General features: G+C 67.5%; 54 protein-coding genes and 1 tRNA gene (1 of these 55 running past the window's edge). 25 read left to right on the top strand and 30 right to left on the bottom strand.

Annotated features, from left to right (window positions below; genetic code table 11):
* Positions 1-456: the 5' portion of a TatD family hydrolase gene (locus tag DQP57_RS04905; protein WP_112631926.1), read on the bottom strand. Its footprint begins 396 nt before the window's first position; the window shows 456 of its 852 coding nt (coding positions 1-456); it begins with the start codon at positions 454-456; its stop codon lies beyond the left edge, outside the window.
* Between the two features lie 32 nt (positions 457-488).
* On the opposite strand from DQP57_RS04905, the gene metG reads away from it, so the two are divergent.
* Positions 489-2,033, top strand: coding sequence for a methionine--tRNA ligase (metG, locus tag DQP57_RS04900; protein WP_112631925.1), 1,545 nt, complete (start codon positions 489-491; stop codon positions 2,031-2,033).
* A gap of 186 nt (positions 2,034-2,219) precedes the next feature.
* A complete protein-coding gene (locus tag DQP57_RS04895; RefSeq protein WP_051445841.1) occupies positions 2,220-2,582 on the top strand; it encodes a PAS domain S-box protein in 363 nt (120 codons plus the stop codon).
* Positions 2,583-2,586: 4 nt separating this feature from the next.
* Here DQP57_RS04895 and DQP57_RS04890 read toward each other — a convergent pair whose 3' ends face one another.
* From DQP57_RS04890 to DQP57_RS04875, 4 genes are all read right to left on the bottom strand, one after another.
* Complete coding sequence (locus DQP57_RS04890; RefSeq protein WP_112631924.1) at positions 2,587-3,639, bottom strand: polysaccharide deacetylase family protein; 1,053 nt, start codon at positions 3,637-3,639, stop codon at positions 2,587-2,589.
* 13 nt (positions 3,640-3,652) lie between these two features.
* Entirely contained in the window at positions 3,653-5,665 is a 2,013-nt protein-coding gene (locus DQP57_RS04885) for a hypothetical protein (protein ID WP_112631923.1), read from the bottom strand.
* Between the two features lie 115 nt (positions 5,666-5,780).
* On the bottom strand, positions 5,781-6,491 hold the full coding sequence (locus DQP57_RS04880) for a TetR/AcrR family transcriptional regulator (RefSeq protein ID WP_112631922.1): 711 nt from the start codon (positions 6,489-6,491) through the stop codon (positions 5,781-5,783).
* 122 nt (positions 6,492-6,613) lie between these two features.
* Positions 6,614-7,291 carry a TetR/AcrR family transcriptional regulator gene (locus DQP57_RS04875; protein ID WP_112631921.1) on the bottom strand — a complete coding sequence of 226 codons (678 nt, stop codon included), beginning with the start codon at positions 7,289-7,291 and terminating at the stop codon, positions 6,614-6,616.
* Between the two features lie 364 nt (positions 7,292-7,655).
* On the opposite strand from DQP57_RS04875, the gene DQP57_RS26790 reads away from it, so the two are divergent.
* The 8 genes from DQP57_RS26790 to DQP57_RS04840 are packed head-to-tail and all read left to right on the top strand — an operon-like array spanning position 7,656 to position 16,166.
* Positions 7,656-7,802, top strand: a complete 147-nt coding sequence (locus DQP57_RS26790; protein WP_165821747.1) for a hypothetical protein — start codon at positions 7,656-7,658, stop codon at positions 7,800-7,802.
* Between the two features lies 1 nt (position 7,803).
* On the top strand, positions 7,804-9,030 hold the full coding sequence (locus tag DQP57_RS04870) for a PPE family protein (protein ID WP_112631920.1): 1,227 nt from the start codon (positions 7,804-7,806) through the stop codon (positions 9,028-9,030).
* A 55-nt stretch (positions 9,031-9,085) separates the two neighbouring features.
* Complete coding sequence (locus DQP57_RS04865) at positions 9,086-9,658, top strand: dTDP-4-dehydrorhamnose 3,5-epimerase family protein (RefSeq protein ID WP_112631919.1); 573 nt, start codon at positions 9,086-9,088, stop codon at positions 9,656-9,658.
* Positions 9,643-11,226, top strand: a complete 1,584-nt coding sequence (locus tag DQP57_RS04860) for a sugar transferase (protein ID WP_112631918.1) — start codon at positions 9,643-9,645, stop codon at positions 11,224-11,226. The genes DQP57_RS04865 and DQP57_RS04860 overlap by 16 nt, the downstream gene beginning before the upstream one ends.
* A gap of 11 nt (positions 11,227-11,237) precedes the next feature.
* Positions 11,238-12,701, top strand: coding sequence for a flippase (locus tag DQP57_RS04855; RefSeq protein ID WP_112631917.1), 1,464 nt, complete (start codon positions 11,238-11,240; stop codon positions 12,699-12,701).
* A gap of 17 nt (positions 12,702-12,718) precedes the next feature.
* Positions 12,719-13,252: a serine acetyltransferase gene (locus DQP57_RS04850; protein ID WP_240631678.1), complete on the top strand. Its 534-nt coding sequence runs from the start codon at positions 12,719-12,721 to the stop codon at positions 13,250-13,252.
* Between the two features lie 26 nt (positions 13,253-13,278).
* Positions 13,279-15,111: a glycosyltransferase gene (locus DQP57_RS04845; RefSeq protein ID WP_112631915.1), complete on the top strand. Its 1,833-nt coding sequence runs from the start codon at positions 13,279-13,281 to the stop codon at positions 15,109-15,111.
* A gap of 11 nt (positions 15,112-15,122) precedes the next feature.
* Positions 15,123-16,166 carry a glycosyltransferase family 4 protein gene (locus tag DQP57_RS04840; protein ID WP_112631914.1) on the top strand — a complete coding sequence of 348 codons (1,044 nt, stop codon included), beginning with the start codon at positions 15,123-15,125 and terminating at the stop codon, positions 16,164-16,166.
* Here the strand turns inward: DQP57_RS04840 and DQP57_RS04835 are convergent.
* On the bottom strand, positions 16,163-16,648 hold the full coding sequence (locus tag DQP57_RS04835) for a glycosyltransferase (protein ID WP_112631913.1): 486 nt from the start codon (positions 16,646-16,648) through the stop codon (positions 16,163-16,165). The two genes, DQP57_RS04840 and DQP57_RS04835, sit on opposite strands and share 4 nt — an antisense overlap.
* Positions 16,645-17,100, bottom strand: a complete 456-nt coding sequence (locus DQP57_RS04830; RefSeq protein WP_112631912.1) for a UDP-N-acetylglucosamine--LPS N-acetylglucosamine transferase — start codon at positions 17,098-17,100, stop codon at positions 16,645-16,647. Before DQP57_RS04830 ends, DQP57_RS04835 begins: the two co-directional genes overlap by 4 nt.
* Positions 17,101-17,507: 407 nt before the next feature.
* Between DQP57_RS04830 and DQP57_RS04820 the strand changes: the two genes are divergently transcribed.
* Together DQP57_RS04820 and DQP57_RS04815 are read left to right on the top strand one after the other, a co-directional pair.
* A complete protein-coding gene (locus DQP57_RS04820; protein ID WP_112631910.1) occupies positions 17,508-18,632 on the top strand; it encodes a Gfo/Idh/MocA family protein in 1,125 nt (374 codons plus the stop codon).
* Complete coding sequence (locus DQP57_RS04815) at positions 18,629-19,504, top strand: hypothetical protein (protein ID WP_112631909.1); 876 nt, start codon at positions 18,629-18,631, stop codon at positions 19,502-19,504. The genes DQP57_RS04820 and DQP57_RS04815 overlap by 4 nt, the downstream gene beginning before the upstream one ends.
* Positions 19,505-19,513: 9 nt before the next feature.
* Here DQP57_RS04815 and DQP57_RS04810 read toward each other — a convergent pair whose 3' ends face one another.
* The 6 genes from DQP57_RS04810 to DQP57_RS04785 all read right to left on the bottom strand — a co-directional run bounded on the left by DQP57_RS04810 (position 19,514) and on the right by DQP57_RS04785 (position 27,948).
* A complete protein-coding gene (locus DQP57_RS04810; RefSeq protein ID WP_112631908.1) occupies positions 19,514-21,205 on the bottom strand; it encodes a GMC oxidoreductase in 1,692 nt (563 codons plus the stop codon).
* A complete protein-coding gene (locus DQP57_RS04805) occupies positions 21,202-22,125 on the bottom strand; it encodes an aldo/keto reductase (RefSeq protein WP_112632000.1) in 924 nt (307 codons plus the stop codon). Before DQP57_RS04805 ends, DQP57_RS04810 begins: the two co-directional genes overlap by 4 nt.
* A gap of 16 nt (positions 22,126-22,141) precedes the next feature.
* On the bottom strand, positions 22,142-23,158 hold the full coding sequence (locus DQP57_RS04800; protein WP_112631907.1) for a glycosyltransferase family 4 protein: 1,017 nt from the start codon (positions 23,156-23,158) through the stop codon (positions 22,142-22,144).
* Positions 23,155-24,567, bottom strand: coding sequence for an O-antigen ligase family protein (locus tag DQP57_RS04795; protein WP_205869045.1), 1,413 nt, complete (start codon positions 24,565-24,567; stop codon positions 23,155-23,157). Before DQP57_RS04795 ends, DQP57_RS04800 begins: the two co-directional genes overlap by 4 nt.
* Before the next feature lie 53 nt (positions 24,568-24,620).
* Positions 24,621-26,093 (bottom strand): polysaccharide biosynthesis tyrosine autokinase, encoded by a 1,473-nt coding sequence (locus DQP57_RS04790; protein ID WP_112631905.1) that lies wholly within the window; start codon positions 26,091-26,093, stop codon positions 24,621-24,623.
* Between the two features lie 169 nt (positions 26,094-26,262).
* Positions 26,263-27,948, bottom strand: coding sequence for a hypothetical protein (locus DQP57_RS04785; protein WP_205869039.1), 1,686 nt, complete (start codon positions 27,946-27,948; stop codon positions 26,263-26,265).
* A 226-nt stretch (positions 27,949-28,174) separates the two neighbouring features.
* On the opposite strand from DQP57_RS04785, the gene DQP57_RS04780 reads away from it, so the two are divergent.
* Positions 28,175-28,969 (top strand): FkbM family methyltransferase, encoded by a 795-nt coding sequence (locus DQP57_RS04780; RefSeq protein WP_112631904.1) that lies wholly within the window; start codon positions 28,175-28,177, stop codon positions 28,967-28,969.
* Between the two features lie 7 nt (positions 28,970-28,976).
* On the opposite strand, the gene DQP57_RS04775 is transcribed toward DQP57_RS04780, so the two are convergent.
* Both DQP57_RS04775 and DQP57_RS04770 read right to left on the bottom strand, forming a co-directional pair.
* A complete protein-coding gene (locus tag DQP57_RS04775; protein WP_112631903.1) occupies positions 28,977-30,842 on the bottom strand; it encodes a putative bifunctional diguanylate cyclase/phosphodiesterase in 1,866 nt (621 codons plus the stop codon).
* 209 nt (positions 30,843-31,051) lie between these two features.
* Positions 31,052-32,722 carry a hypothetical protein gene (locus DQP57_RS04770; RefSeq protein ID WP_112631998.1) on the bottom strand — a complete coding sequence of 557 codons (1,671 nt, stop codon included), beginning with the start codon at positions 32,720-32,722 and terminating at the stop codon, positions 31,052-31,054.
* Positions 32,723-33,112: 390 nt separating this feature from the next.
* On the opposite strand from DQP57_RS04770, the gene DQP57_RS04765 reads away from it, so the two are divergent.
* The 3 genes from DQP57_RS04765 (at position 33,113) to DQP57_RS04755 (ending at position 36,588) form a co-directional block, all read left to right on the top strand.
* Positions 33,113-34,297 (top strand): NAD(P)/FAD-dependent oxidoreductase, encoded by a 1,185-nt coding sequence (locus tag DQP57_RS04765; RefSeq protein ID WP_112631902.1) that lies wholly within the window; start codon positions 33,113-33,115, stop codon positions 34,295-34,297.
* A complete protein-coding gene (locus DQP57_RS04760; RefSeq protein WP_112631901.1) occupies positions 34,294-35,205 on the top strand; it encodes an RNA polymerase sigma-70 factor in 912 nt (303 codons plus the stop codon). The genes DQP57_RS04765 and DQP57_RS04760 overlap by 4 nt, the downstream gene beginning before the upstream one ends.
* 132 nt (positions 35,206-35,337) lie before the next feature.
* On the top strand, positions 35,338-36,588 hold the full coding sequence (locus DQP57_RS04755; protein WP_112631900.1) for an aminodeoxychorismate synthase component I: 1,251 nt from the start codon (positions 35,338-35,340) through the stop codon (positions 36,586-36,588).
* Here DQP57_RS04755 and rsmI read toward each other — a convergent pair.
* Positions 36,585-37,421, bottom strand: a complete 837-nt coding sequence (gene rsmI / locus DQP57_RS04750; protein WP_112631899.1) for a 16S rRNA (cytidine(1402)-2'-O)-methyltransferase — start codon at positions 37,419-37,421, stop codon at positions 36,585-36,587. The genes DQP57_RS04755 and rsmI overlap by 4 nt on opposite strands.
* An 82-nt stretch (positions 37,422-37,503) precedes the next feature.
* Between rsmI and DQP57_RS04745 the strand changes: the two genes are divergently transcribed.
* A complete protein-coding gene (locus tag DQP57_RS04745; protein WP_165821751.1) occupies positions 37,504-39,048 on the top strand; it encodes a dolichyl-phosphate-mannose--protein mannosyltransferase in 1,545 nt (514 codons plus the stop codon).
* A 78-nt stretch (positions 39,049-39,126) separates the two neighbouring features.
* Here the strand turns inward: DQP57_RS04745 and arcA are convergent, their stop codons facing one another.
* Positions 39,127-40,338 (bottom strand): arginine deiminase, encoded by a 1,212-nt coding sequence (gene arcA / locus DQP57_RS04740; RefSeq protein ID WP_112631897.1) that lies wholly within the window; start codon positions 40,336-40,338, stop codon positions 39,127-39,129.
* A 93-nt stretch (positions 40,339-40,431) separates the two neighbouring features.
* Between arcA and DQP57_RS04735 the strand changes: the two genes are divergently transcribed.
* Positions 40,432-41,028 carry an alpha-ketoglutarate-dependent dioxygenase AlkB gene (locus DQP57_RS04735; protein ID WP_205869038.1) on the top strand — a complete coding sequence of 199 codons (597 nt, stop codon included), beginning with the start codon at positions 40,432-40,434 and terminating at the stop codon, positions 41,026-41,028.
* Between the two features lie 6 nt (positions 41,029-41,034).
* Here DQP57_RS04735 and DQP57_RS04730 read toward each other — a convergent pair whose 3' ends face one another.
* The 8 genes from DQP57_RS04730 to DQP57_RS04695 all read right to left on the bottom strand — a co-directional run bounded on the left by DQP57_RS04730 (position 41,035) and on the right by DQP57_RS04695 (position 48,501).
* Positions 41,035-41,685 carry a DUF5642 family protein gene (locus tag DQP57_RS04730; protein ID WP_112631895.1) on the bottom strand — a complete coding sequence of 217 codons (651 nt, stop codon included), beginning with the start codon at positions 41,683-41,685 and terminating at the stop codon, positions 41,035-41,037.
* Positions 41,686-41,712: 27 nt separating this feature from the next.
* The gene (locus DQP57_RS04725; RefSeq protein WP_112631894.1) at positions 41,713-42,399 is read right to left on the bottom strand and encodes a DUF5642 family protein; all 687 of its coding nucleotides are present in this window, start codon (positions 42,397-42,399) and stop codon (positions 41,713-41,715) included.
* 180 nt (positions 42,400-42,579) lie between these two features.
* A complete protein-coding gene (locus DQP57_RS04720) occupies positions 42,580-43,530 on the bottom strand; it encodes a GNAT family N-acetyltransferase (protein ID WP_112631997.1) in 951 nt (316 codons plus the stop codon).
* A gap of 224 nt (positions 43,531-43,754) precedes the next feature.
* The gene (locus tag DQP57_RS04715) at positions 43,755-44,309 is read right to left on the bottom strand and encodes a D-glycero-alpha-D-manno-heptose-1,7-bisphosphate 7-phosphatase (protein WP_112631893.1); all 555 of its coding nucleotides are present in this window, start codon (positions 44,307-44,309) and stop codon (positions 43,755-43,757) included.
* Positions 44,310-44,317: 8 nt separating this feature from the next.
* Complete coding sequence (locus DQP57_RS04710) at positions 44,318-44,935, bottom strand: D-sedoheptulose-7-phosphate isomerase (RefSeq protein ID WP_205869037.1); 618 nt, start codon at positions 44,933-44,935, stop codon at positions 44,318-44,320.
* Positions 44,923-45,939: a GHMP kinase gene (locus tag DQP57_RS04705; protein ID WP_112631892.1), complete on the bottom strand. Its 1,017-nt coding sequence runs from the start codon at positions 45,937-45,939 to the stop codon at positions 44,923-44,925. Before DQP57_RS04705 ends, DQP57_RS04710 begins: the two co-directional genes overlap by 13 nt.
* 152 nt (positions 45,940-46,091) lie before the next feature.
* Entirely contained in the window at positions 46,092-47,225 is a 1,134-nt protein-coding gene (locus DQP57_RS04700) for a M28 family peptidase (RefSeq protein WP_112631891.1), read from the bottom strand.
* A gap of 79 nt (positions 47,226-47,304) precedes the next feature.
* A complete protein-coding gene (locus DQP57_RS04695; RefSeq protein WP_112631890.1) occupies positions 47,305-48,501 on the bottom strand; it encodes an aromatic ring-hydroxylating oxygenase subunit alpha in 1,197 nt (398 codons plus the stop codon).
* A 58-nt stretch (positions 48,502-48,559) separates the two neighbouring features.
* Here DQP57_RS04695 and DQP57_RS04690 point away from each other — a divergent pair, with 58 nt between their 5' ends.
* The 6 genes from DQP57_RS04690 (at position 48,560) to DQP57_RS04665 (ending at position 52,827) form a co-directional block, all read left to right on the top strand.
* A complete protein-coding gene (locus tag DQP57_RS04690; protein ID WP_112631995.1) occupies positions 48,560-49,171 on the top strand; it encodes a TetR/AcrR family transcriptional regulator in 612 nt (203 codons plus the stop codon).
* A gap of 51 nt (positions 49,172-49,222) precedes the next feature.
* On the top strand, positions 49,223-49,957 hold the full coding sequence (locus DQP57_RS04685; RefSeq protein WP_112631889.1) for a FadR/GntR family transcriptional regulator: 735 nt from the start codon (positions 49,223-49,225) through the stop codon (positions 49,955-49,957).
* On the top strand, positions 49,954-50,643 hold the full coding sequence (locus DQP57_RS04680; RefSeq protein WP_112631888.1) for a sterol desaturase family protein: 690 nt from the start codon (positions 49,954-49,956) through the stop codon (positions 50,641-50,643). The genes DQP57_RS04685 and DQP57_RS04680 overlap by 4 nt, the downstream gene beginning before the upstream one ends.
* 173 nt (positions 50,644-50,816) lie before the next feature.
* Entirely contained in the window at positions 50,817-51,542 is a 726-nt protein-coding gene (locus DQP57_RS04675) for a helix-turn-helix transcriptional regulator (protein WP_112631887.1), read from the top strand.
* 11 nt (positions 51,543-51,553) lie between these two features.
* Positions 51,554-51,955 (top strand): nuclear transport factor 2 family protein, encoded by a 402-nt coding sequence (locus DQP57_RS04670; protein ID WP_112631886.1) that lies wholly within the window; start codon positions 51,554-51,556, stop codon positions 51,953-51,955.
* 11 nt (positions 51,956-51,966) lie between these two features.
* A complete protein-coding gene (locus tag DQP57_RS04665) occupies positions 51,967-52,827 on the top strand; it encodes an alpha/beta fold hydrolase (RefSeq protein WP_112631885.1) in 861 nt (286 codons plus the stop codon).
* A gap of 44 nt (positions 52,828-52,871) precedes the next feature.
* Here DQP57_RS04665 and DQP57_RS04660 read toward each other — a convergent pair.
* The 5 genes from DQP57_RS04660 to DQP57_RS04640 form a co-directional block, all read right to left on the bottom strand.
* A tRNA-Ala gene (locus DQP57_RS04660) sits at positions 52,872-52,947 on the bottom strand.
* A gap of 50 nt (positions 52,948-52,997) precedes the next feature.
* Entirely contained in the window at positions 52,998-54,053 is a 1,056-nt protein-coding gene (gene sepX / locus DQP57_RS04655) for a divisome protein SepX/GlpR (RefSeq protein WP_112631884.1), read from the bottom strand.
* Between the two features lie 214 nt (positions 54,054-54,267).
* Positions 54,268-54,921 carry a GNAT family N-acetyltransferase gene (locus DQP57_RS04650; protein WP_205869036.1) on the bottom strand — a complete coding sequence of 218 codons (654 nt, stop codon included), beginning with the start codon at positions 54,919-54,921 and terminating at the stop codon, positions 54,268-54,270.
* A 20-nt stretch (positions 54,922-54,941) separates the two neighbouring features.
* Positions 54,942-56,231: a molybdotransferase-like divisome protein Glp gene (gene glp / locus DQP57_RS04645; protein ID WP_112631882.1), complete on the bottom strand. Its 1,290-nt coding sequence runs from the start codon at positions 56,229-56,231 to the stop codon at positions 54,942-54,944.
* Between the two features lie 126 nt (positions 56,232-56,357).
* Positions 56,358-57,269, bottom strand: coding sequence for a UTP--glucose-1-phosphate uridylyltransferase (locus DQP57_RS04640; protein WP_112631881.1), 912 nt, complete (start codon positions 57,267-57,269; stop codon positions 56,358-56,360).
* A gap of 76 nt (positions 57,270-57,345) precedes the next feature.
* Between DQP57_RS04640 and DQP57_RS04635 the strand changes: the two genes are divergently transcribed.
* The coding region (locus DQP57_RS04635; RefSeq protein ID WP_240631677.1) for a 5-formyltetrahydrofolate cyclo-ligase at positions 57,346-57,671 on the top strand (326 nt) is incomplete at its 3' end.

Here is a 57,671-nt window from a genome sequence, read left to right as displayed (position 1 = left end):
CAGCGGTTTGCCGCAGCGCTTGGCCAGGTCGATGTGCCAGGCGAAGGCCTCCCGCTGCACGGCCGGCTCGGCGCACCCGTCCAGCCGCCCGGGCCAGTAGAGGTCCAGGCCGGTCTCGCCGACGGCCACCACCCGGGGATGGGCCACCAGTCGCTCGATTTCGGCCCGGGCGGCCTCGTCGAGCGCGCCGGCCCGGGTGGGGTGCAACGCCACCGCCGCGTAGACCCGCGGGTCCCACTCGGCCGCGCGCGTCACCCAGCGCGCCGAGTCCAGGTCGTCGGCGATCGTGACGACGGCGCCCACCCCGACCGCCGCGGCGCGGTCCACGATGGCCCGCACCCCCTCGGCTCCCATATCCGGGCCGGCGCCGCACGCGTCCAGGTGCGTGTGCGCGTCGACGAGCGGGCGCAACGGTTCGGGGGCCGGGGGTGGCTGACGTTTGGAGCTCACGCGCACACACTATGGGCCCACAAATAAGGTTGAGGGCGATGAGGCCCTATTACGTCACCACCGCGATCACTTACCCCAATGGCGATCCGCACATCGGGCACGCGTACGAGTACATCGCGACCGACGCGATCGCCCGGTTCAAGCGGCTCGACGGGTTCGATGTGCGGTTTCTGACCGGCACCGACGAGCACGGCCTCAAGATGGTGGAAACCGCCGCGGCCGAGGGCATCCCGACCGCCGAGCTGGCCCGGCGCAACTCCGACGTGTTCCAGCGGCTGCAGGAGCGGTTGAACATCTCCTTCGACCGCTTCATCCGCACCACCGATCCCGACCACCACGAGGCGTCCAAGGAGATCTGGCGCCGGATGTCGGCGGCCGGTGACATCTACCTGGACAGCTACGCGGGCTGGTATTCGGTGCGCGACGAACGGTTCTTCGTCGAATCGGAAACCACACTCCTCGACGACGGCACCCGGCTGGCCGTGGAGACGGGTGCCCCGGTGACCTGGACCGAGGAGCAGACCTACTTCTTCCGGCTCTCGGCCTACACCGACAAGCTGCTGGCCCACTACGAGGCGAACCCGGACTTCATCGCGCCCGAGGTGCGACGCAACGAGGTGGTCAGCTTCGTCTCGGGCGGCCTGCGCGACCTGTCCATCTCGCGCACCTCATTCGACTGGGGCGTGCAGGTGCCCGAGCACCCCGACCACGTGATGTACGTGTGGGTCGACGCCCTGACCAACTACCTGACCGGCGTCGGCTACCCGGACACCGAATCCGAGCGGTTCCGGCGCTATTGGCCGGCCGACCTGCACATGATCGGCAAGGACATCATCCGGTTCCACACCGTGTACTGGCCCGCGTTTCTGATGTCGGCCGGAATCGAGCTGCCACGAAGGGTTTTCGCGCACGGGTTCCTGCTGAACCGCGGCGAGAAGATGAGCAAGTCGGTGGGCAACGTCGTGGACCCAGTGAATCTGATCGAGGAGTTCGGCGTCGACCAGGTGCGCTACTTCCTGTTGCGGGAGGTCCCGTTCGGCCAGGACGGCAGCTTCAGCGACGAGGCCATCGTCACCCGGATCAACTCCGACCTGGCCAACGAACTGGGCAACCTGGCCCAGCGGTCGTTGTCGATGATCGCCAAGAACCTGGACGGGATCGTGCCCGAACCCGGTGAGCTCGACGCCGCCGACACCGAGTTGCTCGCGGCGGCCGACGGTTTGTTGGAACGCGTACGGGCCAGCTTCGACTCGCAGGCCATGCATCTGGCCCTGGAAGCGATCTGGCTGATGCTCGGCGAGGCCAACCGGTACTTCTCGGCGCAGCAGCCGTGGGTGTTGCGCAAAAGCGAGTCCGAGGCGGATCAGGTCAGGTTTCGTACGGTCCTGTACGTCACCTGCGAGGCGGTGCGCATCGCCGCGCTGCTGGTCCAGCCCGTCATGCCGGAATCGGCCGGCAAGCTGCTGGATCTGCTCGGACAGGCCCAAGACCAGCGAGCGTTCGCCGCGGTCGAAACCCGCCTGGCGCCCGGCACGGCGCTGCCCGCCCCCACCGGCGTGTTCCCCCGCTACCAGGTCGAGTGAGCGGACCGCTCAAAGCCCCGTGACCAGCGGCCGAAGACCGCACAATTCGGTTGAAGAGCAAGCGGGTTCGATGGCACGGCCGATGCATCTGTGCCGCTTTGGACAATGTGTCCAACATAACTTCTGGCATAGACCATAATCTTCGGTGTGGAACGACGCCAGAACAGGCAAAAGAGCCAATCGCCGATGACGACCTTGAAGGAGCTGCCCGCGCTGGTTGTGCTGGAGCGGATCCCGGTTCCGGTGCTGGCCATCGGAGACGACGGCAGTATCTTGTTCGCCAACACCGCATTTGCCGACATGATGGGCTACGAGCCGGAAGAGACGTTGTCGCTGCGATTCGAACAGATCTTCCATCAGGCCCCCGCCTCGGACTCGCTGTTGGCGACGGTTCACGCGCTGGCGAACATGGTCGTCGAACTGGCGCACAAGGACGGCTCGGTCGTGCGCGCGATGATGAGCAAGTCCGCCGTGCGGCGGGTGGACGATCAGTTCGCCCTGGCGGCGTTCCAGGACCTGACCGAACAGCTCTGGGAAGAAGCGCGCTAGGCCCCTATCGGCGGCGCGCGCCGGCCGCGGTCCGCCGCCGCGGCAGGGCGCCGCAGACCGTGAGCCGGAAGTAGTCGAACGTGGCGTTGCCGCCCACGGCCAGCCGCGGCAACGCCAGCGGGTCGCATCGGCGATCGGCCAATCCCGGTGTGGTGGACAAGGCCCAGCGCACCCCGCGGCGGCGCAAGACGTCCTTGGCCCGGGCGTCGAAATCCTGCAGCCGGCCATTCGGATAGGCGAAAACGATTGGCCTGGCGCCGGTTTCACGCTCGAGCGCCGCGCAGGAATCGGCGATCTCCCGCTCGATCTTGTCGTCGTCGCACCGGGCCAGGATGGGGTGGGTCACGGTGTGCGGATACAGCGTCACCAGCGGGTCACGAACCATGTCCCGCACGTGCTCCCACGTGAGCATCCGGAAGGGGCCGGCGTCAGCGTCGTCCCGATATCCGAGTGCGGCCAAGAGCTGGTCCAGCGCGGCGACGCGGTCGGTGTCGGCGATGTTTTTCAGCGCCTCGACGGCCGTCGCGTAGACGCGGCCACGCCGGGCGTCACCGTCGAGCGAGCGCGTCCCCAATCCCAGTGCGGCCAAGTCGACTTCGGCCGCGGTGGTGTGGGCGATCGCCAGCCAAAGCCGGTCGGGCCACAGGGTTTCACCGGTGCCGATCGGGCCCGTCGCCAGGAACACCGCCGCGGGCAGGTCCAGCTCGCGCAGCACCGGCATCGCGTGTGTCGCGAGGTTGCGGGTGCCGTCGTCGAAGGTGATCGCCACCGCGCGTGGCGGCAACGTCCCGGCGGCAAGCGCGGCCAGCGCTTCCTCGAGCGCGAGCACGTTGAAGTGCTCACGCAGGTACTCCAATTGGCGGCGGTACATCGCCATGTCGCCGACATGCCAGCAGGGCGGCGACGGCGGCTCGTCTTCGACACCGTGAAACATCACGATGGCGAGCACGTCGCGGTGTCGTCGCCGTGCGAGCGCCGGAACACCGGCGGCACACAGCACCGCGGCCGCGATGTTCTTGATGGCCGGACGCATCCCGACGCCCGCGATTCGCGCCATCAAGGGTCAAACGCTATCGGCGCCGCCATGATTCGCGCCTGACCCGCCACAGGATCACCCCTGCGCCGACGATGGCCACGGCGACCCAGCCCGCGCCGAACCAGTACAGCCAGTCGAGGTTGGAATGACCCGCCGATCCCCCGCCATTGGCCGCACCCGCGGCCAACGGCGGGTGGTCGACGGTCACCGGGTCTTGCCCGGGAACCGACACCACGGCAACGCCTTTGAGCCGCTGCCAGTGTTTGTTGTTGTCGCTTTTGAGCCACCTGATCAGCTCGTCAAGCTGCCCGGGCGCTCCGTTGGACGTCGCGACCAGCAGCGACCGTCCATGGTTGAAAACCGTTTGGAGAGAAGCGAATCGCAGCACCGGGTCCAACGTCAGCTTGGCGGGCTTGTCACCGGCGCCGACGGCGCTGACGGTGATCGGCCCGCTGGGTCCGGCGGCCACCGGGAGCGTCACGTCGGACTGGTTCCATCCGTCGGCGGAAATCAGCAGTGCGGGATCGGAGGAGTCGATCGCCTGCTTGACCCCGGTGACGGTGGTGTCGATCGGGACCGAACTGATTCGCTGCAGGCCCACCATGATGTCGAGCGCGCGCACGGTGTCGATGAACGAGTGCTCGGCGATGCCGACCTGAACGCGGGGCATCAGGGTTTGCGGCATCGATTGGAACCCGTCTGGCATCGGTGGCGCGGCGGGGCTGCTCTCAACCGTGCTGTCGCCGTTGATGTTCAGGGTCAGCAGCTGATTCCCCGGTCCGGCGGTGTAGAAGTCGCCGCAGTGTCCGACGTTGCTCGCCACGTCGAGTACCAGCTCGAGGTTGGTGTAGCGCTGCAGCAACCGGTCCGGCACGTCGAGCCAGCGGTCGATGGTGCCGTGGCCGTCGGTGGGCCAGTGGTCGATGGTCTCCGGCCCGATCGTCACCGCGATCTGACCAACGCCGTTGTTCGACGTCGGGGTGTACGACCCCTGCAGATGCACCCGCACCGAGTGGATGGATCGGCCAAACCTGGTCTGGTCCACCCCGATCGACACTCGCGGTTGCAGCGAGGTCGAGTTGGCGAAGGGCTGTCCGAGCTCGCGCAGCGAGGTCGTATTGCCGGGTAGTTGCACTTTGGGCTTCGGCGAGTCTAGCGCGGCCTTCGACGACAGGGCCAGCTCCGACACGTCGCTGAACAACGCGGCCGTGTCCGAATCGTCGGTGCGGTTCAGCGGGCCCGACATCAGCAGCCACGGCACGCCGGAGGAGCCTTGCAGCGAAAGCCCGTTGTCCGGGCCTTCTTTGACGACGATCTGGCGCTCCAGCGATTGCGGCGGCGTTGGCGGCGAGTTCTGCCCTTCCTGCAACGGGATCACCGTGATGTCGGGGGCTTGCTTGCCGTAGTGCGCGGCGGCGGAGGCGGCGAGTTGAATTGCCGTGTCGGACTCGGCCGTCGACGGCGACTGCGGCAGATAGATGCTCAGCTTCCGAAGCACCGGCGGCAGGAAATGGGCCACCGTGGTGGGCGGCAGTTCGGTCCCCGTGTAGGTGACCGTTCCGTTGGTCAGACGCAGGGGGCTCTCCTGGTACAGGCAGTATCCGTCGACCGGAACCAGGTATGCGTGCACGGTGACGGTCAGCCAATTGTCGTTGACTTCCGCCCCGGCCAACGGGATGGCGATCGGTGTCTGATCGGCGGTGGGCAGGTTCAGCCTCGCAAGGGTGCGGTCCCCCTGTGTCACGGTGATCATCCCCGACCGCAGATTGATCGGCAGTTCGACCGTCGTATTCAGAGCCGCCGGCGTCAAGCCATGCAGCACCGGCACGGTCAGCTGCTGGCTGCTCGTCAGTCCCCAGAACTCCAGCGCCGCGGCGGACCCGACGTCGAGCAGCGACAAGGTGGTGGTCGTCGAGTCCGTCGATGGGGCCGGGTCGGCCGGCGCAGCCCACGAAGCCGGAGCACTCATCAACACGAATCCGAAGACACCGGCCAGTGCGATTATTCGGCGGAGAGATTTCCGGTACATCACCGGAACAGTATGCATTGTTCAAAGCGCTTCTACCCCAATAACGGAATCGCCGTCGCGGCGACCGCGAAAAGGCATCTCGCAACGCCTCTTCGAGGTCTTGCGTCGCCTCGGCACCCGCTATCGGCGGGCCCTATTCGGTTTCCGATTCCGTCGTGGCGTCCTCGCGCGATGCCCTGGCGGCGACATGGCGCATTTCTTCGCGCCGGAGGAATTGCTGGAAGTAGGGCAGCGACGCTTCGGAGACAACACCCGGGAGGAGCAGGTTCCATATCTGATGCAGACGTGCGGTGGGGTCGCCGACGATGTCGCCGATCCTGTCGTGGCTGGATATCGCGTTGGCTACCAACCGAGCCCCGAAGATGTTGCCGATGACCGAGGCGCTCAGCACGTCGGGATCGATGTCGTTGCGGAGGTCTCCCTCATTGATCGCCCGCCGGGCCTCTTGCGCCGTATCCAGCACCAAGTTGGCGTAGAAGCGCGAGGCCGCGGCGTTGAATCCGCTTAGCGCTGTGGCCAATTGCGCGGCCGCGCGCGCCATTTTGTCCGCGCTCAACACCTCGACGATCGTGAACGTGCCGTGCAGCAAGTTCTCCAGCCCGGGCGAGGACGATCCGCAGACATTGCGGAAAGCGCTGAGAAGGGTGTCGGAGCCTTCCTCGATGATGTTCGAGGCCAACGATTCTTTCGAATCGAAATGGTGATAGAGGGCGCCCTTGGTCATTCCGGTCCGCTCGATGATGGTGCTCCATCCGGCGGCGGCGTATCCGACATCGCTGAACACTTCGATCGCGGAGTCCAGGATCTTGCGGCGAGTGGCTTCAGAGCGAACTTGGCGCGCCACGGTGCACGCACCTCCGGGGTCTCATCGCATGCGCAGGACGCTCATCTGGTTCCACATTGCCCGCAAGACGGCCCACAGTATCAGTCATTACAGCGATCGGCCCCTGCAAGCTGCCCGCGACGTTACTGCTCGTCGGCATCCGCTGAACTGGTGTTGATGGCGAGCGCCGCACGCCGCCTGAGGAATTGGCGGAAGTATTCGATCCGGTCCGCTTGCAGGATCCCGGTCAGCAGCAAAGACCAGCACTTCTCCAGGTCGCGCAGGAACCGCTCGGGGTCGTCGAGGTTGCTTGTTTTGCGCAGCCCCATGTGCAGCGAAACCATCAGGCGGCCGACGTCCTGCGGGTCGCACTCGTCATTGATGTCGCCCTCGGCCTTGGCCTGCTCGGCGACCGTGGCCAGGGCTTTGATCCACCGATCGAACAACTTCTCCTGGGGCCCGCCCGACAGACCGATCGACTCCATCAGATTCAGCCCCGACCTGACCGCGTCCGTCTTCATGTCCTTGATCGCGATCAGATAGGAGAAGTCGATCAGCGTCTCGAGGCCCGAGAGGCCCCGCGTCAGGAGGTCCTGGACGGCTACGGCGCCATCCGCCGTCTGATGGTCGATGATCGCGACCGCCAACGCGTGCTTCGACTTGAAATGGAAGTACATCGCGCCCTTGGTCAGCTCGGCCTCGGCGAGGATGTCGTCGAGGCCGACGTCGTGGTACGGGCGCCGGGCGAACTGGTGCGATGCGGCCCGCAGGATCTGTTGCCGGGTCGCATCCGCTCGTCCGTCGGTCGAGTGGGTGGTCATCGCAGTCGGGAGTTGGGTTCCCACTCGGTGGGGGTTCTGACACCGGTGCTCGTGCCGAGGCTGACGCCGCGGGCCGGGTCGCCCGCCGCCACGTCGACAAACGCCTTGCTCATGCAGGGCACCACTACCTCGGTTTCTTCGGGGGTTGGGGCGAACACGCTCCCGCGTCGCTCAAAGATTTCTAGCCCACTCCAGAGGTTAGCAGTCATACGGCTGTCCGGGTTGACGCCCGCGCAAATACTTGAGGTCCCGACCGTAGGGTATTGTCAAACTATTAGTATGTTTTGTACGCTATTGTTAGATAGTCAGTTTGCAATCACGCAAAACATCGTCTGGGCCGTCTGCACCGCATAAGGGGAAGCACATGTCGTTCGTCACGGCGAACCGCTGGTCACAGGCCTCACACGACCGGCAGACCATGGCTGACCTGCGGATTGTTGACGCATCCACGGCCGACACCACCTCCTACACCGCCGGCGCCACGTCCGCCAGGCTGACAGTCACGGCCTGACATGATCGACTTCGGAGCGCTGCCGCCTGAGATCAACTCCACACGGATGTACACGGGTCCCGGCCCGCTGTCGCTGATCGCCGCCGCGGTGGCCTGGGACGGCCTGGCCGCCGAACTGCATGCCGCGTCGAGTTGCTACCGCACGGTGATCGCGGGCCTGACCACCCAACGCTGGATGGGCCCGTCGTCGCTGGCGATGGCTTCCGCGTTCGCGCCCTACATGGCCTGGACGGCCGGGGCCGCCGCGCGGGCAGCGGAATCGGCCGGCCAGGCCCGGCTCGCCGTGGAGGTCTACGAAGCGGCGTTCGCCATGACCGTCCCGCCACCGGCCGTCGCCGCCAACCGGGCGCAGCTCGCGATGCTGGTCGCGACCAACTTCTTCGGCCAGAACGCGGCGGCGATCGCGGCCACCGAGGCCGAGTACGGCGAAATGTGGGCGCAGGACGCCGCGGCCATGTACGAGTACGCCGCGGGCTCGGCGGCCGCGTGCTCGGTGACGCAGTTCAACCCGGCGCCACAGGTGACCAACGAGAGCGGGATGGCCGATCAGGCCGCGACGGTCGGGCGGGTCACCGCGCAAACCGAGCAGGCGAACCTCGCCCAGGTGGTGTCCAAGGTTCCCACCACGCTGCACCAGCTTTCGTCGCCGATGAAATCCAGCGTCTCCCTCCTGAGCGAGACCAGCGGCGACGTCGGCGGTGACATTGGCGGGGCCGCCGGGACCGCCGGGAGCACGGCGGCCGACTCATCGATCATGACGGGCCTCGCGTCGGGTATCCCCGGGGCCATTCCCAGCGCTTTCTCGGCGGCGGCGACCCCGCTGTACGGCATGTCCTCGATCCTCGGCATGGCCCAAACCGCACAGGGCCTGGCGAATGCCGCCAGCAGCGGGGCCATGGCCGCCGCGTCGGGGGCCGCCAGCGCGGCCAGCTCCGGCGCGGGCGCGCTCGGCTCGCTCGGATCGATCGGCTCGGGTGTCTTCGGCAGCCTCGGCAGCGCCGCCTCCCTCGGGCCGCTAGCCGTGCCGGCGAGCTGGACGAGCGTGATCCCGGCCGCCAACAGCGCCGTGTCCGCGCTGCCCGCTATCAACCTTGCCGGTGCGAACGTGCCCCCCAGCGTCATGGGCTCGCTGCCGCGCCTGGCCGCCGCGTCGGGCAAGTCGCTCGGCCCCCGATACGGCGTGATCCCGACCGTGATGACTCGCCCGCCGGCTGCCGGATACGCGTAAGCCAACGCATGAGCGCAAAGGTTTCCCGGGCCCGGTACAGGAGAAGGAGCGGTAAGTGAAATACACGCCCACCAAGGTCGCCGGGGTGACGATCATCGATTTCGAACTCCACCGTGACCATCGCGGGTTCTCCTCACGGACGTTCTGCGCCAGGGACTTCACGAACCACGGGCTGAATTTCGATGTCACACAGACGAATATCGTCTTCAACTACACCCGCGGCACCGTGCGTGGCCTGTACCGCCAGGTGCCGCCACACGCCGAGGCCAAGCTCGTCCGCTGCACCCGCGGAGCCATCGCCGCCGTTGCGGTCGACGTCCGTCCCGATTCGCTGACCTACGGCGACCACGTGATGGTCGAATTGAGCGCCGACGACCACCGGACGCTGTACCTGCCGCCGTACGTGGCGCACGGATTTCAGACCCAGGTCGACGACACCGAAGTCAGCTACCAGGTCAGCGGGGACCACGCGATGACCGAGGAGCAGGGGATCCGTTGGGACGACCCCGAATTCGGCATCTCCTGGCCGATTCCGGTCACGGTCATCTCCGAGCAGGACGCGAGCTGGCCCGCACGCAAACCCAGATTGGTTCCAGTGGAGCAGGTGGCGACATGCATCAGTCGGTAATGATTCGCAACCCAGTGGACATCATGCCTAGCCGGCGACCGCTGAAGTCCTGGGCCGCCGGCACGACCGCGCTGCATCGCGGCGACACCAACGGTTCTCCGGTAACCGCGCGCCCGGCGCCCTCGGCCGGTGGCGGCACGTTACGGCGCTGGCAGGATCAATATTCGCAGTACCTGCGAATCAGCGACTCGGTGATCGTCTGCGCGTCGGTGCTGCTCGCTCAGTACGTTCGGTTCGGGGAGATCGCGAACACCTCGGGTTACTCGGACCCGATGATGACGCTGTTCTCCTTCCTCTTCGCGGCGCTGTGGCTGTCGGCCCTCGCGGTCTTCCAGACGCGCTCGAGCCGGATCATCGGGTCCGGGATCGAGGAGTACCGGCGGATCGGCACGGCATCCTTCTGGACATTCGGAATCATCGCGATGGTCACGCTGCTCGCGAAGGTCGATCTGGCCCGCGGTTATCTGGCCATCGCGCTCCCCGTCGGGACGCTGGCGTTGCTGGGAAGCCGCAGCGGGTGGCGCAAGCACGTCAACCGCAAACGCGCCGAAGGCCATTGCCAGACGCGGGTTTTGGTGATCGGAGACCGCCAGGCGGTGACCCACCTTGCGCACGAACTGGCCCGCAATCCGCTGGCCGGCTGCGTCGTGGTCGGCGTCTGCATCCCCGGATACGGTCCGGGCCGCGGCAACACACTGACGATCGGGGGCCGCGAAATCCCGATCCTGGGCGACCAGACCCATGCGGCGACCGCGATCGTCAGCTGCGGCGCGGACACCGTGGCGCTGACCCAGACGGATCACTTTGGGATGCACGGAATCCGCGAGCTGATGTGGCAGCTCGAGACGATGGACGTCGACCTGGTCGTCTCCCCCGGCGTCATGGACGTGACCGCGGCGCGCTTGACGCTGCGCCTCACCGCGGGGCTGCCCCTGCTGCATGTCGAGAAGCCGCAATACGAAGGTGCGCACCGCTTTCAGAAGCAGGCCTTCGACTTCTTGTTCTCGCTGGCGGCGCTGGTCGCCACCACACCGCTTCTCATCGCGGCTGCGATCGCCATCAAGCTGACCAGCAAGGGCCCCGTCTTCTACCCGTCGGAACGCATCGGCGTCGACGGAAAGCCCTTCACGATGCTCAAGTTCCGCACCATGATCGACGGCGCGGACACCCAGCTCGAGCAACTGCTGTCGCTCAACGAGGGCGCCGGCGGCATGCTGTTCAAGATGCGCGACGACCCCCGGGTCACCCCCGTCGGCAAGATTCTTCGCCGGTACAGCATCGACGAGCTGCCCCAATTCATCAACGTCCTCAAGGGAGACATGAGCGTCGTCGGGCCGCGGCCCCCGTTGCGCCGCGAGGTCGACAACTACGAAAACGACGTGAAACGCCGGTTGCTGGTCAAGCCCGGAGTCAGCGGGCTGTGGCAAGTGAGCGGCCGTTCGGACCTTTCCTGGGAAGAGTCGGTGCGGCTGGATCAGTCCTACGTCGACAACTGGTCAATGTCAGGTGATCTGGTGATTATCGCCAAGACCGTGAAAGCGGTACTCACGAGCCACGGAGCCTACTAGGCTCGCGAGCCATGACCGAGCCGACGGCAGCCGATGCAGTGGTGCCGTCGGTGCCGCTCACGCGGATGGCTCACGCGTTCTCGATCCAGCTGATCTGCCGCGCCCTGGGCATGCTGGCGTCGGTGGTGTCGGTGGCCATGACCGCTCGTTATCTGGGACCGGGGCGCTACGGCCAACTCTCCATCGCGGTCCTGTTCATCGCCATGTGGACCAGCCTGGCCGATCTGGGCATCGCCACGGTGATCGTGCGCCGGGTGACCTCCGGGCGCGGCGACCTGGAGCGCCTGGTGCGCATCAACAGCGGCCTGGCCCTGATCTATTGCGTCCCGCTGGCACTGCTGGCCGCCGTCTCCGGGTTGCTCATCTATCACGACCCCGAGGTGCGGGTGATGCTCGTCGTGCTCTGCGGGGCGCTGCTGATGCAGACCATGGTGACGCGGTTCGAGCCGGTGTTTCTTGCCACCGTCCGCTTCTCGGCGGTGGCCATCTCCGACGTCGTCGGCCGGTCGGCCACGCTGGCGCTGGTGGCATTCCTAGTGGCGGCGCGGTCGAATGTCATCTGGTTCGCCGTCGCCCAGCTCATTCCGCCTGCCATCCAGCTCCTGGTTCAGGGCACGGCGGCGACGCGGCATATCTCTGTGCGTCCGATCTTCGCCCTGCGCGAGGCCGCCGACCTGCTACGCGAAAGTCTGCCCCTCACCGCATTTTTGGTGGTCGGATTCCTGTACTGCCGTGCCGACGGGGTGATCCTCTCGCTGATGAGTAGCCACTCCGAGGTGGGCGTCTACGGGTTGGCCTTCACCATCGCCTTTAACACCATCGTCGTGTCGCTGGTGTTCCTCAAGTCGACACTGTCAACGGCCACCGAGCTGTTTTCTCGCGACGTCGCCACCTTCGCCGGCTTTCTGCGTCGCAGTGTCGAACTGATGTATTTCGTCGCGGTCCCGGTCGCCGTCGTCGGCGCGCTGCTGGCCGGTCCGTTGATCGAGTTCTTCGGAGACCAGGCGTTCGTCGAGCGCGGAACGCCGACGCTGGCGTTATTGTTCGTCGCCGCGGCCCTGCGATTCGTCGGGGGTACCCTTGGCCAAGGCCTGGTCGCCAGCCATTACCAGCAGGTCTTGCTGTGGTTGACGGTTGGCACCTTGGGGCTCAATGTCACGCTCAATCTCGCTCTGGCGGGACGGTACGGTGCGGTCGGACCCGGTATCGCATTGGTGTGTACGGAGTTTTTCAACATGGCGGTTTCCAGTTGGTGGCTGCGCCGCCGGTGCGGTTACCGTACGCCGGTGACGTTCGTACTGCGGCTGCTGGTCCCGACGGCAGCGAGTGTCGCAGTGACGCTGCTGCTTTCGGGCCATCACGTCATTGTGACGCTGGCGGTGGCGGCGGCCGTTTACTTGGCCACCAGCGCGGCGGTCGGCCCGGTCTCATTCTCCAACCTGGCCTCGTTGCGTCGGCAGCAGGTTCGTCCGTGATTAGGAGCCGGGCTGATTTGCGCGCGTATCTGGCGGCGGACCTGACGGCGTATGACCTGCAGCGTTGGCGACTTCGTCATCGGATCTTGGAGCGCCCTGCCCACTTTCAGCGCCTGTTGCGCAAATCGGAATATTGGACCAATACCGCCCGGACGCCGGTGGGGCACGCCGTCGCCGCATACCTTCGGCTGCGCACCAAGTTGTTGGGGGAACGACTCGGTTTCGACATCCCGCGCAACGTCTTTGGTCCCGGTCTGTCGATCGCTCATGCCGGTCTGGTGGTCGTGCACTACAAGGCCCGCGTCGGCGCGAATTGCCGAATACACCACGGAGTGACGATAGGAGAAGGGCGCCCCGGCCACTACCCGTCCATCGGCGACGACGTGTTCATCTCGCCGATGGCGATGGTGCTGGGCGCCGACGTCGGCAACCGCGTGATGATCCGGCCCGGGGCGGTCATCACCAAATCGGTGCCCGACGATGTCGATGTTGCCGGTTATCCGGCCCGCATCGTCAACGACCGCCGCTCCCGCACTGTGATCGAGGATTAGGTGAAACGCGCGAAGCGGCCGATCTCATGAGCCGCGCAACGGATCGGGCATACCTGAAGCGTCCGGCGGGCGGCCTGCCCGCCTTGCCGGCGAACCGATCGCTCGCGGTGCTGATCGTGAACCACCGCGAGCCCCGGCTGCTCGAGGCGTGCCTCGCTAGTCTCGGCGAGCATCTGCCCGAGCTGGAGGTCTACGTGTCGGAGAACAGCGGGAGGCATCAGGACCGCGACCGACTGCGCGCCCGGTACCCCGCGGTGCGCTGGGTGTTCGGACCGCCGAACCTCGCCTTCGGCGCGGCCTTCAACGCGCTGGCCGAACAAGCGCCGGGCGACGCAAACCTGTTGCTGCTCAACGCCAATGCGCGGGTGCTCGGGCCGCTGACCCGGACCCGGGAGTTGCTTGCCCGGCCTGACGTGGCCGCGGTTTCGCCGCCGGCGCGCGACGGCCGCACACCCGATCGGGTGACGCGGCGCATCATCACCCGGCGGCCGGCCTGCCTGGCGATCAACCGCGCCGCGTGGAACGCCCTGGGCGGCTTGGACGAGGAGTTCTACCGCTACGGCGAGGTGGCCGACTGGCAGGCCCGCGCCCGCGCAGGGGGCTGGCGTGTCCTTTCGGCCGACGAGCCCGGCGTCGATCGTGCGGTGATAGATCGTGCGACCGTCAGCGACTCCGAGCGCCGCCGCCATCGCGACTTGGTGCGCGCCAACGCCGCGCTGCTGCTCGAACACCAGCACGGTGTGCACCATGCTGACGTGTATCTGGCCGGCGCCGCCGCGTTGGACCGGTTGCGCCCGAACCGCAGCGCACGCAGGCGCACCGGCCTGCCGGCGATCGTGATCACCACCAACCGCCTGGTCTACGGCGGAGCCGAGCGGCAAAAGACCTTGTTGGCAACGGAATTGGACCGCCGCGGCTATCCGGTCACCATCGCCTGCGTGCAACGCCTGGGCCCCCTGATCTCCGAGATTCCGGACACGGTGCGGGTGGTGCGCCAGCCGTGGTGGGCGCCGATCGTCGACATCCCGGCGGGCCCGGCGGTGGTCATCACCGGCGACACCAACACCGAGGTGGGATTCGGTAGCTTGTGGCGGGCGGCGAGCCGAGACCGGCGCTGGTTGGCCGCTCCCCATGTGCCGCCCGCCGAGGACAGGCCCATCTACTCACGGCCGCTGACCGCCGCGATGCGCCGCGCAGATGGTTTTATCGTGCTGGCGCAACGACATTGGGACATGCTCGCCGCGCAGCACCGCCTGTCCGGGAGGCGATTCGTCGCACCCAACGGCGTCGTCGACCTCGGCGAGCCGGCCCCTCGGCGCCGAACTGCCGGCGAACCGTTGCATGTGGTGATGCTGTCGCGCATCGTCGAGCACAAGAACCCCCACATGCTGATCGAGGCGCTGAACGGTCTCGCCGCGATGCCGTGGAGATTATCGATTTTCGGTGACGGCCCCGACCGGGAGAGGCTGCAGGCCCTCACCCCCGCCGGGTTGGGTGATCGAGTGCGGTGGCGCGGCTGGTCGGCGGGCCCGGGGCCCGCGCTGGCCGATGCGGACCTGCTTTGCGTTCCCAGCCGCTCCGAGGCGTTTCCGGTGGTGATCCTCGAAGCGATGGCCCGGGCGGTACCCGTTGCGGCATCCGCGATTTGCGCCGTTCCGGAAATGCTGGATTTCGGCACGGCGGGATTCGTGGTCGAGCCCGTCTCGGTGGTGGGCTGGCAAGAACAGCTGGCCCGCATCCTGGCCGACCCCGGCGCGCTGCCGTCGATCGGACGGCGCGGCTACGAGCGCATGCGTAAGCACTACACGGTGGAGGCGATGACGGATGCCTACCTCGACGCCATCGAGGCGGTGCTGTGAACTCTCCTCGGGTGCTTTGGCTTTCGCCGTGGACACGGCCGGCGGTGCGCGTCCAGGCCGAGGCACTGCTGCGCCACGGCGCCGACGTGCTGTTGGTGACCTCCGACCAGCACCCGGAGTCCGATGCCGCGCGCTACTACGAGTTGGTGCTTGATCCGCGGTTTCGCACGGCCGCGACCTGGCTCCCGACGCTGAAAGCCTGGCGGCGCATCCGCCGGTACCGGCCCGACGTCGTGCTCGCCGAACTGGTTCGGGATCCGCGCTGGATCGCGTTGGCCGGATGGGCTCCGCGTATTCAGGTGGTGCACGACGACCGGCCCCACGACCCCGACGAACTGACGCCCGCTTACGAGCGTGCGGTATTCGACCGCTGGGGGGCCCGCTCGGCGGCCACGGTCACGTATAGCGGCTATGTCGCCTCCGCCGTCGCCGCGCGCCGCGACGTGGCGGGCACGCCAGTGCATGTCGTGCCGCTGGCAAGCGACCTCGACCTCGACCGACTGCCGCCCTTCGTGGGACCCGAAGGACGCCGTGATTTCGTGATGTTCGGCCGGCTGAACCCCTACAAGAATGTCGAGGTCGTGCTCGCGGCCTGGGAACGACACGTGCTCGGCGGCCGCTGGCGCGGTGACGATCTGGTGCTCATCGGCGACGGGCAACTGGATGCGGGCGCCCTGCCCAAACACACGCGCTGGCGTGGCGGCAGCTTCCGCTATGCCGACGTGATCCCGGCGCTGGCCGCGGCGAAAGGTTCGATCGCCCACTACCGGCGCGCCTCGCAAAGCGGCGTCCAAGTGCTTTCGATGCAACTCGGCGTGATGCCGATCGTGTCAGACGCGGGCGCGCTGCCCGAATACCAGCCGCCCGGCTGTCCGCCGGTCGGTATCGACGACGTCGCCGGACTCACCGCCGCCTTCGACGCACTGGCGGACCCGGTCGTCGCGACCGAGCGGGGAGCCGCCGCGGCACGCCACTACGCGCAGCGATGCGCCGTCGATCTCGTCGCGGATCGCTTCCTGGAGGTCATCGCCGAGGTGCTGGCGCGGCGGGGTTAGACGAGTCCGCGCCAGAACTTTTCCAGCCACCCGGTCAGCTCGCGGGCGCGGCCGAGCGCGTCCGCCGGGACCATCCGAGACCCCGTCGCCGCGATGGCCGCCGGTAATTCCGCCATTTCTCGGACCACCGTCGCCAACCCCGCCTCGCCCAGCTTTTCGGCGAACGGCAGCTGGTGCTCGTCGACATGCTCGCCCAGCACCGAGCGACGGGGCACCATCACTGGGTGCTTACCCTGCTCGATGCATACCAGCGTCGATCCCGCGCCCGCGTGGGTGACAACCACGGAGGCCCGGCGAATCTGCTCACAAATGTCGCCGAAGGACAGGAACCTCTCGAACCGCGCATGCCGCGGCTGGTACCGGCACGTTCCGAGCTGCACGAAAAAGTCCTCGCCCAGCTCACCCGCGGCGGATAGCTGGTCGACCGCGCGCGCCAGCCGGTCGAAGGGATGCACCTCCATGCCCATGATCACGAAGATCACACGATCCTCCCGTGATACTCGGTGCCGGGCACCCGGTCCACCAATTCCGGCCACTGGACCAGAAACCGGGATGCGAATGGCTTGACCATCCGTGCGGTAAGCGAAAGCTCGGTGATGCGAGTAATGGACTCGACGAAGACGGTGGGGATCCGCAGCAGCCAGGCCAGCCAGAGGAAGGGGGCGGCCACGCCCGAACCGGTGGTCAAGATCATCGCGGGCCGGTGGCGGATCAGCAGCCGCAGCGCCAGCACCAGGTTGCGAAGAAGGTTAGGGACGTTGCGGACGGTGGGGTGCGCCGCCCAATGCACCTCCTTCTCGTCGCGCAACAGGTAGCGGGCGTCGGCGGTCGGAAAGCTGACCCAAAACCGATCCTTGTCCTGCCAGAATTCGCGTAGACAAAACATTTCGTAGATGTGCCCGCCGGACGACGCGATGAGGAGCAGGCGACCCATCTCTCCCCTCACGTCGGCGCGTGACCGATACCGGTCACCCGAAAACAGCTATCGCCCTGCGGTGCAACGCGCGAGGCGGCTGATCAATCGTAGTCAACGCGGCCTCGATTTCGTCGCGTTCTCCGGATGTGCCAACGAAACTCGCCCGACCCCGGGGCGCAAGCCGAGCGCGCCCGCCGGGGCGGGTTTCCGCCCCGTCGACGGTGGTCGGCGACCAAAAGGAGATCGGCGAGATCGCCGAAATCATCAACAGAGCGATGCTAACGTCGTCATCGTCGAGTTGAAAGTGCCCCGAAAGCAGGCGATCTGAATCACTACGCATGTGAACGCTCCCTGCCCTCGCGCTCGACACGCAACCCGTGTACATCGTCGCCCGGAACTCGAGCGATGAGTGAGGGTCACGCCCGATGATCCGGACCGCCATCGTCGGCCTAGGAAAGATGGGGTTGTCGCATCTGGCGATCCTGCGCACGCACCCGGGCCTCGACGTGGTAGGCATCTGCGATTCGGCCGGCTATCTGCGCGACGTCCTCGCCAAGTACACCGGCCTGGACTGCTATGACGATTTCGATCGGATGCTGGCAGCGACGAACGCCGAAGCGGTCGTAGTCGCCGTTCCGTCGAGGCTGCACGCACCGATCGTCGAGAAGGCGCTGAGGTCCGGGGCGCACGTCTTCTGCGAGAAGCCGTTCGTCCTCGACGTACGCGACGGCGAGCGCCTGGTGGACCTGGCCGAGAGCCGTCAACTCGTCACCCAGGTCGGCTATCACTGCCGGTTCATCGGTGCTTTCCAAGAGGCTGCACGGATCGTTGGGACCGGCGCGCTGGGGCGGGTACACCACGTGCGCGCCGAGGCATACGGTCCGGTCGTCCTGCGCGAAAAGGGCAGCACCTGGCGCGGAGTGAAGGCCGAGGGCGGGGGCGCCCTCTATGACTACGCGTGCCACGCTATCGACCTGATGAACTTCGTCGCCGGCGTCCCCCAATCGGTCGACGGGGTTGTGCGTCATAGCATTTTCTCCCGCGACGTCGACGACGAGGTGTACTGCACCATGCGCTATGCCGACGGCGCAACCGGCCAACTGTGCGTGAACTGGAGCGACGAGAGCTTCCGCAAGATGTCGACAAAGGTGTCGGTGTGGGGCACGAACGGCCGCCTGACCGCCGATCGCCAGGAGTGCCAAATCTACCTTCGCGAAACGCATCCGGCACTCCCCGAGTTGCGGAAGGGGTGGACTATCCGGTACACCACGGACCTCACCGAGCAGGTGTGGTTCTATCTTCGCGGCGAGGAGTACTCGGCGCAGATCGACTATTTCGCCAGCAGCATCGGCCAGCGACGGGTGAACGGAGAGAACACGTTTCGCTCGGCACTCGACGTGGATCGGGTGGTCGACATGATCACCGACCCAGATCTCGTCGGGCGCTCCGACCTGCCACTGCGGCCGACGACGAACGGGTCGCCGCGCGGCACATTCCGCCGCGACATCATGGCGCGCATCAAGAAGCTCACCTCCCCGAAGGCATCGTGACCATGGACCGGGTGCTGTTCGGAGACAACCAATTCTTCGGCGTCAACCACATGTCCGAGGAAACGGCACGCGCGCAGGCGATACGCTTCCAGCACCTGCCGGCGGTGCTCGCCACGCTCGACGACGCCTACTCCGAAGGCATCCGGACGTTCGTCTGCACCACCCACGACCGCGTCGGCGAAATCTGTGATCATTTCCGCGCCAACAAGACCGAGTACCCGGACTACGTCTTCTACCCGTGCATGCCCTACGCACACAAGTACGCGAACGCCGTGACCGAGTTCGGGATTGTCGAGGCAATCCGCAAGTTCCTGCCGGAGACCGGGGCGGTGAAGTCGATGTTCAAAGGCGGTGTCGCCATCGCCAGCAAGGACGTCGAGCCTTTGATGCAGCTCTTGGTCGATGCCGAGATGAAGATGTTCGCCGGGCTGTCAACGCCGGTCATCTTTGTCCAAAACGTGGTCACCGACCTGCTTCTCGGCCTGGGGATGGACGAGACGTTCCGGCTGTTCGCCGATCACGTCAGGCTCAAATACAACGCCGAGCCGGGATTCATCACGATGAACCTGCCGCGCCTGCTCGACGCGCTCGAGCGGCAAGGCATCGAGAACCCGATCGTGTGCGCCAATTTCAACAAGATCGGCTTTCGGATGTGCGGGGGCGTCGAGCTTTACGAGAGAACGATCCGCGAACGCCAGTGCCGGCTGATCGCGATGTCGGTGCTCGCCTCGGGCGCCATCCCGCCACGGGAGGCAATCGAGTACGTGTGCGGTCAACCGCAGGTCTCCTCGATCGTTTTCGGCGCGTCCAGCCGTGCCCACATCCGGCAGACCAAGTCGCTCATCGACGAGCTATGGGGAGTGCCGACGTAGCATTCCAGGCTAACCCCTTGGCGTGCAGTTCATTCGAGAGTTCACCAGACGTTCGGCCAGCCGCACGCCCAGCGCGATGCCCAGCAGAGTCGGATTGGCTTGGCTGGACGTCGGTAGCACGGACGTGCTCGCGACGTACAGCCCGCGCACCCCGTGAACTTGCAGGTGCGGATCCACGACCCCGCCTTCCGGTGAGTCGGACATCCGCGTGGTTCCCGCCTGGTGGAAACCGGTCCGCTGCTCCATGAACTCCCGCACCGACCCCTCGACGTCATCGGTCAGCCACTCCACGTACCCCACGCCGTGCCGGCGCAGGTGCTCGTCGATCGCGGCGATGGCCCTGCGCACACTGCGGTAGTCGGCATCAGAAAAGTGCATGTGGGTACGAATCCGCCTCATGCCCAAGGCATCACGTTCGTCGGTCAGCTCGACGCGGCTATCCCAGTGCGGAAGGTGCTCGCCGTGGTACTGCAACAGGTAGCGGTTGTCGGCGCTCTTCACAAAAAAGCCGGGAGCCTTCCTCCCGCGTCGAAGAAATCGGGCGTAACTGAACGCGATCGCGAACCGGATCGAACCGATCGCGTCTCGCAGGATGTTGCGCAGGTGGGCGAGGATTTGCCGCGGGCCGTCGGTCTTGGTGTGCGCCTCGAGGATCGCCCTCGCGAGCAGGAAACGGCCGATCGGCGAGATCAGCGTCAGGTAAACCCCGGACAGAATCCCGCTCCCGTGACTCGGGTCGCTGATCGGTGGATTCACCAACCAGACCGCGGCGTTCGGCATTCCGGACTCGCGCAGCAGTTGTGGGTCGAAGGTGAAACGCCGCCGAACGTATACCCCTTCGTGGTCGCGTTCATAGGAGTAGATGATTTCATCCGTAGTGAATTGCACACGCGCAACCCGGCTTTCGACGTGTGCCATGTACCACCGACCCAGGTGCCCGCCCGCGTTCCCCAGCCCCGCGGGGTGGTGGCGATCCGACGCCAGCAGCAGACGGGTGGCCTCCAAACCGCCTGTGGCGATGACGTAGTCCGTCGCGACCACGCTGCCCTGGCGGCCGTCGAGCGTCTTGACCACCAGGTGGTCTACGCAGGCACCGGTCGCCGTCGTCACGATTTCGGTGCAGGTCAGCCCGGTCCACAGTGTGAGGCGGGAGGCGCTTCGCAGCGCCGATCGGTACTCACGGCCGAAACGCGTGGGCAAGGCCCAACGTTCGAGATCGGTCGTGCGCACGTCGCCGTCGGGAAGCCCGCCGACCAGGTCGCGATGCGCGATATCGGGGATATCGCGCGCATTGAATGCCGCCTCGCCGCACGCGGCCCAGTCACAGGCTCGCTGAAGATACGGCTCCACGTCGCCGTACCCGATCGGCCAGGGGGCCTGCGCGGTGATCGGTCGGTCCTCGAAATCGATGGGGTCGAACTTGACGCAGCGCCCGCCCCACAGTGCCGAAGTTCCGCCCACCTGCCGGCGGACCGTCAACTCGCTGCGGGAATGGAAGTAGTCGTCCTGCCCCGAGTCGAATCTGGCCAACTGCTGCACCGCACGGTCGGCGCGCTCGAGACCACTTTCGATCAACGCCACTTCCACGCCCGATCCCGCGAGTTCCAGCGCGATGACGATGCCGATCGGGCCGGCCCCGACGACCACGACGTCGGTCTCGATCGTCATGCCGCGGGCGAAGTCCGTCGCGCCGCGGATCATGCGCCAGCCCCTCGAAACTCCTCAACGAGCCCGAGGAAGCGCGACCGGGTCTGCGCGTCCAGCCCGGACGCGACCGCGGACGCCGCCTCGGCGACGCGGTACGGCTTGGTCGTGCTGTAAAGCATTGCACGGCAATCTATTACGTCTGCTGACGAGCCGAGGATCAGCCTGGGCAGCATCCCGGGAGCCAGCGGATCGGCCTGTAGCGCCTCGCGCCAACGTCGCGCCAAGTGTGGGTCCGCCAACAACGCCGCCGACAGCCTCCGGTACGGCTCGTTCAGCACGCCGAACGCGAGATCGGCCGATCGCGGCGCCGGAGTGAGCAGGTCGCTGCGCAGTTGGCGCACCGCATCCGGTGCGAACACCCGGGTGAAATCCGTCTCGAGCCCCTCGTCCTGTGAGACGCCCCAGGCCCGAATCTTGCCCCGCTGGCGGGCTCGTTCGAAGAATTCACGAAGTTCATCGCCGGCTATCGTGTCGCCCGGCCGCGGGGCGTGCACGAACAGGATGTCAACGTAGTCGACGCCGAGCGCGGCAAGGCTCGCGTCCAGGCTGCGCGCCGCGACGGCCGCGTCGTACAAGCGGGCGGCCTTGGACGGTTCCTGGCGCCGCTTGACGGTGCGGCGCAGGGCAGGCGCTTTGCGGAGCAATGCCCGTGCCGGGCCTTGAAACCGGCCGAGGCGGCGGGCCGCCCCGCCGACGTCGATGCCGAATTTGGTGGCAATGGTTACGGTTTCGCGCTCGACGGTCCGCAGAAATGCCCCGAGTTCCGCCTCCGCCCTCCCCAGGCCGTACATCCGTGCGGTGTCGAAATGGGTGATGCCGTTCTCCATCGCGGCGGCGAGCACGGCCATCCGTTCCTTGCGGTATGGCGATTGCATCAGAGCGCCGCATCCGAAACCGATTGCACTGACCGTCAATTGCGGTCCCGGAAGTTCAACGCGCCGCAACGCCGCTGCCCTGGTAGATCCGCCGAAGTTGCGCATCGATAACTTCGGGGCTTCGGGTGGCCGCTACGTGCCACTGACCCCGCAGCCCGTCGCGCTCGGCCAGGTCCGGGTCGCGCAGGTACCGGCCTATCGCCGCCGCCAATGCAGGCACATCGCCGACCGGTACGAGCATGCTCGGGTCCGGCGCGATCTGTGCCGTTCCGCCAACGGGAGTCGCCACAAACGGTCGCGCCCCGGCGAGCGCTTCGGTCAGGATCATCGGCATTCCCTCGGCCGACGACGGAAGGGTCACCACTCGCACCGACCGGAGCAGTTCACGGACGTCATCGGGATGTATCGGGCCTTCGACGGTCAGCCGCTCTGTTGGCGGCGGAACGTAATCGTCGATGGGACCGACTATCCGACAACGTCCTTCGATGCCCTCGGCGAGAAGTAGGCGCCAGGCCTCGACAAGCCTGTCGACACCCTTACGGCGCCCGACGGCCCCGGCGAACAGCACCACGGGCGGCGTCGACGCGGCCCCGGGCGTATCTCGATCGATCACGATCGGGTTCGCCACGACGGCGGTTGGCACGGTGGCTGCCACCTCGGCAACGGCCGCACGCGCATCCTCCGACAACAGAATCACGTGGTCGGCGTGTTTCAGCGTGGCGCCGACAAAGCGGGGACGCGAGCGGGCGAACTCGGGGAAGTCGGAGCCGTGCACGGTGACGATCACCCGCAAGCCGCGCACCCGGGCCAGCCGGATCAGGGATCCTTCACGCAACCAGGCTCCGCCGTTCGAGATATGGAAGTGCGCAATCGTAGTGCGAGGAATTGCGGCGAGCGCGGCCCCCGCGCGCGCCGTGAGAAAAACGTTCTCCAGATGTCGGTGCGGCCCTGCCCACGTCGAGAGGACCCGGATGTCGTCGGCGCCAATCCTGTTGTCGCGGATGATCCGAATCACGGACTGCGTTCCGCCGATGCTGTACATGTCCGGCCCGACGTGGGTAACCGAGATCATTGCGCGGCGGCCATTGCGATCGGCGCCGGCGCGACGTCGACCTGGCTCGCGCTCTCGCTCCTGCGCCGCAAGCCTGCGTACCCCATCGCCGCGCCCAAGGCCATGCCCAACCCCAAAGCGTCCATCGGCATTTCCGGCAACGGCCACACCGCGGATATCGCCAGGAGGCCTGCGGCGACGGCCGCGCTGATTTTCGCCGGACCGGGCGCGCAACGCATCGCCAGGAGCACCGGCGTGAGCGCGAATAGTGCGAACGCCGCCATGCCCACCGCCCCGGCCTTGGCCAGCCACCACAGGTAGAAGTTGTGGGAATAGGCGGGATACAGGTACAGATGGAACTCGTCGTCCCCGGTCGGCGGCTGATAGGTGTAGCCCAGGCCGTGGCCGAAAATCGGGGCCTGGGCGATGGTCTCCTTCAGGAGATTGATTTCCCGGAGTCGTTCCAGCGCCGAATCGTCCACGGCGAGCGCGGTTGACGTCACGCCGCCGAGCACCCGCTGGTTGAAGGCGACGAACTGGTCGGCGAGCCACGCCCCGGTCTTCGAGCCATGCAGCAAGAACAGCGAGCCGGGAACCGCCACCGCCATCAATCCCGCACCGACCGCGGCCGCGTTGACGGTCCGCCGCACGGCCGCCCAGCTGAGGCTGGCCAGCAATGCGACGGCGGCGGCCACCCCCATCGAGATCAGCGTGTTGCGGGAGAAGGACAGCAGCGAAATGATCAGGGCGGGCGGCCCCAGCGCGAGATACATTGCGGGCCTTACCCGGCCGACGATCGGGGCGGCGACCAGCGCGCTGAGCACCGCGGTGGCCGGCGTCTGGGTCGTCAGGATGATGCGCAGGGCCTGGCCGGCGCCCGTGGTTCCTTCCAGGCTCTCCGCCCGGCCGGCCAGCCGGACGCCATAGAACGAACTGAGAATGGCCATGCCTGCCGAAAACCAAAGAATCACGATCATCACCCGCATCGACCATCTGACGTGACCCGCATACACGACAAACATCGCCAACACGAATCCGATGGCCATTTCGACCATGGTGGTCGATTCGCGCATCACCACCAGGTCGGCGTGTCCGGTCGCGAATCCGGTAGCGGTGGAAATCAATACGATCAGCACCAGCAGTCCCGGCAACAAGAAATCGGCCGACCGCGGTTTGACGGCTGGGATCAAATAACAGATCGCGAGCACCGCCGCCACATGGTACGCGTAGATCGTCATTGGGCCGATGACTTTGCCGACGTGCAGGCCTTCGGGCAGCGCCGCGAAAGCCCCGAAGAGCGTGACCCCTACCATCCCTTCGGGTTTCGCCCAGTACACGACCACGCAGAACAATGCGGCGGTCAGCAGCACTCCCTCGGTGGTTCGGCGCACCGAGAGCACCCCGAACGCGAAGCAGCCGAACACGAACATCGCCAGCAGAGCTCCATCCACTGCCAGGCGATGACGAGCCCGCAGGTAGGGGATCACGCCGGCCCGCTGGCCTTTGAGCGGTAGGCGCGGTCCGCGGCCCTGATGTGCAACGACTGGCGGGCGTCGGTCAGCACGGTGCCGACAACCTGCGCGCCGGCCGCGCGCAGCGCGGTCAGCGCGTCCTTGAGTTCGGCGCTCGTGGTGCGCCTGGCCCGTACCACCAACACGGTGGCGTTCACGGCGCCGGCGAGCAGGCCCGTGTCGGCCGTCGCGAGCACCGGCGGGCCGTCGACCACGATTCGATCGAAGCGTGATGACAAATCCTTCAGCACTCGGTCGATCACTTCCGGCAGGTACGCGCTGGGCGGCAGACTCTCACGGCGGGCGGATCGCGATGCGAGGACGTACAGCTTCGAAATCGCCGTCGGCTTCACGACTTCGGCGGCGCTACCCGGATTGGCCAGCGCGCTGGCGAGTCCCTCCCCCGATTCCACCCGAAGCAATCCGGCGATCACATGCCGGCGACTATCGCCCTCGACAAGCAGTGCGTCTTCGCCCATCTCGGCGAGCGCGAGCGCGAGGTTCAGCGCGGTCGTGGTCGCCCCTTCGGCGCCGAACGCCCCGGCCACCAAAACCCGGCGGCCGTCGTGCCCCATCGCCCTGAGCAGCCGGGTGCGCATGCCCCGCACCGCGTCGTCGAACGCGGCGTCGGTGCCGAACCGCGGAACCTTTCCGCGCTTTCCGGGCAGCTCCGCCAACGTGGGCAAGCCCGAAAGTTCCTCCAGCTTTTCGCGACTGCGAATCGTGCGATCGCCCGCCTCGCGGGTCAGCGCCACGGCGATGGCGAGAAGCACACCGGCGATGAACCCGATCATCATGTTGCGCATGGGCACCGGCGAAACCGGAATCTTGGGTACCCGCGGCGGCTCGACCACCGTCGCCCGGGCCACCGGCAGAGGTTTCGCCGTCGGCTGCACCGACCCGGGCACGTCGGACGGCTGGCCCGGCGATGTGGGCGGTGGGTTCGCCTCGCCCGTTTCGGGTCGGGCACCCGGGGTCACCGGCGTGCCCGCCAGGTTCGGACCGGCATTCACACCGAGCGTCGGGATGATCGCGCCGAACTGATTGGCCATCGCACCCGCCAGCGCGGCGGCGCGCGCCGGATCGGTGTCTTTGACGCTGATCGTGAAAAGTACAGATTTCGGTGTGTATTTGACCTGCGTTTGGCTCAGCACGTCGTCGGTGGCCAACGGAAGCTGGAGTTGACGGATCGCGCGCTCGGCGACTATACGTCCGCCCGCGATCTGGGCGTACGATGACAGCCGCTCTTGGGCTGCCTCTGTACCGCTGTACAACTCGTTGAGGTCGGTAGCACCGGAGAACGAGACCAGGACCGTGGCCGACGACTGGTAATGCTTTGTCTGCAACGCCGTAACGAACGCGGCGCCCACGGTGCATGCGAGCAGGGCGGTCAATGCGAGTTTCCAGTGCGTGCCGAGAATCCGGACGAAGGTACGGAAATCCATCGGCAGATAACCTTTCTAAAAGCCTACGGCGCGAACAGAACCCTTTGGCTTCCTAGCACCGGCGCATATTCACTGCAGATTATGCAGCATGGCCAGGCCGGACTTGTCGGAATTGACAGTCCTGCCATCCGACAGGTCGTGGGGCTCAGCGCCAAGCCTCGACTTCCGTTCATTGTCGGGGGGCCGAAGTCAGCACATCGCGCGGTATGTCGAGCCGCGCGATGGGATACCACCCGGAGCCGTCGCGCCCGTCGCGCGCCAACCGCATCGGGGGGTAATTGACCACATGCGACGCGCCGGGCTTGTGCTGGGCCCAATCTATCGACACGCTCAGCGTGTAGTTGCCCGGCGGCAGGCCTGCCACGTCGACGGCCACCGTCTCGATGGACGACCGTGCGACCGGCTCGGTACGGGAGTCGTCGCCGGATTGGTCTTGGACCAAGGTCTTCAGCGTCACCTTCGCGGGTATGGTACGGACCACCGCCCCCGAGAAATCGACCAATCGATAGCGGGGAACCCAGTTCTCGGTGGCGGCAGCGGAGCCGTAATTGGTCCAGGTGACACCGAGCGTCGCCTTTCCGTCACCCATCGACGGCGATCCTGGGTGCGCTTCGACCGAGTACCGGTAACCGGCGACGACGTTGGCCTTCGCCCACAACAAGTACAGCGCCGGGTCCATCGCAGCCGTCGAATCCACGGCCGGGAAGTTGTAACTCGACGTCATCGACACGTGGTACTTGACCACGTCGCGTAGGCCCTTTTCGTAGTAGGACCGCGGATCGGTTCCGTTCGGTAGCTGACACCATTCGGTGATCACCGGCGCTGTGGCCATTCGGTTTTTCAGCTCGCCGACTAGCGGGTCCTTCGACTGCACATAATGGGAGCCTTCCTTTTCGGCCCATGCGGGCAAAGGCGGCTGGACGCCGAGACAGTCCGCGCGGATGCCGACCGGCGCGGATAGCTTGCGCGTGACATCGTCGGCGAGCAACTGACGCACGATCTCCGGGTTCAGCGCCGTTGTCACCAATTGCGTATGGGGAAAGGCGTTTACGTTTGCCGCGACCAGCTGACGAATGGAGGCGATCGAGATGCTTTGGTCACGAAATTGGCTGTAATAGCCCAGCTTTGCCACGCTCTCGTCGGGCCCCGGACCCGGAGCGCCCAGGGTGTCACGTAGATACGAAATGTGGTTCTCGCTGAAATCTCCGTAACCGGAGAACTCGAAAACGCTGAGCCGCTCGTCACCGTCGTAGCGACGGCCCAATGCGGCCAACAACTGGGCGAACGCGTTCAGGTAGTTGGGGTCGTTCCAGTTCGGAACCACCTGCGTGACCCCCGGGGTCCACCAATACCGTTGTGGACCCGTGTAATTGGTGGCGGCAGGCCACACCCAATCGGGAATAGCGATGTTGGTGTTGTTCGGATAGACGGTGTCGCAACACGAGTGGTAGGCCACCACACGAAGGGTCAGCCGCATATTTCGGCCGGCCAGCTTCGTCAGTGCGTCGTCAATCGCGCTGAAATCGAATTTGCGATCGTCCGGCGCGTCGGGCGGCAACGTGTTCGGATCGACGGGCTGCAATTGTCGCCACGTAATACGCAAACTGGCGTCATACGACGCCGGCCACGCGGGATATCGCTGTTGCGCGGGATTGCCTTGCGGGAAAAGCGGCGCCAAGAGATCCTCGTACTGGCCGCGCAGTGGATTGGGCACCTCCTGCACGGTCAGCGGTATGGCGGGACTGACGATCGCGGTCAGCGGCTCGGAGCCACCGCGACGACCGCATCCGTTCGCGGTCAGCGCCAAACACAGCGCGATGACAACCGCCCGATGCACCGCCGCGGTCAAATGCATCGACTGCTACCTCTCTAGTGGCATTTCGCAACCGTCGCCAGTCCTTGGCAAACGTCAGTCCGTCGCGCGGGATGTCAAGGGTTACAACAGGCTACAGCCCATTGCCGGGCCGCACGTCCAAATCCGGGCAGCTACCCAAAAGCTCGTCGCTGCAAAAGCGCCCTTGGGGGGCGACTCGCATCGACTAAGCTGATGACTCCGCAGTTCGGGCAGGAGATCATCGCAGGTGGCTGTCGCACGCTCGGTCAAACATTGGCTCGCGCCTGCGGCCAAAAGACTCGCACCGCGCCGGTTCTGGCGGCGCAAATTTCGCATCCTGCAAGACCTGGGGCAGTCCCGCCCGGACATCCAGCTGGTGGCCTCGTTGTGCGATCCCCACCGGGTCTCGTTGGACATCGGAGCGGATCTCGGCGAGTTCACGATCGCGATGCTGGCGTCGTCGCGGTCGGTGATCGCGTTCGAACCCCGGCCGACCCAGGCCGGGGATCTGGCAGCGATGTTCGACGCGGTCGGCGCCGCGGTGCAAGTGGAAGCGGTGGCCCTGTCCGACGAACCCGGCGTGATGACCATGCGGGTGGTCGCCTCCGAGCCGGGCCGCAGCACGGTCGAGGCCGGCAACGCGCTGGGCGACGTGAACGACGGCACCATCCAGAGCATCGACGTGCCGGTCCGTCGCCTCGACGACCTGCCCCTGTCCGACGTCGGCCTGATCAAGATCGACGTCGAAGGTCACGAGCTTGCCGTGTTGCGCGGCGCCACAGCGACACTCACACGGCACCGCCCGGCGATCGTGGTGGAGGCCGAGGAACGCCATCACCCCAACGCGGTCGGCGAGATTACCAGGCTGCTGACCGGGCTCGGCTACGCAGGTTACTTCGACGTCGACGGCGCTCGGCGACCCATCGACGAGTTCGACCCGGCCCGGCATCAGGATCCGGCCAACGTCGGCAGCCGGGAAGACGGCTGGGCGGCCCACGGCGTCTACGTCAACAACTTCGTCTTCGTACCCGAAACCCGCTGAGCGACTGCTAGAGCGAACCCAACGACGATGACTCGCGATCGGCGAGAAACGGCATCGGCATCCACCGCGCGGACAGCAGCGCTTCCATCGCGTCGCCGGGGATGGGCCGCGACAGCAGGAAGCCCTGCGCCCGGTGGCACCCGTGTTGCATCAAAGTCAGTGCGGCAGCGGGTGTCTCGACGCCTTCGGCGACCACTTCGAGGCCGAACGCCTCGGCGAGCCCGATGATCGCGCGCACGATGGCCAGGTCACCGGCGTCGGTGCCCACGTCACGCACGAAGCCGGCATCGATCTTGAGCATGTCGACCGGCAGCGACTTCAGGTGCGACAGGACGGCGTAACCGGTGCCGAAGTCGTCGATGGCGATCTGCACGCCCACGTCCTTGAGCTCCGCCAAGGTCTTTCGCGTGGTGTCGATGTCGTGCACCACCGCGCGCTCGGTGATCTCCAGGCACACCGACTCGGCATCGATCCCGAACTCACCGATGGTGTCGGCAACGCCTTGCACGAAACCGCGGCTGATCAGCTGAATGGGCGACACGTTGATGCGCAACATGGCGCCTTGGCCCACTCCGTTGGCGCGCCACCGGCTGAACTCGGCGCACGCGCTGCGCATGACCCAGCCGCCCAACTCCGCGGCCAGGTTCGTCGATTCGGCGACCCCGATGAAGGCGTCGGGCAGCAGCAACCCCCAGATCGGATGGCGCCACCGCACCAGCGCCTCGGCGCCCACGATGGCGCCGGTCCACAGGTCGACCTCGGGCAGGTAGTGCAGGACCAGGCCTTCGCTTTCGATATCGCCCTGCAGGTGCAGCTCGATGTCGTTGCGGAAGGCCCGTTTCAGCGACATGTCATCGGTGGACACCGCGGTCTGGTTGCCGCCGGCGCGCTTGGCCGTCAGCACGGCCTCGTCGGCCCGGCGCAGCAGATCGGCGCAGTTGTCGTTCCCCGGCGCACCCATCGCCAGCCCGATGCTGACGGTCCGGCTGATCACGTGGCCACCGATGGTCAATCGGTCGCACAGCATCGCCGACAGGCGACGCGCGAACGCCTCGGCGTCCTCCGACGACATCGGGCGGTCCGGGATGACCACGAACTCGTCGCCGCCCAGCCGGGCGATCATGCTCTGGCCTCCGGCGCACTCCTCGATGCGTTGGGCGAACATCGTGATGAACCAGTCGCCCGCGGTGTGGCCGAGGTAATCGTTGATGGGCTTGAGCCGGTCGAGGTCGAGGTAGAAGACCGCGACGGGCCCGGGGCTTCCGGCCGCGAGCCGGTCGGTCAGGTGTGCGACCAGCGCTCGCCGGTTGTAGACGCCGGTCAGGTCGTCGTGTTCGGCGAGATAGCGGAGCCGTTCTTCGGCGACGATGCGCGCCTGCAGCTGAGCGAACAGGGCGGCGACGGCCTCGAGCGTGTTGATCTCGTCCTGCTTCCACCTGCGGGTGCCGAACTTGACGAAGCCGAGCACGCCGGTGGTCGCGTCGCCGGATACCAGCGGCGCGACGGCCAGCGAGGGGGTGACCGGTGCCGCGCCCCGGTTGATCAAGCGGCGAAGCCAGCCGTCGGCCTGGTCGGGCCGGGTCACCACCGGTTTCCTGAGGCGCTCGCATTGGGCGAGCGCCGACTCGGCGCCGTCCCACTCGAGATCGGCCATCGGATCGGGGCCGGCGGCGTCGGGTCGTCGCGGCCACTCGGCCACCAACACCGCGGCGGCGGCGTCGTGGTCGTGGTGGCGCAGGAAGCTGGCGTCCACGTCGAATTGCTCGACGAGCTGGGCGAGAACGTTTTCGCTGACCCGGGTCGCCGTGGACGCCGTGGCCTCCATCAGCTGGGTGGCGACGGAGGTGACCACCAGGTCCAGGCTGCGCGGCACGGGTCCTCCGATACGGGGCACACGGCGACCCCATCGAAATACCCGTCGACGGGGTCCGAGAGTTCGCTCGGTTGTTTGCTGGTTGCATGTCCAGCCGCGCGGCGGCGCGGCCGGAATCCGTCCGGAAACGGTATCACGCAGATTCGCGTCGATCAGGACTTACGACGAGCTGCCGGCGGGCGGTGCGTGGCCGGCGCCGGGACGCGCCACTAGCCGTTTGCTGAGGCCGCGTCGCTGGGGATGTCGAGGGTGGCAATCGGGTACAGCCCGGAGCCGTCGCGCCCGTCGCGGGCCAGGGCCATGGGCGCGTAATTGACCACGTGTGAGGCGCCCGGCGTGTGCTGTTGCCATTCGACCGAGGCGCGCAGCGTGTAGTGACCGGGCGCCAGGCCCGCCACGTCCACGTGCACCGATTCGGTGGCCGACTCGGGCACCGGTTCCTCGCGGGACTGGCTGGACTCGTCGTGCACCAGCGTCTTGAGATTGACCGTCGCCGGCAGGCTGCGAACCACCGCGCCGGAGAAGTCCACCAGCTTGTAGCCGGGCACCCAGCGTTCGGTGGCCGCCGCCGAGCCGTAGTTGGTCCACGCCACCGAGATGGTTGCCACCTTGCCCTGGATCGATTGCGATCCCGGCTTCGCCTCGACCGAATACCGGTAGCCGGCAGCGGTATTGGCCTGGGCCCATACCTGGAACAGCTTGGGATCCATCGCCGACGTCGCGTCGCGGTCCGGGAAATCGGCGCTCGACGTCATCGACACGTGATACCGGATGACGTCGTGCAGGCCCTTCTCGTAATACGGCCGGGCGTCGGCTCCGCTCGGCAACCGGCACCACTGGCTGACCACCAGCGCCGTCATCAGCCGCTGTTTGATCGCGTTGACGACCGCGTCGCTGGAGCGGACGTAGTGTGAGTCGTTGGCCTCGGCCCACTCCGGCAGGGGCGCCTGCACGCCGAGGCAGTCCGCGCGGATGCCGACCGGCGCGACCAATTTCTTGGTGACGTCGTCGGCGAACAGTTCGCGGACGATCTCCGGATTCTGCGGGGCGACGACCAGTTGGGTGTGCGGAAAGGCGTTGACGTTCGCCGCCACCAATTGCGCGATGGACGCCTTGGTGATGCTCTGGTCGCGAAACTGGCTGTAATACCCCAGCTTTGCGGCGCTCTCGTCGGGGGTGGGGCCCGGTGCGCTCAGCGCATCGCGCAGATACCCGAGTTGGTTCTCGCCGAAGTCCCCGTACCCGGAGAACTCGAACACGGCCAGGCGCTCGTCGCCGTCGTAGCGGCGGCCCAGCGCGGCCAGCAGCTGACCGACGCCGTTGAGGTAGTCGGGGTCGTTGAAGTTCGGCACCACATGGGTGACGCCCGGGGCCGAACCGTTCGCCGGCGCGGGGTAACTGGCGGCCGAGGGGCGCAGCCAGTCCGGAATCGCGATGTTGGTGTTGTCCGGATACGCGTCGTTGCAGCAGGACTTGTAGACGTACACGCCCAGGGTCAGGCGCATGTTCCGGCTACCGAGCTTGGCCAGGGCGTCGTCGATGGCGCTGAAATCGAACTTGCGGTCGTCGGGCGCATCGGGGGGCAGCGTGCGCGGATCGACGGGCTGCAGCTGCCGCCACGAGACGCGCAGGCTGGCGTCGTACGACGCCGGCCACGCAGAATATCGCTGTTGAGCCGAATTTCCTTGCGGGAAAAGCGGATTGAGCATCTGCTCGTATTGTCCGCGCAGCGGGTTGGGGATCTCCTGGGCGGTGGGCGGGATCGCCGGACTGACCATCGCCGACAGCGGTCCGGGGTCGCTCTTATCGCCGCAGCCGCCGAGCACCACCGCCGCGCACGCGACAGCCGCCAGCACGCGTTTCCTCAAGGAGCACACGATGGCCACCGGCGTCAGATCGCGCCCGACGACAACGGCCCGCGAGGGCTGCGCGACTGCGCCGATGCCGGCGCGGCGCAAGGCCCAGTCACAGCGAAGGTCGTCGTCAAGGTTGCTTCTCCCAATACGCACCGATGCGCGTGCAAGTGGCCCCATTTCGCGCGTTGCAGTGGTGCGTGCATCGGCCCGGGGCAGGCCATGAATTGGCGTAGCGCAGCGTATCACGCGCGTTTCGGCATGGCTTCGCCGCAGCTCAGCGGGGGTGCGGCCGGCACTTGACCGGTCGCGCCGATGGGCGCGCAGTGAGACGGGTCACAATTGCGGGCGCACCTGTCACGCTCGTCGGGTCTGCGGTGTCTCAAGGGCACAGGTCCTCACGAACAGGAGACAGTCATGACCGAGTCGGCCCCCGCAAGAACCCATGTCGTCGTTGTCGGCGCCGGATACGCCGGCACGCTGGCGGCTAACCATCTGCGCCAGCGCCCGGACATCGACATCACCGTGGTCAACCCCCGCCCGGTCTTCGTCGAGCGGATCCGGTTGCACCAGCTGGTTGCCGACACCGGCACGGCGACCGCCGATTACGCGACGCTGCTCGGCGAGGGGATCCGGTTGGTCGTCGACAGCGTCGAGGTCATCGAGGCCGCCGACCGGCGGGTCCTGCTGACCTCGGGCGCCGAGCTGGACTACGACTACCTGATCTACGCGGTGGGAAGCACGGGCGCGGTCGCATCGGCGGCGCCAGGCGTTGCCGAATACGCGCATTCGGTCGCCGACCTGGAAAGCGCGCAGCGCTTGCACTATGCGCTCACCGATCTGCCGCTGCCCGCGCCCATCACGGTGGTCGGCGGCGGGTTGACCGGCATCGAGACCGCCTCCGAGCTGGCCGAGGGCGGGCGCCCGGTGACCCTGGTGTGCGGCCCGGTCCTCGGTCCGTCGCTGAGCAAGCGGGGCCGGCGGTCGGTGGCCAAGCGGCTAGGGCGCCTGGGCGTCAACGTGCTCGAGTCGGTCGCGGTGGAAGAGGTGCGCTGGGATGCGGTGGTGCTCACCGACGGCGTGGTGCTGCCCAGCGCGGCGACGATCTGGACGGCCGGATTCGCCGTGCCGGACCTTGCCACGCGCAGCGGGCTGCACACCGACCCGATGGGCCGGCTGCTCACCGACGAGACGCTGACCAGCATCGACGACGAGCGCATCGTCGCCGCGGGTGACGCCGCCGCGCCATCGGGTCAGCCGTTGCGGATGAGCTGCCAGGCCGCCGGCCCGCTGGGCGCCCAGGCCGCCAACACCGTGCTCAGCCGGATTGCCGGCGAGGTCCCCGCGGCGCTGAGCCAGGCGTTCGTCGGGCAGTGCATCAGCCTGGGCCGCACGCACGCCACCTTCCAGATGGCCCGCACCGACGACACCCCGGTGAACATGTTCCTCGGCGGCGGGGCGGCGGCGTCGCTCAAGGAAGCGATCTGCAAGGGCACGCTGTGGTCGATCCGGCGCGAGGCCGCCAAGCCCGGTTCGTACCGCTGGATCAAGGGCGGCAAGCGGCCCGCGCAGTCACCCGCCGAGGAGGTCACCGCGCGATGACGCAGGCACCGGCCGGCAGCGAGCACGTCGAACGGTTCACCCTGCTGCGGCCACTGCTGTTCACCATCGCCTACGAGATGCTGGGCTCGGCGACCGAGGCCGACGACGTCTTGCAGGACAGCTATCTGCGGTGGGCGGCGGTCGACTTGGCGACGGTGCGCGACACCAAGTCGTATCTGGCCCAGCTGGTCACCCGCCAGGCGCTGAACTCGCTGCGGGCCGGTGCCCGCCGGCGCGAGGACTACGTGGGGCCGTGGCTGCCCGAGCCGCTGCTGCTCGATGAGCAGGACCCCGCGGCCGATGTCGTTCTGGCGGAGTCGATTTCGATGGCGATGCTGGTGCTGCTGGAGACGTTGAGCCCCGACGAGCGGGCCGTGTTCGTGCTGCGCGAGGTGTTCGGTTTCGACTACGGCGAGATCGCCGAGGCGGTGGGGCGGCCGGCCCCCACCGTCCGGCAGGTCGCCCACCGGGCGCGCGAACACGTGCGCGCCCGGCGGAAGCGATTCGACACGGTGGATCCGGAACGCAACGCCGAGATCACCGCGCAGTTCCTGGCCACTGCGGCCGGTGGCGATGTGGATGCGCTGATGACCATGCTCGCCCCGGACGCCACCTGGACGGCCGACAGCGGCGGTGTGGTCAGCGCCGCCCGCCGGCCGGTGGTCGGCGCCGAGAAGGTGGCCAGGGCCATCGCCGGCCTGATCCGCCGGGCCGCGACCATGGGCGCCATGCGGGTGGAGATGGTGACCTGCAACAGCGCCCCGGCGGTGCTGCTCTACCTCGGCGACCGGCTCGAAGGCGTCATCACGGTCGAGATCGTCGCGGACAAGATCACCAACTTCTATGTGATGCGCAATCCGCAGAAGCTGGCGGCGCTGGCCACCGCCCGCGACATCAGCCGCGGCTGACCGCGACGATCGCAAACGCGGTATAGGCCGGGCGCCGGGGCACCTCCCGCTTGCGGGGGACGGGTCGCCGCCATCCGACCAGCGCGCCGACGCCGGGGGTGCGAAACGCCGCCGCTCTGACAAGCTAGAGCTGTGCGCATCGACCGGCTCGGCGATCTTGGCGCCGCACCCCAGGTGCTGCGCGCGGTAGGTGACGCCACCAGCCGGCTCGGCCTACCCCCGCCCGCCGCGCTGACCGGTGAGTGGTTCGGCGCGCTGGCAGTGATCGCCCCGAGCCTGTCGGTGCGCCCGGTGCGTGCCGACGACGTCTTCGCGGTCCCGGTGTCGCGGACGCCCGAGCCGCGCGCGGTGGGCGGCGGCTGGATCGGCTACCTGTCGTATCCCGATGCCGGCGCGGACGCCCGGCCCCATCGCGTTCCCGAGGCCGCTGGCGGCTGGACCGACTGCGTGCTGCGTCGCGACCGCGACGGCCACTGGTGGTACGAGAGCCTCTCCGGTGCGCCGATGCCGGAGTGGCTGTCGACCGCCCTGACCACACCGAAAGCCCCGCCGCGCGACTGTCACATCGACTGGGGCAGCGCCGACCGGGCGGCGCACCGCGACGGCGTGCTGGCCTGCCTGGAGGCGATCCGCGCCGGCGAGGTGTACCAGGCCTGCGTGTGCACACAGTTCGCCGGCGCCGTCACCGGCGCCCCGCTGGACTTCTTCATCGACGGCGTCGCGCGCACCTCCCCGGCGCGGGCGGCCTACGTCGCCGGCGCCTGGGGTGCGGTGGCGTCGCTGTCCCCGGAGCTGTTCCTGCGGCGGCGCGGGACGACGGTGACGTCCAGCCCGATCAAGGGCACGCTGCCGCTGGACGCGTGGCCGTCGGCGCTGCGCGCGTCGGCCAAAGAGGTCGCCGAGAACATCATGATCGTGGACCTCGTCCGCAACGACCTGGGCCGGGTGGCGATCGTCGGCACCGTGACCGTGCCGGAATTGTTGGTGGTGCGCCGGGCCCCCGGCGTGTGGCACCTGGTCTCGACGGTGTCCGCGCAGGTCCCCACCGAACTGCCCACCTCGGCGCTGCTGGACGCCACCTTCCCGCCGGCCTCGGTCACCGGGACCCCCAAACACCGCGCCCGCCAACTGCTCTCACAGTGGGAGCCCAATCGTCGTGGAATATATTGCGGCACAATCGGATTGGCCTCACCCGTGGCCGGATGCGAGCTGAACGTGGCGATTCGCACCGTCGAATTCGACGCCGCGGGTGGGGCGGTGCTAGGCGTCGGCGGCGGGATCACCGCCGACTCCGACCCCGACGCCGAATGGGCCGAATGCCTGCACAAGGCATCGCCCATCGTCGGGCTGCCGTCGATCGCGGCCGCGAGCGCGGCGGGCTAGTCGCGGCGGGACCGCAGCACCGCGTCGTAGAGCTGGCGCGACCGGACCCCCGGATACCCGCCGGCCACCTCGCCGCAGGCGTCCTTGATGCGGGCGCCGCCGGCGATGAGCTCCTCGACCTCGGCGACCAGCGAAGGCAGGTCGGCGCGCGGGGTGGCGCCGGCCAGCACCACCGTGATTTCACCGAGCACCCCGTCGGCCGCCCAGGCCGCCAGCTCGTCGAGCGAGCCGCGCACCACTTCCTCGTGCACCTTGGTCAGCTCCCGGCAGATCGCCACCCGGCGTGCGCCGCCGAGCCGCTCGACGGCGTCCTGCAGGCACGCCGCCAACCGCCGCGGGGATTCGAAGAACACGCAGGTGCGCCGCTCGTCGGCCAGTGAATCCAGCCACGCCCGCCGCGCCGCCTTCTTGCGCGGCGCGAACCCCTCGAAGCAGAACTTCTCGGCCGGCAGACCGGACACGGCCAGCGCGGTCGTCACCGCCGACGGCCCCGGCAGGCATCGCACCGGCAGGCCGGCCTCCACACAGGCCGTCACCAACCGATAGCCGGGGTCGCTGATCAGCGGCATCCCGGCGTCGCTGACCACCAGCACCGTCGCGCCCGCGCGGATCGCCTCGATCACCGACTCCACCCGGGAGCTCTCGACCTGGTCGAACATGCTGATCACCCGGCCGGTGATCCGCACATCGAGGGCCTTGGCTAGGGTGCGCACCCGCCGGGTGTCCTCGGCGGCCACCACGTCGGCTCGGGCCAAGGCGTCGAGCAGGCGGGGCGAGGCATCCGACGGCTGGCCCAGCGGGGTCGCGCCCAGCAACAGGCGGCCGGTGGTCATGACCGACAGCCTACGATCGACACCGATGACTGCCCCGCCCCGCGAATCCCCCCTGAACGTCGAGGGTGCCGTGACGGAACGCGTGGTGCCCGTCGTCAGTCCCGGACCGCTGGTGCCCGTGGCCGATTTCGGCCCGACCGATCAGGTCCGCGGCTGGGTGGTGACCGGCATCATCACGCTGGTGGCGGCGATCACCCGCTTCCTCAACCTGGGCTCACCCACCGACGGCGGCACCCCCGTCTTCGACGAGAAGCACTACGCCCCGCAGGCCTGGCAGGTGCTGCACAACCACGGCGTGGAGGACAACCCCGGGTTCGGCCTGGTGGTGCACCCGCCGGTCGGCAAGCAACTGATCGCCCTGGGCGAGGCCGTCTTCGGCTACAGCGGCATCGGCTGGCGATTCACCGGAGCGCTGCTCGGCGTGGTGATGGTCACGCTGGTGCTGCGGATCGTGCGGCGGATCAGCCGCTCGACGTTGGTCGGCGCGATCGCCGGCGTGCTGGTGATCTGCGACGGCGTCAGCTTCGTCGCCTCGCGGACCGCCCTGCTCGACGGCATACTCACCTTCTTCGTGGTCGCGGCGTTCGGCGCGCTGATCGTCGATCGCGACCAGGTGCGGCAACGGATGCACATCGCGCTGCAGCAGGGTCGCAACGCCGACACGGTGTGGGGCCCGCGGCTGGGCGTGCGCTGGTGGCGGTTCGGCGCCGGGGTACTGCTCGGATTGGCTTGCGGCACAAAGTGGTCCGGCCTGTACTTCGTGCTGTTCTTCGGGGCCATGTCGCTGGCCTTCGACGTGGCCGCGCGGCGCCAGTATCAGGTCACCCGGCCCTGGCTGGGGACCTTGCGCCGCGACCTCGCCCCCACCGCGTATGCGCTGGGCGTCGTCCCGGTGTTGGTGTATCTGGCCAGCTATGCACCCTGGTTCGCCTCCGAGACCGCCATCGACCGGCACGAGGTCGGCCAGACGATCGGACCACATTCGCTGGTGCCGTTGCCCGACGCCATCCGATCGCTGTGGCACTACACCGCCAAGGCGTTTCAATTCCACGCCGGCTTAACGAATTCCGCGGGCAACTACCACCCGTGGGAATCGAAACCGTGGAGCTGGCCGATGTCGTTGCGCCCGGTGCTCTACGCCATCGACGAGCAGAACGTCCCCGGGTGCGGCGCCCAGTCGTGCGTAAAGGCCGAGATGCTGGTGGGCACTCCGGCGATGTGGTGGCTGGCGGTGCCGGTCCTGGTTTTCGCGTTGTGGCGCATGCTGGTTCGCCGCGACTGGCGGTACGCCGCGGTGCTCGTCGGCTACTGTGCGGGCTGGCTGCCGTGGTTCGCCGACATCGATCGGCAGATGTACTTCTTCTACGCGGCGACCATGGCGCCGTTCCTGGTGATGGCCATCGCGCTGATTTGCGGCGACGTTCTCTATACGCCCGGCGCGCCGCCCCGGCGGCTGCGGCTGCAGCTGGAGGCGAATTCGGAGCGACGCACGCTGGCGTTGATCGCCGTGTGCGCGTACGTGGCATTGGTGGTGACCAATTTCGCGTGGCTGTTCCCGGTGCTCACCGGCCTGCCGATTTCGCAGCAGACGTGGAACATGGAGATCTGGCTGCCCAGCTGGCGCTAGCGCTCATTGCGCCGAGATTGCCATGAGGGCTGTGCTTTGGCCCCGATCACGACCATGGCGGCAATCTCGGCGCGCTACCTACAACAGGTCGCGGGCGACCGGGCAGGACATGCACCGGGGACCGCCGCGGCCGGTGCCCAATTCGGATCCGGCGATGGTCAACACCTCGATGCCGGCGTCCTGCAAGCGAGTGTTGGTCTGCGCGTTGCGCTCATAGGCGACCACCACACCGGGCGCCAGCGCCAGCGTGTTGTTGCCGTCGTCCCACTGTTCGCGTTCGGCGACGACGGGATCCAGCCCGGTGTCGATGACCCGCAGCTTGTCGATTTCCATCGCCTTGGCCGCGGCCTCCAGGAACGGGGCCTCGTCGCTGATCGCGACGCCGTCGGGGGTGCGCGCAATCGTGAACGCCGACAGCGAGTCGACGATGTTGGCGTACATCACCACGGTGTCGGTGTCGACCATCGTGCACACCGTGTCCAGATGCATCTGGGCGCGCCGCTGAGCGATCGGCACCGCGAGCACGGTGTTCGCCAGGTCGTCGTCAAACAGGCTGCGCGCCAACGCTTCCGCGCCGGCGGGGGTGGTCCGCTCCCCCACCCCGACGGCGACGACGCCGGGCGCCAGCAGCAGCACGTCACCGCCCTCGACGGGCGCGGTGCGCGACTCGTAGGCGCGGCGCACGCCGGTGAACCGCGGGTGGTGGGCGTAGATGAGGTCGGTCAGCGAGGCCTCGCGGCCGCGGGCGCGCAGCGCCAGCGTCGGAATCACCACCCGCCGTCCGATCCAGATCGACGAGTCGCGGGTGAACACCAGGTTGGGCAGCGGCTCGATGACGAAATCGCCGCCGTGGTGCATGCGCAGCACCAGCGACACGTCGGTCCGGGTGTCCGCCGGCAACTCGTTGAACGTCATGCCTGCCATCAGCACCTGGGCCAGTCGGGCCGGCTCGAGCCCCCGCAGGTATGCCGAAAGTTCTTGCGCCAACGGCACTCCGAGCCGTCGCGCGTCGACGGCGGCCGCGACGCCCTGCATCCGCGCGGCTCCGCTGTGCGTCAGCGCCTCGGTGAGCAGATCCGACAGCAGCAGCACCTCGATACCGCGCGACCGCAACAGCGCGGCGAACCGGTCATGCTCGTCTTGCGCGCGGGCGACCCACGGCAGGCCGTCGAACAGCAGCTGGTCGACGTTGCGCGGGTTCAGCCGGAGCAGCTCGGCACCGGGACGGTGCAGGATGACCACGCGCAGCGCGCCGACCTCGGAATTGGTGCCCAGCTCGACAACACCCACAGCTCAACCGTAGCGGCGCCGGGGCACCCCGTCCCGCCACACGCGCGCCGCGCGCGCCGCGCCATCGAACGGATGTGCGATAAACTCGGCGTCGTGGAGATCGCGGTTCAAGGCTCCCTGTTCCAGCACACCGAGCGCCGACAACTTGGCGACGGCGCGTTCATCGAGATCCGTGCGGGCTGGCTCACCGATGCCGACGAGCTGCTCGAGGACCTGCTGTCGAGGGTGCCCTGGCGCGAGGAACGCCGGCAGATGTACGACCGGGTGGTCGACGTGCCGCGGCTGGTGAGCTTTCACGACCTCGCCGTCGACGAGCCGCCGCATCCGGAGCTGGCCCGGCTGCGCCGCCGACTCAACGACATCTACGCCGGCGAACTCGGTGAACCCTTCACCACGGTGGGGTTGTGCTGCTATCGCAACGGCTCGGACAGCGTCGCCTGGCATGGCGACACCATCGGCCGCAGCAGCACCGAGGACACCATGGTGGCGATCGTCAGCCTGGGCGCCACCCGCGCCTTCGCGATGCGCCGTCGCGGCGGCGGCCCCTCGCTGCGGCTGCCGCAGTCGCACGGCGATCTGCTGGTGATGGGCGGGTCATGCCAACGCACCTGGGAGCACGCCGTGCCCAAGACGACGGCCTCGGTGGGTCCGCGGGTCAGCATTCAGTTCCGGCCGCGAGGCGTGCGCTAGGCGCGGTCAGGCGCGCACCGCCGACACCGCTTTGACGAGCAGGTCGCGGGCGCGTTGGGTATCGACCGGGGCCACGGGCTGGTCGGGAATCACCAGCGGGTTGGCGATGACGATCACCTGGTAGTCGCCGAATGCGGCCGAATAGTCGTACAACTCCCCGGTGCGCGGGCCACCCGGCGTCAGCGCCTGCATGACGCGATGCACGCCCAGCGTGCGGGTGCTGTCGATCTGCGGCGCCTCGACCACCTGGACGCCGCCGCGCATCTGCGGGCCGGCGAAGGTCACCTTGGCGCAGTCCTTTCCGGGGTCGTTGAGGGGCAACGCTTTTGAGGTCTCCAGCGCGATCACCACGAACCGGTTGCCGCGGCCCTCGGCGGTGACCGCGGACATGTTGCCCTGCAGATCGGCCGGCATGTCGGGCCCGGCCGCCACTTTCGCGCAGTTCGCGGGGTCGAACGTCAACCCGTCGGGCAGCTTGCGACCGGCCAGGAACTTGGGGTCGATTCCCCGCTCGCTGATGTCGCTGACCTTGTACTCGGGTCCGAAGCTGGACTTCACGTCGACCACCTTGCTGATGTCGACCTTCGCCGGGTGAGTGGCCGATGAACAGCCGGCCAAAACGCAGACGGCAGCGACCGCGAGCAACATCTTGGACATCGTGGCCAATCTACCCAAGCCGGGAGCTCAGCTGCGCAACGTGGACACCGTTTTGGCGAGCAGATCCGCGGCGAATTGCGGTGGCAGCACCGGAAGCGCTGAACCCGGATCGGTGGTCAACGTGGTGAACGCGTAGTAATTGCCCAGGTAGGCGGTGAAAGTGTAGATGTGCGAATCGATTTCGGTGCCCGACTCGACCGACGACTTCACGTCGGCCACCATGCCGACGGTTTGGACACCTTCGACGTGCGGCGCGTCGATGAGGTGGACATGCACCACGGTGTTCCCGGCGGTCTCCGACCATTGGGCGCACGCGGTGACCAACTCGCCGGGGAAATCCACCGGCCCCGGCAAAGCCACCACCACCGCGTTGACGATCCCGCCGCTGCCGGAGGCCGAGATGCCCTGCGCCGACTGGTCGCGCCCGTTCCCGGGGTCGGCGAGCGTCCCACACGTGGCGGGTTTGGCCTGCAGGTCGTCCCCCAGGCTCCAGATCACCCGCGGGGAGGCCGCGCTGGGAATTCCGGTGGTCACCTCGTAACCGGGCGGCAGGTCGCGCACCACGCGTTTGATGTTGGCGGGATTGACGGCAGCGTTGTTGGTCGACGTCTTTGCCGGGACGGCCGGGGGTTTGGGCGCGGGTGGATGAGCACACCCGGCGACGGCCAACGTGAGCGCGGTAGTCAGCGCCGGGCCAATCCCGAACGGCCGCATGAGGAGTTGATAGCACAGGACGCGGCCATGCCGTCTCCCCCACGCCCGTGCAGGGCGGTCGGAATAACCTCCGTCACGCCGGCTTAGGGGGGACGACGTCGTCGTCAACCGCGCCGGCGGATTCGAAACTCTCCTGATGGTCCGCAGACTCGCGGGAGCTGGAGCGCTACGGCACCGGTCTCAGCCGACGGCCTCGATCACCTGGCGGGCCACCCGTTTGATCTGTTCGACCTCGTCACGGCGGAACGGCAGATGGCGGGGGTGGGGCACGTCGATCACCGTGGTGATGACGCCGACGTCTTCGCGCTGCCAGACGGCGCCGTAACGATCCATGATCGCGCGCATCGGGCCATTGTCGGAAAGCATTCGCGCGGAGAACCTTTCGATCCCGTCGATCTCGGCGGCGATCGACAGCGCGCTGATCAAATAGGTGCCGATGCCGCGGCCCTGATAGGCGTCGGCGACGGTGAAGGCGATCTCGGCGACCGTCGGGTCGTTGGCGTCGCGCACGAAGCGCGCGTCGGCCACCGGGTCGCTGCCGTCGGTGACCACCCACACGAAGTGATCGACGTAGTCGACCTCGGACAGGTAGTGCATCAATGCCGGGGTGGGCAGTCGCGGGGTCATGAAGCGCCGATACAGCGTGTCGCTGGAGAAGTAGATGTGCCCGTGCACGGTGCGCTCGCTGTCGCCGGGAAGCACCGGGCGCAACAGCAGCAGTGTGCCGTCACGAACGCGGATCGGGATCGGCGTGATGAACGCGGCGAGCCGCTGGCGCACGGTGCGCAGCAGCCGCGGCGTGATGCCGGGGATGTGCACCATGCTGGCGAAGGCCCCGGTGTCACCGATCCAACCGGTCAGCGGTTCGGCGGTGGTCACCGTCGCGGTGCGGGGGATGTCACGCAGCAGGGCGATCTCGCCGACGATCATGCCCGCGGATGCGTGCTCGACGATCACGACGCCGTCGTCGCCGACGTGTTTGATCTCGGCGGTACCCGAGGAGATCAGCAGAAACGAGACGGCCTGCTCGCCCTGCCGCATCAGCACCTGGCCGGGTCCGGCGCGCAGCGGCTGCAGGCGGCCCGCCAGCGGGGCGAGGTCTTCGGCCGGACATCCCTTGAAGATGTCCATCGTCGCCAGCTCGTCCACCCGGGCGCCGGTCAGTCCGGCCACCGCTATGGACCGCCGCCCGCAGCGCCGCCACACCGCTCTGTGCGTCGCGGTGATGCCATGACCTGCCCGCCTGGTTGCCGTCGTCTCCCGCACCAGCCCGAACAAACCTGGCCGCGGTCGGATGTTGCCCAGGTTATGAGCAGGTTGCGGCCGCGGCAAGGATCCGCGGGCGTTCATGACCACTAACGCGCCGCTTGGGCGCCCACAATCAGTTCGACCGCGGCCGCCAGATCGTCGACCACAAAGTCCGCGTCGACGGACTCATCGCCGCCCGGGCGCAGCAGCACGGTCACCGCTCCCGCCGCCCGGCCGGCCATCACGTCGGCGTCCCCGTCGCCGATCATCACCGACTCGGCCAGATCGAAATCGTGCTCCTGCGCCGCGCGCACCAACATCCCGGCCAGTGGCTTGCGGCAGTCACAGCTGTTCGCCGCGTGCGGGCAATGGTAGGCGGCATCGAGCCGGGCGCCGTCGCTCGCCAGCAGTTCCTGCAGGCGTTGCTGGATGGCTGTGAAATGTGTTGGTTCGGCGGGCTTTTCCGAGAGCCACCGCTGGTTGGTCACCAATACTGTTCGCAGACCGGCGGCGTTCAGGGCGGCCACCGCCTTGGCCGCGCCCGGCAGCAGTACCAACTCGTCCGGCGATCTGATGTATTCGCCCTCGGCGGCCTTGACGTTGATGGTGCCGTCGCGGTCCAGAAAGACGGTGCGCACATCGCGCAGATCGGGTGCGGGCATCGTCGATGTCAGGACGGCCTGGGAAACAGTGCCGCTTCGACCATTTCGCAGATGGAGTGGCCCAGGTGCAGGCACGCCTCCTGGATGCGCCCGGTGTCGTGGCTGGGCACCCGGATGCAGATATCGGCGACGTCGGCCACCTTGCCGCCGTGCGCGCCGGTCAGAGTGACGGTCGTCATGCCCGCCTGGCCGGCCACCTCGAGCGCACGAACGACGTTCGGCGAGTTGCCCGACGTCGTCAGTCCGACCACCACGTCTCCGGGACGCCCGGCGGCGAGCACCTGGCGGGCGAACACCTCGTCGTAGGAATAGTCGTTGCCGATCGCCGTCATGGCCGCCGTGGCGTCGGGAAGGCTGATCGCCGCCAGCCCGGGCCGGTCAAAAGCGAAGCGGCCCATCAGTTCCGCCGCCAAATGTCCGGCGTCCTGCGCAGAACCACCGTTGCCGAAAAAGATCACCTTCCCGCCGGCGCGCAGTGCACCGATGATCACGCGCGCCACCTCGACGGTCTGCGCGGCGAAATCACCCCGCTGCATTTGTTGCTTGACCGCGATCGTCTCGGCCAGCCGCTGCTGGACCAGCTCGACGCTCGGCGAGACGACATCCGGCTCGGTCATGCCGACCATGTTGTCAATCCCTTGCTTTCAAAGGCGAATTCGGTGATGGTGGCCCCGGCGCCCTCGAGCGCTTCGATGAGGCGGTGTTTCTTGGCGAAGTCACAGAACAGCAGGATGTATCCCCCGCCACCGGCTCCGGTGAGCTTGCCGCCCAGCGCCCCGTTCTTGAGCGCAAGGTCGTAGAGATCGTCGATGCGCTCGTTGGTGATGTAGGGCGACATCCGCTTCTTGTGCGTCCACGCTTCGCCGAGCAGCGCACCGAAATCGTTCAGTTTGCCGGTCAGCAGCGCCGCCTTCATCGCCACCGCCAGATCCTTCTGGGCACGCAGTCCGGCCAGGGTGTCATCCGAACCCGTTGTGGCGCGCCGGGTTTGGTCCTCGATCACCCGCGCGGAGTCACGCGTGATGCCGGTGTAGCACAGCAGCAGGCTCAGTTCGAGTTCGAACGCCGTTTCGTCGCGGATCCGCAGGGGGTTGACGATCACGCGGTCGGTGAACTCGATGAAGTTGAAGCCGCCGAAGGTCGCGGCGTACATGTCCTGCATGCCGCCCGCGATGCCCAGGTCCTCACGTTCGATGGCGCACGCCAGCTGGGCGGTCTCGTATTCGCCCATCGGTACCCGGTAATGCTCGGCGAGCAGGCCGGTGAGGGCGACCATCATCGTCGACGACGAGCCCAGCCCGGAACCCGGTGGCGCGCTGGACCGCAGCACCAGGTCGTAGCCGTCCGTGCCGTCGCGGCCGAATCTGCGCACCGCGGCCTTGATCAGATCGAGGCTGCCGTCGTAAAGGATCTCGCTGTCGAGCGTCATCTCGTGGGTGGTCTTGAAGTCCACCGATTCGATGCTGACCCGGCGGTCGGTGCGCGGCACCAGCGATCCCTGGGCGTAGCGGTCGATGGTGGCCGACAGGACGCAGCCGCCCTCGGTCGTCGGGAAGGGCGGCACGTCGGTGCCGCCCCCAGCGAACGAGATCCGCAGCGGCGCCCGTGCGCGGATTCGGGGACGTGTCATGGGGATTCGCTTTCGGGTGATGCGCTCAACGGGTGGACGCGCGGTGTGTCGGCGACATCCGAGAGGCCACGCCCGCCACGTGCTAATCCCATCGTCTGGGGTCGGTGAAGCGTCGCCAGCCTAACAGGCTGACCAGCACGATCGCGGTGTTTTCAGGACTTCTTTTGGCTGGGCTCCAGCACGAAATCGACCACGATCGCGGCCATGTCGTCGATCGCGTGGCGGGCGATGACCTCGTAGCCGTGGGTGCTCAGCGTGGGCAGGCACAGCAGACCGGCGCGCGCGGTCAGCCCGTTGGCCTTCGAGTGCGAGGCATCGGATTCGAAGGCGCCCAGCGCGGCGGCCTGTGGTGACAGCTCGCGGTCGGTGGCGATTTTGAGCAGCCGATCGGCGACGCTCCTGTCGTACACGCACAGTGCGTCGCTGTAGCCAATGATCGGCCCGCCCGTAACGCTGGTGGTGTATTCGTGTTCGGTGGGGCCGACTTCCAGCGCGAGGGTGAGGTCACCCGGCAGGGTGGCGCTGGCGTAGGTGCCCCCCACGCCGCCGATCTCTTCGTTGGTGGTGAAGACCAGGTAGACGTCGTCGGCGGGCCGATGTTGGCGTTCACGCAGCAGCCGCGCGGCGTTCAGCAGTGCGGTCACCGCGGCGCGGTCGTCGAGGAAGTAGGCGCCGACGTAGTCGCCGATCTCGACCACCGATCTCTTGCTGCGGTGCGTGCAGACTCGGGTGCCGGCGTGCACTCCCGCGGCGGTCAACTCGTCGGCGGTGCGGCCGGTGAAGACGTAGACGTGATCCCAGTCCAGCGCGCGGTCGCCCTGATCGGGCTTGGTCTCCCAGATCCGCGAGCTTTCCTGGGTGGTGTGCTCGGACCCGAGAGTCAGTACGGCCGTGAGGGTTTCGTTGTCGCCGAGGACCGCGACCGGACCCAGGCCGAAGTTTCCGGGATACATGGTGCCCAGCTGCGTCAAATGCAATGTGCCGTCGGACTCTACGCGCTTGACGATCATCGACAGTTCGTCCATGTGCGCCATGACCCGTGTAGCGGTTCCGGGGATGGCCTCGGTGCGGTGGCGATGGGTGGGCGTCCCGCCATCGCCGGCCGACGGGGCGGCGGCGACATATCCGATCAGGTTGCCGGCGTCATCGGTCCACATGTCGTCGACCAGGGGTTGCAGTTCACGGGCGATGACTTCGCGTACGGCGTCCTCCTGCCCGCATGGCCCGTAGGTCAACAAAAGCTCTTCCAGCAATTCGTCGGTTGAGTCGCGGTCGCGATGCGCCATCAGGTCCTCTCCATCGTGGGTTCAGAGGATCAGTACCCGCGGCGGCCTGCGCGTACCCACGCAAACGACGGCGACACTCTTAGCCCAGCGCAACGCCCAGTTCTTGGGCGAACACCCGGATCATGTGTTGTACGGCGATCTCGTTGCGCCCGATGATCATGTGGTCGTGCTGGCCGTGCCGGACGCCCTCGCCGCACTGGGGCAGCATGGCGAAGTCCTCGTCTCGCACGGCCGCGTGGACGCCTTCGAAGACCGCGTCGTACGCGGCTCTCATCTCGTCGTTGGTGGCCGGGATGCGGCCCATCCAACTGTGGCGGACCGTGCACCGGGTCGGCGCACCCGCGGGCAACATGTCGATGATCTCGACCCCCACCGGGCTATTGGCCAGGATGAGGTTCGGATATACCCAATAGATCACCCCCATGTTCGCCACCGGGTCCAGCGGCGCCGTGGGATCGGCGTTGGTGATCCAGGTGAACGGAAAGCCGATCCGGTGATGCTTGCCGAACTCGTCGTAGACCATCGTGTTGGCCAGCGTGTTCTGCCCGATGAGGCTCTGGCCGTGCACGTAGGGAAAGTGGTATCCCTCGGCGAACGCTTCCAGTGCCCCCTTCCAGGACACCTCGGAGGTGAATTCGCGCTGCGTGTGATAGCCGTAGGCCTGGTAGTTCCACAGCGCCAGTTCGGCTCCGAAGTCGCCCAGGTGTGCGTCGAGATCGATGGTCGCGTCGGCGGTCAGCACCGCCCAGATGAAGCCGTGCCGCTCCTCGCAGGGCAGTTCCACCAGCCCGTAATCCTTGGTGTCCATCGAATCGAAGCCGGCTTTGCCCGGGACCGTGAACAATTCGCCGGTGTTGCGGTAGGTCCAGGCGTGATACGGGCAGACGAACCGCGAGGCGTTGCCCGAGCCGCAGGCCGGCATCGCGCCGCGGTGCCGGCAGTAGTTGAGCAAGACGTGGCTGGCGCCGGTGCGGTCGCGGGTGATCAGCAGTGAATCGCCCAGCACCGAACGCACCACGTAGTCGTTCTTGTTCGGCAGCTGCGCCGACGGGACGATGGCCAGCGGCACCCGGCGCAGGATCTGCGCTTCCTCGATCTCGGTGATCTTGGGATCGCGGTAATAGTGCAGCGGCACCCGCAGTTCCCGTTCGGCCAGATCGGTGGTCTTGTCCAGGGCATGCCGCAGGCCTCGCCGCGTCAGCGTCTCGTCGGTGCCGCGCACCGGTCGGTCGAACGTCGTCACCCTGGCCTCCTCCGGTCCAACCCTCCGGACCATACAATCACCATCGTTTGTATTGTCAAGATCGGGCACCGACGTGTGCGACGATCACGCCATGCGCCGGCATGGCTGGTCGGGTGACATCCCGGCGGACGATGACGAGGCCGTCGCGCGCATACTCGCCGCGACGCGCGCTGCCATCGACGCGCGCGGGACGGTGAGCGTCTCCGAGGTCGCATCGACGCTCGGGGTAACGCGGCAGACGATCTACCGGTACTTCCCCAACCATGAGGCGCTGCTGGGTGCCACGGCGTTGTCCTCCGTCGACGGATTTCTGGATCGCCTTGCGGCGCAACTGGGTTCGATCACCGATCCCACCGAAGCGGTGGTCGAGGGCATCGCCTACACGTTCGAGCAACTCGCGCATGACACGTACCTGAGTCTGGTATTCCAGCCCGGCAAGGCCAGCGCGTTCACCGCGGGGGTGACCTCGGACGTGGCCATCGGGTTCGGCCGGTCGATCCTGCAGCGGTTCGGCGTCGATTGGGCCGCGGCCGGTTTCGCCGGGCGCGGGCTCGACGAACTGGTCGAGATCATGCTGCGCATGCTGCAGTCCCTGATCGTCGATCCCGGCCGTCCGCCGCGCGCCGGCCGCGAGCTGCGACGGTTCCTGGAGGACTGGATCGCGCCGTCGGTCCGCGCACATAGAGTCGCCCACGGCGTCTAGCAACTGGTCTGACCACTTGACGTCTGGCCAATTAACCGGCAGGGTGGGGACATGGCCCTGCGCCCGGTGACCCGGCAATCGGTACCCGAACACGTCTTCGAGCAGATCATGTCCGACGTGCTCAGTGGTGAACTCGCGCCCGGCGAGACGCTGCCCAGCGAGCGCAAACTCGCCGAGGTGCTGGGGGTCTCGCGACCGGTGGTTCGTGAGGCGCTCAAGCGCCTGACCGCCGCCGGTCTAGTCGAGGTTCGGCAGGGCGACGCCACCACCGTGCGGGACTACCGCCGTCACGCGGGGCTGGACCTGCTGCCCCGGTTGTTGATCCGTGGCGGGGATCAAGCCGACGAGCTGGACGTGGCCGTCGTGCGCAGCATCTTGGAGACCCGGCTGCACAACGGCCCCAAAGTCGCCGAACTGGCCGCCGAACGCAGCGGTGCGCGGGCGGCCGACGTGCTCGATGCCGCCGTGGACGCGCTGGCCGCCGAACAGGATCCGACGGAACGGCAACGCGCCGCGCTGACCTTCTGGGACCTCGTCGTCGACGCGGCCGACTCCATCGTCTTCCGGTTGATGTTCAACACGCTGCGTGCCACCTACGAACCCGCACTGCCGGCGCTCAACACGGTGATGGCCGCCGAGGTCAATCGCCCCGAGCTGTACCGGCGGGTGGCGCGCGCGATCGCCGCCGGTGATCCGGCGGGCGCCCACCGCGCCGCGGCCGACCTGCTCGAGCCGGCCACCCGCGGCCTGCTCACCGCCCTATCTGGCTTGGATGAACAGCGATGACATCACCCGCACGCAGCAACCTCACCCTGTCCGCGGCCGGCCGGGAGTTTTGGCGCCACCCCTCCCCCTGGGGTCTGGCGCTGACGTTGGCCGCCGCGCTGGCCGCCCGGATCGTCGTCGGCGACTGGCGGCTCACCGATGCCGCGCTGCCCGTACTCATGGTCGCGGCGTTTCCGGTTTTCGAGTGGGTCATCCACGTCGCGATCCTGCACTGGCGGCCGCGCCGCGTCGGTCGCTTCGTCGTGGATCCGTTGCTGGCGCGCAAACACCGGGAACACCACGGCGAGCCGCGCAGAGTCGAGCTCATCTTCATGCCGTGGCAGACGTTGCTGTGGCTGATCCCGACGGCCGTCGCGGTCGCGTTGGTCGCGTTCCCCCGGCTCGGACTCGGGCTCACGTACCTGGTCTTCTTGACCGCACTCGGGCTGGTCTACGAGTGGACGCATTACCTCATCCACACTGATTACAAGGCGAAAAGCGGTGTGTACCGGTCGATCTGGCGTAACCATCGACGGCACCACTTCAAAAACGAGCACTATTGGTTCACCGTCACCAGCAGCGGAACCGCGGACCGGCTGCTCGGCACGTACCCGGATCAGGCGACGGTACCGACCTCCCCGACCGCCAAGAATCTCCACGGCGCCGGTGGGCCCTCGACCGCCGCGCTCGCCTCGGTTCGTCCCTAGACGACGACTCTGTCCTGTTGCTAGAGGACAACATTGGGTCGAGCCACTCCTCCGCGCGCATCGCCTGGTTGCGGATCGCGTCCCCCCCGGGCGTCTGCCTGCTCCTGATGCAGTGTCCCCGGTGTGTCAGTCCCCGGTAGTACGGTCGCGACTAACTCGGAGGGTTCAGCGGGATGACCAAGACAGAACGTTGGTACGCAATTGTCGAGGAACTACGCGCATCGTCGCCGCGCCCGCGTAGCGCGCGATGGTTGGCGGAGCGGTTCGAAGTCAGCACCCGCACCATCGAGCGCGACCTGGACGGACTGCTGCAGGCGGGTGTCCCGCTCTACACCCAGGCCGGTCGCTCCGGCGGTTGGATACTCGACAGCCACGCCACGTTCGCTGCGCCCTCGCTCGATGCAGCGGAGGTGACTGCACTCGCTGTAGCTGTGGCCGGTCTCGCCGACACTCCATTCGCCGAAGCGGGCAAGGGTGCGTTGAGCAAGATCGTGGGTTCGTTGGGCGAGGCGGGACGTCGCGACATTGGCGCGTGTTCGACTCCGGTCGGCCTGATGAACTGCCACAGCGAAGTAAATTCGGTACCGCGCGCGGTGCAATGGGCGTTGCGCCATCGGCGGGTGCTGCGCGTCGAATACGGAGACACGAACGGTGCCGTGTCTGTCCGCGAGGTCGAGCCCGTCGGGTTTCTCGGAGGGCAAAGTTGGTATCTGGTCGCATGGTGCCGGCTTCGCGAAGAAATGCGGACCTTTCGCATGGACCGCATCCGCTCGGCCGAGGTGTCGGCCGAACCCATGCCTCAGCGTGACGTCGATCTGGCCCTTGCGGCACGCGGATACGAAGTCGAATTTCTGAATCCGCTCGGAAACTCCGACAGTACGGTGTCGCAACACTGCTAGATGCTCGTTCCATGAGCACAGACGAAGAGGACCAGCACGCCCAACTCGTTCTAGAGGCGTTCGACGCACTGTTCAACCGACACGACTTTCAGACGGCTGAGCATTACTGGTCGCCCAACTACATCCAACACAGCGCGGTCATCCCCCCAGGCCGCGACGGTCTGTTCGCTCACGTCGCTGCCCTGCCCCTGACCGTCAAGTATGAACACCACGTCATTGCCGCCGACCGGGATTTCGTCTTGGTCCACGGTCGGTTCTCCGGCCCGGGGCTGGCTAAGGCGATCGTCATGGCCAACATCATCCGCATCGAAGACAACCGGTTGACCGAGCACTGGGAGGTGCTCCAGGACGAAGTCACCCGAGAAGAGTCCAAGAGCGGAATGCCGATGTTCGGCAACGAATTTCCAGCTTAAGGAAAGTACTCATGGCATCGAACATCGATGAAGACTGGTCACACGGCTCGGAGGAAAGGTTGATAGCGACTACCCTCGGGTCGATCAACGTCAGAATCGGCGGGCGCCAGGACGGTCCGGCGATAGTGTTCTGGCCGAGCCTGCTGATGACCGGGTCGATGTGGCGTTATCAGTATCAGCACTACGCCCCCACCCATCGCCTGGTTCTCATAGACCCGCCCGGTATCGGGAGATCGACCCCGCTCACCGACACCATCACGCTCAAGCAGAGCGCGGACTGCCTCGTCGAACTCCTCGATGAGTTGTTCATCGACAAATGCCTTTTCGTCGGTAACAGCTGGGGTGCAATCGTTGCCGGAGTATTCGCCGCGCAACATCCAGAACGGCTATTCGGGTCGGTGGCGGCCAACGGAACCGCTTCTGCCGCAAGCACAATCGACAAGATCAAACTGACCCCTCTTATCGCGCTCCTTGGGCTTCATGCCACCACGCCCAGATGGTTCGTAGCGGTCACCCAGTCAAGCTTCGCGGGCAAGACTGCCCGGAAGAGCAAGCGACACTTCCTCGACCTGCTCCGATGCGTGTTGGACGAGAACCCCAAATCCATGGCCCTGCAAATGAGGAGCATCCTGCTCGGACGCGACGACACGCACGCACAACTACGTGCCATCGACAACGTGCCGGTTCTCGTCATCGCCGGAGAGGAAGACCGTCAGTTCTCTGTGGCCACGGGGCGAGCTGTTGCGTCCGCTATACGCGGCAGCAGGTTTGTCGTGCTTCCTGGAACGGCCCATCTGTCAGCACTCGAAAGTCCCGGCCTGTTCAACGGCGCTGTGGACGACTTTCTCAAAGGAATCTGCACAGACGGCTAGGGTCGAACGACCGCTCGACAATCAGCGCCCGAAAGAACCTGTTGTGGTGGAGCTAAGGGGAATCGAACCCCTGACCTACTCGATGCGAACGAGTCGCGCTACCAACTGCGCCATAGCCCCTGACCGCTAGCAGGCTACCAGCCGCGGCACCAACTGCCGAACCGCCCGCGCTATTCGCCGACGGCGCGCGGCAGGTCCCTGGGCCAACCGAAGGTCCGCATCGCCATCGCGTAGTCCAGGTGCTCGAAGACGGGGTCCTCGTCGTCGATCTCCAGGACCACCGCGCCCGGGCGCCGCAGCCGCGAGGGGACCACGTCGTAGTCGCGGTCGTAGGCGTTCTCCACGCCCAGCCGCGCCCGCGCCATCCGCTTCATCCGGCGGTGGCGCACCCGCTCCTCGATGCGCGTCTGGCGCCGCAGGTAACCGAGGTACATCAGGGTGATCGCGGTGGCGGTGCCGCACACCCACCAGGCGCTCGGCGAGATCTTGAAGGCCGCGGTGGCCGAGCCGACCAGCACAACCGCCATCACCATCAGGACCTTCTTGCGGAAGGCGTACTTGCGGGCGCTGACCGCGGCGGCGGTCTTGTTGTCGAACCGGCGCCGCCGCGAGGCTTGGCGCGGCAGCAGCGCCGGCGCGTCCGCGTCGGGTTCGTCGGACTCGTCGGCTGGGGGCTCCAGACCGGAAGAGTCGTCGACGTATTCGTAGCTGTCCTCGTCGGCGTCGTCACGTTGGGCCACGGCCTCGGTGTCGGCCTCGTCGTCCTTGACGGGCTCGATGTCCGCCGTCTCGTCCTCGGCGGCGGACTCTGCCGCCCCCGCCGCGAGGACGTGGGAATCCTCGACGACGTCGACGTCGAGGTAGTCGGGTTCGGTGGCCTCGGCGACGGCCATTTTCATCACGACCGGGCGGCGGCGGCTCAGCTCATCGGTATCGGCGTCGTCGGATTCGTGGTCGTCATCGTCGGCGAGGTCGCGCTCGTCGTCGAGGTCGGTGTCGGCCGAGTCTTCCGGTGGCGTCCAGTTGGGATCGCTGCGGTGTCCGGCGGCCGGTCCGCTGCGCTTGATCAGCCGGGAGTTGGCCCCGCCGTTGAGCACGCGGGTCGCCAAAGCCACGTCGCTGGTGCGCCGCACCGCGTCGCGTTTGCTCACCAGCATCGGCACCAAGACGAACAGCCATAGCACCACGAGCGATATCCACAACAATGACTGCGGGATGCTTGGCATGATGACCTGCTCTCTTCGGTGTCCATCCCCCGCGAAGCCACTGGTGGCCAACGCGGCCCGGTCGTAACGACCAGGACAATTACACACCTGTAATTTGCCTCTCACAAGCACCACGAGTCACTCGTGTCGCGCTAGTCCCAGAATGGCAACGACTTGGACTCGCGGCGAGTCCAGGCGGGGCGACGAAAGCCGGGCGATCTAGCGAGAGCGCCGGTCACACCCAGCTGGCGTTACCGGCGCGGACCAGCGTCGATACCACCGATCCGCTGACCTCTTCGACGGTGATAGCCATCAGCAGGTGGTCTCGCCACGCCTTGTCGACCTCCAGGTAGCGCTGCAGCAGGCCCTCCTGGCGGAACCCCACCTTTGCCAGCACGGCCCGGCTCGCCGCGTTCTCCGGACGCACGGTGGCCTCCACCCGATGCAACATGACCGGGCCAAAGCAGTGGTCCAGCCCCAGCGCCAGCGCCGCGGTGGCCACGCCGCCGCCGGTGGCCGACCGCGGCACCCAATAGCCGATCCACGCCGACCGCAACGCCCCGTGGGTGACATTGCCGATGGTCAGCTGGCCGCAGAACCGACCGTCGAGTTCGATGACGTAGGGCAGCATGCGCCCCTGCCGCGCCTCGGCGCGCAGACCCGAACACAGCGCCGGCCAGGCGGCCACCGCGTGCCGGGCGGTCCAGTCACCCTCGGAGCTGGGCTCCCACGGTTCCAGGTGCGCACGATCGGTCAGCCGGATGCGGCTCCACTGCGCGCCATCGCGCAGCCGCACCGCCCGCAACCGGACCACGCCGGCCGGAACCCGAAGGGGCCCAACGCTCATGGGCCATCCTGGATGGCGGGAATTGGAGCGCAACAGGTTCACCGTGCGTGCAGCCGTTTCGCTCAGCCGCGCTGAGCCAGGAAGGCGACGTCGACGATCTCGCCCGTGCGAATCTGCTCGGCGCCGCTGGGCACCACCACCAGACAGTTCGCTTCGGCGAGGGTGGCCAGCAGGTGCGATGACGCACCCGGCGCGCCGCCGAGCGCCTGCACCAGATACTCCCCGCTCTCCTGGTCGCGCATCAGCTGGCCGCGCAAGAACCCCTTGCGTCCGGCCACCGACGTGATGGGCGACAGCGTGCGCGCCTGCACGATGCGACGCATCGGCTGACGCTTGCCGAGCGACAACCGGATCAGCGGACGGACCATCACCTCGAACACCACCAGCGCGCTCACCGGGTTGGCCGGCAACAGGAACGTCGGGACACCCTCGCGGCCCAGCTGCCCGAAACCCTGGATGGATCCCGGATGCATGCCGACCCGCACCACCTCTATCTCGCCCAGCTCGGACAGCACCTGTCGCACCGCCTCGGCCGCGGCACCGCCGACCGCGCCCGCGATCACGATCACCTCGGCGCGGTTGATCTGGCCCTCGACGATCTCGCGCAGCTCGCGCGGGCCCCCGCCGACGATCCCGACGCGGTTGACCTCCGCACCGGCATCGCGGGCGGCGGCCGCCAGCGCGTAGGAGTTGACGTCGTAGACCTGCCCGTTGCCCGGGGTGCGCGAGATGTCGACGAGCTCGCCACCTAGCGCCATGATCGTCACCCGCGGGCGCGGGTGGACCAGGACCCGTTCGCGGCCGACCGCGGCCAGCAGCCCGACCTGCGCCGCACCGATGACCGTCCCGGAGCGCACGGCCACGTCGCCCGGCTGGACGTCGTCGCCGGCGCGGCGCACGTAGGCGCCCGACGGGGCGCCCCGCAGGATCCGCACCCGCTGCGTGCCGCCGTCGGTCCACCGCAACGGCAGGACCGCGTCGGCGAGCGTGGGCAGCGGGGCTCCGGTTTGCACGCGCACGGCCTGGCGCGGCTGCAACCGGCTGGGGGTGCGCGAGCCGGCCTCGACGATGCCCATCACCGGCAGCACCAGGCCCTCGCGTCGGTCATTCTCGCCGGAGTCGTCGAAGGGCTCGGGAAGGCTTTCGCTGCCCACCTCGCCGACGCCGAGGACGTCGACGCTGCGCACCGCGTAGCCGTCGATCGCGGCCTGATCGAAGCCGGGCATCGGGCGTTCGGTCACCACTTCCTCGGCGCACATCAATCCCTGCGCCTCGGCGATCGCCACACGTATCGGTCGCGGGGCCACCGCGGCCGCCGTGATCCGGGCCTGCTGCTCTTCCACCGAACGCACAGCGCGCCTCTCTGCCGTCGAGCCGCGTATCGGGCGACCCGCTCACTGCGCGGGCGGGGCATCCCCGCCCGGGACCGCTACGCGTTCACCGGCCCGCCGTCGTCCGTCGGCCGGGTTGCCGGCCGGCTACTGCTCGGCCAGGCCCAATCGCGCCACCAACCACTGCCGCAATTCCGGGCCGTAGTCGTCACGATCCAATGCAAAGTCAACCGCAGCCTTGAGGTAGCCGCCGGGATTTCCCAAGTCGTGTCGAGATCCGCGATGCACGACCACGTGCACCGGGTGGCCCTCCGCGATCAGCAGCGCGATGCCGTCGGTGAGTTGTACCTCGCCGCCTGCCCCGCGCTCGATGCGGCGCAACGCATCGAAGATCGCCCGGTCCAGCACGTAGCGACCGGCCGCGGCGAACAGCGACGGGGCGTCCTCGGTCTTCGGCTTCTCGACCATGCCGTTGACCCTGAGCACGTCGGGATTGTCGTCGTCGGGAATCGGTTCGACGTCGAAAACCCCGTAGGCACTGACCTCTTCGGGCGTCACCTCGATGGCGCACAACACCGTGCCGCCGTAGTGCGCCCGCACCTTCGACATCGTCCCGAGCACACCGGTCGGCAGCACCAGGTCGTCGGGCAGCAGCACCGCCACGGCGTCCTCGTCATCGGCCAGCCGCGACTCTACGCAGCCGATCGCGTGCCCCAGGCCCAGCGGCTCGCTCTGTACCACGGACTCGACCTTGATCAGCTGCGGCGCACGGCGGACCTTGTCGAGCATCGCGGTCTTGCCGCGCTCCTCCAGCGTGCTTTCCAGCACCAGGTCTTCGACGAAGTGCGCGACGACGCCGTCCTTGCCCTCCGAGGTGATGATCACCAAGCGCTCGGCACCGGCCTCGGCCGCCTCGGCGGCGACCAGCTCGATGCCCGGCGTATCGACAACCGGCAACAGCTCCTTGGGGACCGTTTTGGTCGCCGGCAAGAAGCGCGTCCCTAGACCGGCGGCGGGCACGACCGCAGTGCGTGGCACCACCACGTTTGGGCTTGACATTGTTCACACGATAACCCGCATCCACTCAGGCGAGTCGATGTGGCGCGGGGAAAGACCTGGCTGTCATGGTTGACGGATGGCGACCACGGGCAAAGCCGCGCTGCGCGACCAGCTGCTTGCCGCCCGGCGCCGCGTTGCAGACGACGTTCGCGCCATCGAGGCCCGGCAGCTGTGCGAGCGGCTGGAAACCCTGGAAAGCATCGTGACCAGCGGCAGTACCGTGTGCGCCTACGTGCCGGTGGGCACCGAGCCGGGCTCGGCCGCGATGCTGGACACGTTGCTACGACGCACCGGGCGGGTGCTGTTGCCGGTCGCGCGCACCGCCGCCGACGACACCCCCCTGCCGTTGTCCTGGGGCGAATACCGGCCCGGCACGCTGACCACCGGGCGGTGGGGGTTGCT

This window comes from Mycobacterium colombiense, assembly GCF_003284935.1.
Lineage (GTDB): Bacteria > Actinomycetota > Actinomycetes > Mycobacteriales > Mycobacteriaceae > Mycobacterium > Mycobacterium arosiense_A.
The sequence above is the reverse complement of the archived record's forward strand: the minus strand, read 5'-3'. Positions and strand labels throughout refer to the sequence as shown.

Coding starts and splice junctions, on each gene's coding strand:
- rsmI (WP_112631899.1), bottom strand. CDS start 37,421: ATGACCACCGGCCGCCTGTTGCTGGGCGCGACCCCGCTGGGCCAGCCG.
- DQP57_RS04790 (WP_112631905.1), bottom strand. CDS start 26,093: ATGGATTTCCGTACCTTCGTCCGGATTCTCGGCACGCACTGGAAACTC.
- DQP57_RS04725 (WP_112631894.1), bottom strand. CDS start 42,399: ATGCGGCCGTTCGGGATTGGCCCGGCGCTGACTACCGCGCTCACGTTG.
- DQP57_RS04665 (WP_112631885.1), top strand. CDS start 51,967: ATGGCATCGAACATCGATGAAGACTGGTCACACGGCTCGGAGGAAAGG.
- DQP57_RS04715 (WP_112631893.1), bottom strand. CDS start 44,309: ATGCCCGCACCCGATCTGCGCGATGTGCGCACCGTCTTTCTGGACCGC.
- DQP57_RS04765 (WP_112631902.1), top strand. CDS start 33,113: ATGACCGAGTCGGCCCCCGCAAGAACCCATGTCGTCGTTGTCGGCGCC.
- DQP57_RS04860 (WP_112631918.1), top strand. CDS start 9,643: ATGCATCAGTCGGTAATGATTCGCAACCCAGTGGACATCATGCCTAGC.
- DQP57_RS04640 (WP_112631881.1), bottom strand. CDS start 57,269: ATGTCAAGCCCAAACGTGGTGGTGCCACGCACTGCGGTCGTGCCCGCC.
- DQP57_RS04800 (WP_112631907.1), bottom strand. CDS start 23,158: ATGATCTCGGTTACCCACGTCGGGCCGGACATGTACAGCATCGGCGGA.
- DQP57_RS04795 (WP_205869045.1), bottom strand. CDS start 24,567: ATGTTCGTGTTCGGCTGCTTCGCGTTCGGGGTGCTCTCGGTGCGCCGA.
- metG (WP_112631925.1), top strand. CDS start 489: ATGAGGCCCTATTACGTCACCACCGCGATCACTTACCCCAATGGCGAT.
- DQP57_RS04680 (WP_112631888.1), top strand. CDS start 49,954: ATGACATCACCCGCACGCAGCAACCTCACCCTGTCCGCGGCCGGCCGG.
- DQP57_RS04700 (WP_112631891.1), bottom strand. CDS start 47,225: ATGGCGCATCGCGACCGCGACTCAACCGACGAATTGCTGGAAGAGCTT.
- DQP57_RS04810 (WP_112631908.1), bottom strand. CDS start 21,205: ATGATCCGCGGCGCGACGGACTTCGCCCGCGGCATGACGATCGAGACC.
- DQP57_RS04895 (WP_051445841.1), top strand. CDS start 2,220: ATGACGACCTTGAAGGAGCTGCCCGCGCTGGTTGTGCTGGAGCGGATC.
- DQP57_RS04875 (WP_112631921.1), bottom strand. CDS start 7,291: ATGACCACCCACTCGACCGACGGACGAGCGGATGCGACCCGGCAACAG.
- DQP57_RS04720 (WP_112631997.1), bottom strand. CDS start 43,530: ATGGACATCTTCAAGGGATGTCCGGCCGAAGACCTCGCCCCGCTGGCG.
- DQP57_RS26790 (WP_165821747.1), top strand. CDS start 7,656: ATGTCGTTCGTCACGGCGAACCGCTGGTCACAGGCCTCACACGACCGG.
- DQP57_RS04710 (WP_205869037.1), bottom strand. CDS start 44,935: ATGGTCGGCATGACCGAGCCGGATGTCGTCTCGCCGAGCGTCGAGCTG.
- DQP57_RS04730 (WP_112631895.1), bottom strand. CDS start 41,685: ATGTCCAAGATGTTGCTCGCGGTCGCTGCCGTCTGCGTTTTGGCCGGC.
- DQP57_RS04820 (WP_112631910.1), top strand. CDS start 17,508: ATGATCCGGACCGCCATCGTCGGCCTAGGAAAGATGGGGTTGTCGCAT.
- DQP57_RS04760 (WP_112631901.1), top strand. CDS start 34,294: ATGACGCAGGCACCGGCCGGCAGCGAGCACGTCGAACGGTTCACCCTG.
- DQP57_RS04885 (WP_112631923.1), bottom strand. CDS start 5,665: ATGCATACTGTTCCGGTGATGTACCGGAAATCTCTCCGCCGAATAATC.
- DQP57_RS04845 (WP_112631915.1), top strand. CDS start 13,279: ATGAGCCGCGCAACGGATCGGGCATACCTGAAGCGTCCGGCGGGCGGC.
- DQP57_RS04785 (WP_205869039.1), bottom strand. CDS start 27,948: ATGCATTTGACCGCGGCGGTGCATCGGGCGGTTGTCATCGCGCTGTGT.
- DQP57_RS04890 (WP_112631924.1), bottom strand. CDS start 3,639: ATGGCGCGAATCGCGGGCGTCGGGATGCGTCCGGCCATCAAGAACATC.
- DQP57_RS04870 (WP_112631920.1), top strand. CDS start 7,804: ATGATCGACTTCGGAGCGCTGCCGCCTGAGATCAACTCCACACGGATG.
- sepX (WP_112631884.1), bottom strand. CDS start 54,053: ATGCCAAGCATCCCGCAGTCATTGTTGTGGATATCGCTCGTGGTGCTA.
- DQP57_RS04830 (WP_112631912.1), bottom strand. CDS start 17,100: ATGGGTCGCCTGCTCCTCATCGCGTCGTCCGGCGGGCACATCTACGAA.
- DQP57_RS04705 (WP_112631892.1), bottom strand. CDS start 45,939: ATGACACGTCCCCGAATCCGCGCACGGGCGCCGCTGCGGATCTCGTTC.
- DQP57_RS04695 (WP_112631890.1), bottom strand. CDS start 48,501: ATGGTCCGGAGGGTTGGACCGGAGGAGGCCAGGGTGACGACGTTCGAC.
- DQP57_RS04670 (WP_112631886.1), top strand. CDS start 51,554: ATGAGCACAGACGAAGAGGACCAGCACGCCCAACTCGTTCTAGAGGCG.
- DQP57_RS04685 (WP_112631889.1), top strand. CDS start 49,223: ATGGCCCTGCGCCCGGTGACCCGGCAATCGGTACCCGAACACGTCTTC.
- DQP57_RS04855 (WP_112631917.1), top strand. CDS start 11,238: ATGACCGAGCCGACGGCAGCCGATGCAGTGGTGCCGTCGGTGCCGCTC.
- DQP57_RS04690 (WP_112631995.1), top strand. CDS start 48,560: ATGCGCCGGCATGGCTGGTCGGGTGACATCCCGGCGGACGATGACGAG.
- DQP57_RS04675 (WP_112631887.1), top strand. CDS start 50,817: ATGACCAAGACAGAACGTTGGTACGCAATTGTCGAGGAACTACGCGCA.